The 57,671-nt window shown below is 40.1% G+C and carries 47 protein-coding genes and 1 pseudogene (2 of these 48 running past the window's edge); 38 read left to right on the top strand and 10 right to left on the bottom strand.

The features are described 5' to 3' along the window. The 13 genes from ACVX3R_RS04620 to ACVX3R_RS04680 all read left to right on the top strand — a co-directional run. Positions 1-779: the final stretch of an ABC-F family ATP-binding cassette domain-containing protein gene (locus ACVX3R_RS04620; protein ID WP_458795619.1), read on the top strand. It extends 1,123 nt beyond the left edge of the window; only the last 779 of its 1,902 coding nucleotides appear in the window; its start codon lies off the left edge, out of view; the stop codon is at positions 777-779. Between the two features lie 3 nt (positions 780-782). Beyond that, the gene (locus tag ACVX3R_RS04625; protein ID WP_458795620.1) at positions 783-1,646 is read left to right on the top strand and encodes an Rgg family transcriptional regulator; all 864 of its coding nucleotides are present in this window, start codon (positions 783-785) and stop codon (positions 1,644-1,646) included. Positions 1,647-1,726: 80 nt separating this feature from the next. Continuing rightward, complete coding sequence (locus tag ACVX3R_RS04630) at positions 1,727-2,905, top strand: MFS transporter (protein ID WP_458795621.1); 1,179 nt, start codon at positions 1,727-1,729, stop codon at positions 2,903-2,905. 89 nt (positions 2,906-2,994) lie between these two features. Further along, entirely contained in the window at positions 2,995-4,953 is a 1,959-nt protein-coding gene (ligA, locus tag ACVX3R_RS04635) for an NAD-dependent DNA ligase LigA (RefSeq protein WP_458795622.1), read from the top strand. Positions 4,954-4,955: 2 nt separating this feature from the next. Beyond that, positions 4,956-5,921: a diacylglycerol kinase family lipid kinase gene (locus ACVX3R_RS04640; protein ID WP_458795623.1), complete on the top strand. Its 966-nt coding sequence runs from the start codon at positions 4,956-4,958 to the stop codon at positions 5,919-5,921. A gap of 15 nt (positions 5,922-5,936) precedes the next feature. After that, entirely contained in the window at positions 5,937-8,222 is a 2,286-nt protein-coding gene (gene pulA / locus ACVX3R_RS04645; RefSeq protein ID WP_458795624.1) for a type I pullulanase, read from the top strand. A 196-nt stretch (positions 8,223-8,418) separates the two neighbouring features. Further along, entirely contained in the window at positions 8,419-9,843 is a 1,425-nt protein-coding gene (locus ACVX3R_RS04650) for an NADP-dependent glyceraldehyde-3-phosphate dehydrogenase (RefSeq protein WP_458795625.1), read from the top strand. Positions 9,844-10,113: 270 nt separating this feature from the next. Beyond that, complete coding sequence (gene glgB, locus ACVX3R_RS04655) at positions 10,114-12,042, top strand: 1,4-alpha-glucan branching protein GlgB (protein WP_458795626.1); 1,929 nt, start codon at positions 10,114-10,116, stop codon at positions 12,040-12,042. Then, complete coding sequence (locus ACVX3R_RS04660; RefSeq protein ID WP_458795627.1) at positions 12,032-13,174, top strand: glucose-1-phosphate adenylyltransferase; 1,143 nt, start codon at positions 12,032-12,034, stop codon at positions 13,172-13,174. Before glgB ends, ACVX3R_RS04660 begins: the two co-directional genes overlap by 11 nt. Beyond that, positions 13,164-14,303, top strand: a complete 1,140-nt coding sequence (gene glgD / locus ACVX3R_RS04665; protein WP_414335350.1) for a glucose-1-phosphate adenylyltransferase subunit GlgD — start codon at positions 13,164-13,166, stop codon at positions 14,301-14,303. The genes ACVX3R_RS04660 and glgD overlap by 11 nt, the downstream gene beginning before the upstream one ends. Next, complete coding sequence (glgA, locus tag ACVX3R_RS04670; protein WP_458795628.1) at positions 14,300-15,733, top strand: glycogen synthase GlgA; 1,434 nt, start codon at positions 14,300-14,302, stop codon at positions 15,731-15,733. The genes glgD and glgA overlap by 4 nt, the downstream gene beginning before the upstream one ends. Positions 15,734-15,794: 61 nt before the next feature. Continuing rightward, the gene (gene serB, locus ACVX3R_RS04675) at positions 15,795-16,439 is read left to right on the top strand and encodes a phosphoserine phosphatase SerB (protein WP_458795629.1); all 645 of its coding nucleotides are present in this window, start codon (positions 15,795-15,797) and stop codon (positions 16,437-16,439) included. Positions 16,440-16,448: 9 nt separating this feature from the next. After that, positions 16,449-17,564: a glycerate kinase gene (locus ACVX3R_RS04680; RefSeq protein WP_458795630.1), complete on the top strand. Its 1,116-nt coding sequence runs from the start codon at positions 16,449-16,451 to the stop codon at positions 17,562-17,564. Here the strand turns inward: ACVX3R_RS04680 and ACVX3R_RS04685 are convergent. After that, positions 17,561-18,007: a DUF1694 domain-containing protein gene (locus ACVX3R_RS04685; protein WP_458795631.1), complete on the bottom strand. Its 447-nt coding sequence runs from the start codon at positions 18,005-18,007 to the stop codon at positions 17,561-17,563. The genes ACVX3R_RS04680 and ACVX3R_RS04685 overlap by 4 nt on opposite strands. A 162-nt stretch (positions 18,008-18,169) precedes the next feature. On the opposite strand from ACVX3R_RS04685, the gene eno reads away from it, so the two are divergent. The 18 genes from eno (at position 18,170) to ACVX3R_RS04775 (ending at position 37,515) form a co-directional block, all read left to right on the top strand. Beyond that, positions 18,170-19,474 (top strand): surface-displayed alpha-enolase, encoded by a 1,305-nt coding sequence (eno, locus tag ACVX3R_RS04690; protein ID WP_000022823.1) that lies wholly within the window; start codon positions 18,170-18,172, stop codon positions 19,472-19,474. Positions 19,475-19,648: 174 nt separating this feature from the next. After that, positions 19,649-20,143, top strand: coding sequence for a YkgJ family cysteine cluster protein (locus ACVX3R_RS04695; protein WP_173258280.1), 495 nt, complete (start codon positions 19,649-19,651; stop codon positions 20,141-20,143). Between the two features lie 203 nt (positions 20,144-20,346). After that, on the top strand, positions 20,347-21,183 hold the full coding sequence (locus tag ACVX3R_RS04700) for an AraC family transcriptional regulator (RefSeq protein ID WP_458795632.1): 837 nt from the start codon (positions 20,347-20,349) through the stop codon (positions 21,181-21,183). A gap of 238 nt (positions 21,184-21,421) precedes the next feature. Then, on the top strand, positions 21,422-22,336 hold the full coding sequence (locus ACVX3R_RS04705; protein ID WP_458795633.1) for a peptidase: 915 nt from the start codon (positions 21,422-21,424) through the stop codon (positions 22,334-22,336). 121 nt (positions 22,337-22,457) lie between these two features. Next, a complete protein-coding gene (locus ACVX3R_RS04710) occupies positions 22,458-23,000 on the top strand; it encodes a ClbS/DfsB family four-helix bundle protein (RefSeq protein ID WP_001137922.1) in 543 nt (180 codons plus the stop codon). Positions 23,001-23,284: 284 nt separating this feature from the next. Beyond that, the gene (locus ACVX3R_RS04715; RefSeq protein ID WP_458795634.1) at positions 23,285-23,788 is read left to right on the top strand and encodes a hypothetical protein; all 504 of its coding nucleotides are present in this window, start codon (positions 23,285-23,287) and stop codon (positions 23,786-23,788) included. A 307-nt stretch (positions 23,789-24,095) separates the two neighbouring features. Beyond that, positions 24,096-25,865, top strand: coding sequence for a DUF262 domain-containing protein (locus tag ACVX3R_RS04720; RefSeq protein ID WP_458795635.1), 1,770 nt, complete (start codon positions 24,096-24,098; stop codon positions 25,863-25,865). A gap of 35 nt (positions 25,866-25,900) precedes the next feature. Next, positions 25,901-26,479 carry a hypothetical protein gene (locus tag ACVX3R_RS04725; RefSeq protein ID WP_458795636.1) on the top strand — a complete coding sequence of 193 codons (579 nt, stop codon included), beginning with the start codon at positions 25,901-25,903 and terminating at the stop codon, positions 26,477-26,479. A gap of 46 nt (positions 26,480-26,525) precedes the next feature. Further along, complete coding sequence (pynA, locus tag ACVX3R_RS04730; protein ID WP_295588762.1) at positions 26,526-27,218, top strand: pyrimidine 5'-nucleotidase PynA; 693 nt, start codon at positions 26,526-26,528, stop codon at positions 27,216-27,218. 61 nt (positions 27,219-27,279) lie between these two features. Further along, positions 27,280-27,933: a uracil-DNA glycosylase gene (locus tag ACVX3R_RS04735; protein WP_458623666.1), complete on the top strand. Its 654-nt coding sequence runs from the start codon at positions 27,280-27,282 to the stop codon at positions 27,931-27,933. A gap of 9 nt (positions 27,934-27,942) precedes the next feature. Next, the gene (locus ACVX3R_RS04740; protein WP_001135762.1) at positions 27,943-28,407 is read left to right on the top strand and encodes an NUDIX hydrolase; all 465 of its coding nucleotides are present in this window, start codon (positions 27,943-27,945) and stop codon (positions 28,405-28,407) included. 12 nt (positions 28,408-28,419) lie between these two features. Further along, positions 28,420-29,688, top strand: coding sequence for a dihydroorotase (locus tag ACVX3R_RS04745; protein ID WP_458795637.1), 1,269 nt, complete (start codon positions 28,420-28,422; stop codon positions 29,686-29,688). Between the two features lie 41 nt (positions 29,689-29,729). Continuing rightward, positions 29,730-31,070 carry an MATE family efflux transporter gene (locus ACVX3R_RS04750; RefSeq protein ID WP_458795638.1) on the top strand — a complete coding sequence of 447 codons (1,341 nt, stop codon included), beginning with the start codon at positions 29,730-29,732 and terminating at the stop codon, positions 31,068-31,070. A 178-nt stretch (positions 31,071-31,248) separates the two neighbouring features. Further along, the gene (locus ACVX3R_RS04755; RefSeq protein ID WP_269798453.1) at positions 31,249-32,217 is read left to right on the top strand and encodes a thiamine pyrophosphate-dependent dehydrogenase E1 component subunit alpha; all 969 of its coding nucleotides are present in this window, start codon (positions 31,249-31,251) and stop codon (positions 32,215-32,217) included. 16 nt (positions 32,218-32,233) lie between these two features. After that, on the top strand, positions 32,234-33,226 hold the full coding sequence (locus tag ACVX3R_RS04760; RefSeq protein WP_206283670.1) for an alpha-ketoacid dehydrogenase subunit beta: 993 nt from the start codon (positions 32,234-32,236) through the stop codon (positions 33,224-33,226). A 447-nt stretch (positions 33,227-33,673) separates the two neighbouring features. Beyond that, complete coding sequence (locus tag ACVX3R_RS04765; RefSeq protein WP_458795639.1) at positions 33,674-34,717, top strand: dihydrolipoamide acetyltransferase; 1,044 nt, start codon at positions 33,674-33,676, stop codon at positions 34,715-34,717. 45 nt (positions 34,718-34,762) lie between these two features. Next, entirely contained in the window at positions 34,763-36,466 is a 1,704-nt protein-coding gene (gene lpdA, locus ACVX3R_RS04770; RefSeq protein WP_458795640.1) for a dihydrolipoyl dehydrogenase, read from the top strand. Between the two features lie 59 nt (positions 36,467-36,525). Continuing rightward, a complete protein-coding gene (locus ACVX3R_RS04775) occupies positions 36,526-37,515 on the top strand; it encodes a lipoate--protein ligase (protein ID WP_458795641.1) in 990 nt (329 codons plus the stop codon). Positions 37,516-37,588: 73 nt separating this feature from the next. Here the strand turns inward: ACVX3R_RS04775 and xerS are convergent, their stop codons facing one another. The 3 genes from xerS to ACVX3R_RS04790 all read right to left on the bottom strand — a co-directional run bounded on the left by xerS (position 37,589) and on the right by ACVX3R_RS04790 (position 39,817). Beyond that, complete coding sequence (gene xerS / locus ACVX3R_RS04780) at positions 37,589-38,659, bottom strand: tyrosine recombinase XerS (RefSeq protein WP_458795642.1); 1,071 nt, start codon at positions 38,657-38,659, stop codon at positions 37,589-37,591. Positions 38,660-38,953: 294 nt separating this feature from the next. After that, positions 38,954-39,367 (bottom strand): zinc-ribbon domain-containing protein, encoded by a 414-nt coding sequence (locus ACVX3R_RS04785; protein ID WP_458795643.1) that lies wholly within the window; start codon positions 39,365-39,367, stop codon positions 38,954-38,956. 114 nt (positions 39,368-39,481) lie between these two features. Beyond that, positions 39,482-39,817, bottom strand: a complete 336-nt coding sequence (locus ACVX3R_RS04790; protein ID WP_458795676.1) for a zinc-ribbon domain-containing protein — start codon at positions 39,815-39,817, stop codon at positions 39,482-39,484. Positions 39,818-40,111: 294 nt separating this feature from the next. Between ACVX3R_RS04790 and ACVX3R_RS04795 the strand changes: the two genes are divergently transcribed. Together ACVX3R_RS04795 and ACVX3R_RS04800 are read left to right on the top strand one after the other, a co-directional pair. Further along, positions 40,112-41,131 (top strand): hypothetical protein, encoded by a 1,020-nt coding sequence (locus ACVX3R_RS04795; RefSeq protein ID WP_458795644.1) that lies wholly within the window; start codon positions 40,112-40,114, stop codon positions 41,129-41,131. Between the two features lie 473 nt (positions 41,132-41,604). Further along, positions 41,605-42,239 (top strand): annotated as a pseudogene (locus tag ACVX3R_RS04800) (IS982 family transposase); the annotation flags it as partial. Positions 42,240-43,008: 769 nt separating this feature from the next. On the opposite strand, the gene ACVX3R_RS04805 reads toward ACVX3R_RS04800, so the two are convergent. Genes ACVX3R_RS04805 through ylqF form a run of 3 tightly spaced genes read right to left on the bottom strand, consistent with a single transcriptional unit; the run spans position 43,009 to position 46,198 of the window. Then, positions 43,009-44,559, bottom strand: a complete 1,551-nt coding sequence (locus ACVX3R_RS04805) for a ClC family H(+)/Cl(-) exchange transporter (protein WP_458795677.1) — start codon at positions 44,557-44,559, stop codon at positions 43,009-43,011. A 15-nt stretch (positions 44,560-44,574) separates the two neighbouring features. After that, a complete protein-coding gene (locus ACVX3R_RS04810) occupies positions 44,575-45,360 on the bottom strand; it encodes a ribonuclease HII (protein ID WP_458795645.1) in 786 nt (261 codons plus the stop codon). Further along, on the bottom strand, positions 45,347-46,198 hold the full coding sequence (gene ylqF / locus ACVX3R_RS04815; protein WP_084932523.1) for a ribosome biogenesis GTPase YlqF: 852 nt from the start codon (positions 46,196-46,198) through the stop codon (positions 45,347-45,349). The genes ACVX3R_RS04810 and ylqF overlap by 14 nt, the downstream gene beginning before the upstream one ends. A 211-nt stretch (positions 46,199-46,409) precedes the next feature. Between ylqF and mazE the strand changes: the two genes are divergently transcribed. Continuing rightward, positions 46,410-46,625 carry a type II toxin-antitoxin system PemI/MazE family antitoxin gene (gene mazE / locus ACVX3R_RS04820; protein WP_001098942.1) on the top strand — a complete coding sequence of 72 codons (216 nt, stop codon included), beginning with the start codon at positions 46,410-46,412 and terminating at the stop codon, positions 46,623-46,625. After that, complete coding sequence (locus ACVX3R_RS04825; protein WP_045617136.1) at positions 46,609-46,965, top strand: type II toxin-antitoxin system PemK/MazF family toxin; 357 nt, start codon at positions 46,609-46,611, stop codon at positions 46,963-46,965. The genes mazE and ACVX3R_RS04825 overlap by 17 nt, the downstream gene beginning before the upstream one ends. 33 nt (positions 46,966-46,998) lie before the next feature. Here ACVX3R_RS04825 and ACVX3R_RS04830 read toward each other — a convergent pair whose 3' ends face one another. Genes ACVX3R_RS04830 through rexB form a run of 3 tightly spaced genes read right to left on the bottom strand, consistent with a single transcriptional unit; the run spans position 46,999 to position 55,120 of the window. After that, positions 46,999-48,177, bottom strand: a complete 1,179-nt coding sequence (locus ACVX3R_RS04830) for a hypothetical protein (RefSeq protein WP_458795646.1) — start codon at positions 48,175-48,177, stop codon at positions 46,999-47,001. A gap of 17 nt (positions 48,178-48,194) precedes the next feature. Continuing rightward, complete coding sequence (addA, locus tag ACVX3R_RS04835) at positions 48,195-51,848, bottom strand: helicase-exonuclease AddAB subunit AddA (RefSeq protein WP_458795647.1); 3,654 nt, start codon at positions 51,846-51,848, stop codon at positions 48,195-48,197. Continuing rightward, complete coding sequence (rexB, locus tag ACVX3R_RS04840) at positions 51,845-55,120, bottom strand: ATP-dependent nuclease subunit B (RefSeq protein WP_458795648.1); 3,276 nt, start codon at positions 55,118-55,120, stop codon at positions 51,845-51,847. The genes addA and rexB overlap by 4 nt, the downstream gene beginning before the upstream one ends. A gap of 120 nt (positions 55,121-55,240) precedes the next feature. Here rexB and ACVX3R_RS04845 point away from each other — a divergent pair, with 120 nt between their 5' ends. The 3 genes from ACVX3R_RS04845 to ACVX3R_RS04855 form a co-directional block, all read left to right on the top strand. Next, the gene (locus ACVX3R_RS04845) at positions 55,241-56,050 is read left to right on the top strand and encodes a Cof-type HAD-IIB family hydrolase (protein ID WP_458795649.1); all 810 of its coding nucleotides are present in this window, start codon (positions 55,241-55,243) and stop codon (positions 56,048-56,050) included. Between the two features lie 142 nt (positions 56,051-56,192). Next, positions 56,193-57,101 carry an ATP-binding cassette domain-containing protein gene (locus ACVX3R_RS04850; protein WP_458795650.1) on the top strand — a complete coding sequence of 303 codons (909 nt, stop codon included), beginning with the start codon at positions 56,193-56,195 and terminating at the stop codon, positions 57,099-57,101. Positions 57,102-57,111: 10 nt separating this feature from the next. Then, positions 57,112-57,671, top strand: the 5' portion of a protein-coding gene (locus ACVX3R_RS04855; protein WP_458795651.1) for an ABC transporter permease. Its footprint extends 193 nt past the window's final position; the window shows 560 of its 753 coding nt (coding positions 1-560); its start codon is at positions 57,112-57,114; the stop codon falls past the right edge of the window.

The raw sequence follows: 57,671 nt of genomic DNA on the forward strand, positions 1-57,671 counted from the left end.
AGATTCCTTTTATCAAGGGAGAAAAGCGATTTGGGGCCAATGTTGAGGTTGGCTACTATGATCAGACTCAAAGTAAGCTAACACCAAGTAATACTGTTCTGGATGAACTTTGGAATGATTTTAAACTGACACCTGAAGTTGAAATCCGCAACCGCCTTGGTGCCTTCCTCTTCTCTGGTGATGATGTTAAAAAATCAGTTGGCATGCTGTCAGGTGGCGAGAAAGCTCGTTTACTGCTTGCCAAACTTTCAATGGAAAACAACAATTTATTGATTCTTGACGAGCCAACCAACCATTTGGATATTGATAGCAAGGAAGTGTTAGAAAATGCCCTGATTGACTTTGATGGGACCTTGCTCTTTGTCAGCCACGACCGTTACTTTATCAATCGTGTAGCCACTCATGTTTTGGAATTGTCCGAGAATGGTTCGACCCTCTATCTAGGAGATTATGACTACTATGTTGAGAAGAAAGCAGAAGTAGAAGCGAGCCAGACAGAGGAAGCTTCAATGAGTAATCAAGCAAAAGAAGCAAGCCCAGCTAATGACTACCAGGCACAAAAAGAAAGTCAAAAAGAAGCCCGCAAGCTCATGCGTCAAATCGAGAGTTTGGAGGCTGAGATCGAAGAGTTAGAAAGTCAAAGCCAAGCTATTTCTGAACAAATGCTGGAAACCAACGATGCTGAAAAACTCATGGAATTGCAGGCTGAACTGGACAAAATCAGCCATCGTCAAGAAGAGGCTATGCTTGAGTGGGAAGAATTATCGGAGCAGGTGTAAGAAATGGAACATCTTGGAAAGGTATTTCGTGAATTTCGAACAAGTGGAAAGTATTCCTTAAAAGAGGCGGCGGGTGAATCATGTTCAACCTCTCAGTTATCTCGCTTCGAGCTTGGGGAGTCTGATCTAGCAGTTTCTCGTTTCTTTGAAATTTTGGACAATATTCATGTGACTATTGAAAATTTCATGGATAAGGCTAGGGATTTTCAAAATCATGAACATGTTGCCTTAATGGCACAGATTATTCCGCTTTACTACTCAAATGATATTGCGGGTTTTCAAAAGCTTCAAAAGGAACAGCTTGAGAAAGCAAAGAGTTCGACCAATCCCCTCTATTTTGAGCTGAATTGGATTCTGCTACAAGGTCTGATTTGTCAAAGAGATGCTCATTACACGATGAGTCAGAGTGATTTGGAAAAGGTAGCAGATTATCTTTTTCAAACAGAAGAATGGACTATGTATGAGTTGATTCTTTTCGGTAATCTCTATACTTTCTACAATGTGGACTATGTAGCTCGGATTGGCAGAGAAGTCATGGAGCGGGAAGAGTACTACAAGGAAATTGGTCGGCATCGAAAACTTGTTTTGATTTTAGCTCTCAACTGTTACCAGCATTGTTTGGAAAACCATTCCTTTACGGATGCGGACTATTTTGAGAGCTATGTGGAGAAGTTGATTGGAAATGGTATCAAGCTTTATGAGCGCAATATCTTCCATTATCTCAAAGGTTTCGCCCTCTACCAGAGAGACTTGAAAGAAGAAGGTTGTAGTCAGATGCAGGAAGCCATGCATATTTTTGAAGTGCTTGGACTTCCAGAGCAAGTGGCTTACTATCAGGAACATTATGAAAAATTTGTAAATGCTTAAATTTCCCAAATAAGGGAAAAATAAAGAGACTCCTTTCAGTTTTGATACAATAGTTTCAAAATTTGAGAGGAGCTTTTTATATGAATCGACATGCAATCCAGTTGATTAGTCGTGGGGCTATTAATAAGATAGGAAATATGCTCTATGATTATGGAAACAGTGTTTGGCTGGCATCAATGGGAACGATAGGACAGACTGTTCTTGGGATTTATCAGATTTCTGAACTCGTCACATCGATTCTGGTCAATCCCTTTGGCGGAGTGATTTCAGACCGCTTTTCGCGTCGCAAAATTTTGATGACGACGGACTTGATTTGTGGCATTCTCTGTTTGGCTATTTCTTTCATAAGAAATGATGGCATGATGATTGCTGCTCTGATTTTTGCCAATATTGTTCAGGCGGTTGCCTTTGCATTTTCTCGTACAGCCAATAAAGCTATTATAACTGAGGTTGTAGAGAAAGACGATATTGTGACCTATAATGCTCGCTTAGAGCTCGTTTTGCAGGTTGTAGGCGTTAGCTCCCCTGTGCTTTCTTTCCTCGTTTTGCAATTCTCCAGTCTCCATATGACGCTCGTTTTAGATGCTATTAGTTTTTTCATCGCATTTACATTAGTAGCTTTCCTTCCCAAAAAAGAGACTCAGTTACAAGAGAAAAAGACTTTCAGCTGGAAAAATATTTTTGCTGATATGAAAGAAGGGATTCGCTATATTTGGCGCCAGCAAGAAATTTTTTTCCTTTTGTTAGTCGCTTCCAGTGTTAATTTCTTTTTTGCAGCTTTTGAATTTCTCCTCCCTTTTTCAAATCGACTATACGGGGTAGAAGGAGCTTATGCAATTATTTTGACTATGGGCGCTATTGGTTCGATTATCGGAGCTCTTCTAGCTAGCAAAATAAAGGCAGGTGTTTATAATCTTTTGATTCTATTGGCCTTGACTGGAGTTGGAGTATTTATGATGGGATTACCACTGCCAACTTTTCTTTCCTTTTCTGGAAATTTAGTTTGTGAACTGTTTATGACGATTTTTAATATTCACTTTTTTACTCAGGTGCAAACCAAGGTTGAGGGGGAATACTTGGGGAGAGTGCTAAGCACCATTTTTACCTTAGCCATTCTATTTATGCCGATTGCAAAAGGCTTTATGACAGTGCTACCAAGTGTACATCTCTCTTCTTTCCTGATAATTGGCAGCGGGGTTGTTGCCCTGTCTTGTTTATCCCTCGTTTATGTGCGAAGTCATTTTAAAAAAGAGTTATAATTTCTTTTTTTTAGAAAATATTTCACTACGAATCATTTTTCAGTCCTTCTCTATTGTGAGGAGGGCTTGCTTTGTGGTAAAATGGGATTATGAATGAAAGAATGAATGAGTTAGTTGCCTTGCTCAACCGCTATGCGACCGAGTACTATACGAGTGACAATCCCTCGGTGTCAGATAGCGAGTATGATCGTCTCTACCGAGAATTAGTCGAGTTGGAAGCTGCCTATCCAGATCAAGTTTTAGCGGACAGTCCGACCCATCGTGTTGGTGGTAAGGTTTTAGATGGTTTTGAAAAATACAGTCATCAGTATCCTCTTTATAGTTTGCAGGATGCTTTTTCACGTGAAGAGTTAGAGGCTTTTGATGCGCGTGTTCGAAAGGAATTACCCCATCCAATCTATATCTGTGAGCTGAAAATCGATGGTTTGTCTATCTCGCTAACGTATGAAAAGGGAATTTTGGTAGTCGGTGCGACACGTGGAGATGGATCTGTTGGTGAAAATATCACCGAAAATCTCAAGCGCGTCAAGGATATTCCTTTGACCTTGCCAGAAGAACTAGATATCACCGTTCGTGGAGAGTGTTATATGCCACGCGCTTCGTTTGATCAGGTCAACCAAGCTCGCCAAGAAAATGGGGAGCCTGAATTTGCCAATCCTCGTAACGCGGCAGCAGGCACCTTGCGTCAGTTTGATACAGCAGTAGTGGCCAAACGCAATCTTGCAACTTTCCTCTATCAAGAAGCCAGCCCTTCAACTCGCGACAGTCAAGAAAAAGTCTTGAAGCATCTTGAACAGCTTGGATTTGTAGTTAATCCTAAACGAATTCTGGCTGAAAGCATAGATGAGATATGGGATTTTATCCAAGAAGTTGGACAAGAACGGGATAATTTACCTTATGATATTGATGGAGTGGTGATCAAGGTCAATGACCTAGCAGGTCAAGAAGAGCTCGGTTTTACCGTTAAAGCGCCTAAGTGGGCAGTCGCCTATAAATTTCCCGCTGAAGAAAAAGAAGCTCAACTCCTTTCAGTTGACTGGACAGTAGGTCGTACGGGTGTTGTGACCCCAACTGCCAATCTAACTCCTGTTCAGCTTGCTGGCACAACTGTTAGCCGTGCAACCCTACACAATGTAGATTATATTGCTGAAAAGGATATCCGCAAAGATGATACAGTTATCGTTTATAAGGCGGGAGACATCATTCCTGCTGTTTTGCGTGTGGTAGAGTCTAAGCGTGTTTCTGAAGAAAAACTAGACATTCCGACTAATTGTCCAAGTTGTGACAGCCAGTTACTTCATTTCGAAGATGAGGTGGCCCTTCGTTGTATCAATCCTCGCTGTCCTGCCCAAATCATGGAAGGTTTGATTCACTTTGCCTCTCGAGATGCTATGAATATTACAGGACTTGGTCCATCTATCGTTGAAAAGCTTTTTGCTGCTAATCTGGTTAAGGATGTGGCGGATATTTATCGTTTGAAAGAAGAAGACTTCCTCCTTTTAGAAGGTGTCAAGGAAAAGTCTGCTTCTAAACTGTATCAAGCCATTCAAGCATCCAAGGAAAAGTCTGCTGAAAAGCTCTTGTTTGGTCTGGGAATTCGCCATGTCGGAAGCAAGGCTAGCCAACTCCTGCTCCAACACTTTCACTCTATTGAAAATCTGGCCCAAGCAGACCCAGAGGAAGTAGCAAGTATCGAAAGCTTAGGTAGTGTAATTGCCCAAAGTCTTCAGACTTATTTTGCAACAGAAGGGTCGAAGATTCTCTTAGACGAGTTGAAAGAAGCTGGAGTCAACCTGGATTACAAAGGACAGACAGTAGTAGCAGATGCGGCCTTGTCAGGTTTGACCGTTGTGCTAACGGGGAAATTGGAACGCCTCACGCGCTCTGAAGCCAAAAGTAAACTCGAAAGTCTGGGTGCCAAAGTCACAGGCAGTGTTTCTAAGAAAACGAACCTTGTCGTAGCAGGAGCAGATGCAGGAAGCAAGCTCCAAAAAGCACAAGAACTTGGTATCGAAGTTCGAGATGAGGCCTGGCTAGAAAGTTTGTAATCATGATAGAAGAAAGAAAACGAGCTCGTTTAATCTATAATCCCAGTTCAGGACAAGAAATTATCAAAGAAAACATTGCTGAAATACTGGATATATTAGAGAATATAGGCTACGAAACCAGTGCTTTTCAAACAAGCCCAGATCCTCTTTCTGCACAAAATGAAGCGGAAATAGTTGCAAAGGCTGGTTTTGATTTGATTATCGCTGCAGGAGGCGACGGTACGATTAATGAGGTGGTCAACGGTGTTGCTCCTCTTGAATATCGTCCCAAACTAGCTATCATCCCAACAGGCACAACCAATGACTATGCGCGTGCTCTCAAGATTCCACTTGGAGATCCCGTTAAGGCAGCAAAAATTATCGGACAAAATCAAACCATTCAAATGGATATTGGACGCGCTTTTGGCGATAAGTACTTTATCAATATTGCAGCAGCAGGTACCTTGACAGAGTTGACATATAGCGTACCCAGTGAAGTTAAGACACACCTAGGCTATTTTGCCTATGTCGCCAAAGGAATTGAAATGTTTCCTCAGACTAAGGTTCGGCCAGTGAAAATTACACATGATCAAGGAGTCTTCGAGGGAGAAGTCTCATTGATTTTTGTTGCCTTGACCAATTCAATTGGTGGTTTTGAGCAGTTAGCACCTGATACCAAGTTAGATGATGGCAATTTTACTCTGATTCTGGTGAAAACAGACAAGTTATTTGAGATGTTGGCTTTGTTAATACAGGCTCTAAATGGAGGTCAGCATGTGACGGATGTTAATATTGAATACCTTAAAACCAGCAAACTCCGTTTAGATGTCTTGGACGACGAAGAACCCTTTATGCTAAACCTAGATGGGGAATACGGTGGTGATACGCCAGTTGAACTTGAAGTTTGCCATAACCACATTGAATTTTTTGTCAATCGTAATGAAATTGCTGCTGAATCCATCAGCGCGGAAGAAAATGAATTAAATTAGAAATTAGGAAAAGAAATGTATAGATACCCTGTAGTCATCCATTTTCACCGAAAAAATGGGGATTATGCCGCTTGTTCATTCAGTAGAAAACAGGCGGATATTAAAGAAAATTTGTATTATGAAAATGACTATTTTGGAGCAAAATTCTCCTTTACAGTTACAAGTGCAGAAAGGCTCGATACTCTGACCTTTTCTGTCGAAATAGATGGAAAGACAAAAGACTATCTCCTACGGTTTAACCATTATCCACTGTTGACTGAGGTTTGGATTTTGGATGGTGATGAGACAGTCTATTATTCTGAAAATCCAGCCATTGCAAGTCCTTACTATAAAAATCAAAACCCGTTTGCTTTTGATAAAGCCTTTCACAGTGAAAGTTTTGATCATCATTGGGGATACCAAGGAGAGTTAGGTTATAGTATCTCAGACTACCAGACAAGCTTTAAACTCTGGGCTCCAACAGCTACAGCTGTCCAAGTGGTCGTTTATGAAAATACAAGTAACGACGCGCCGATTTGGAAAACCTTTAATCTTGAGCGTGGGAATAGCTATTCATATAGTCATAAGTACAATACCATTGGTGTTTGGAGTGTAGACTTGGATGAAAATCTTGCAGGTAAAGCCTATCAGTATCAGATTGAGTTTCCACACCACCAGACCTTGACACGAGATCCTTACACTATCGCTACAAGCCCTGACGGAAAACGTTCTGTCATCCTCTCTCAGCAAGATAGACAGGTAGAAGGGTTCGAAGTCAAACATGGGACAGACGCTCCTTGGCGTTTGGAAAACCCATGTAAAGCAGTTATTTGTGAGATGCACATTCGTGATTTCACAAAATCGCCGACATCTGGGGTTCCAGAAAACCTTCGAGGAACCTTCCTTGGGGCTGCTCAGACTGGAACGGTTAACCAGTATGGTCAAGCAACTGCCTTTGACTATATCAAAGAACTCGGCTGTAATTATGTTCAGCTCCAACCAATCTTTGATCGCCATAAGGAATATGATGAGGACGGAAATGTAACCTATAACTGGGGTTATGACCCTCAAAACTACAATGCGCCAGAACCAAGTTTCTCTAGTAACCCAGATGATCCTGGACAGGTTATTCGAGACCTCAAAGCCATGATTCAGGCTTATCATGATGCGGGAATCGGTGTCATTATGGATGTCGTTTACAACCATACCTTTTCAACGGTCGATGCACCTTTCCAAACAACTGTTCCTGATTATTACTATCGTATGAATCCAGATGGAACCTTCCAAAACGGCACAGGTGTAGGAAATGAAACCGCAAGCGAACACGAAATGTACCACAAGTATATGATTGACTCACTCCTTTATTGGGTGAAAGAATACAATATTGACGGCTTCCGTTTCGACTTGATGGGAATTCACGATGTTAAAACCATGCAGGCAATTCGCTGGGCGTTAGATGAAGTCGATCCGCGTATTCTCACTTATGGAGAAGGTTGGGATATGGGGACAGGTCTTGCACCTTATGACAAGGCCAAGAAGGATAATGCCTACCAGATGCCAAATATTGGATTTTTCAACGATGATCAGCGAGATGCCATCAAAGGAGGAGAAGTTTATGGCTCAATCAAGGCAGGATTTGTTAGCGGTGCAGCTACAGAACCGATTGTAGCCAAAGCTATTCTTGGTAGCCGAGAGTTGGGTTCATATCTTAGTCCAAACCAAGTCCTTAACTATGTGGAGGCCCATGATAATTACAACTTGCATGATTTGTTAGTAACCCTTCATCCAAATCACAGTTCAGATAAGATTATGCGCCAAGTTGAGACAGCAACAGCGATGAGCATTCTCATGCAAGGGATGTCCTTTATAGAGTTGGGGCAAGAATTTGGCCGCACTAAACTCCTTGCTACTGGTGAAAACGGCGAGCTGACTGAGGCAGATAGAGAACGGGCTATGAACAGCTACAATGCTCCAGATAGTGTCAACCAGGTCAACTGGGATTTAATCAATGAGAGACAAGAGAGCATTGAATTTATTCGCCAGATTATTCGCCTAAAAACACAGACCAGCGCCTTCTCCTATCCTACATATGAAGAAGTCTATCGCCATGTCTTCGTCCATACAGCTGCTGAAAATAGTGGGTGGATTGTTTACGAAATTCACGGTGGACCAGAGCACTTATTGGTAGTCTTTAATGCGAAAGGGACTTCCTTCTACTTTGAAAATGCAGGAAATCTTGAAATGCTGGTGTCTAATAGTCGTTCTAAAGAATCAAATGTGATTGATGATACCAGTGTCGTAGTCTTAAAAGTACTCTCGTAAATTAATGTTCTGAAAAGGTTTAGATTAACTAGACCTTTTTTGATTTTTATTGAAAAACCAATATCTAATAGGAATAAAATTCAAATAATTTGAAGAATCAAGTTTGTGAAAAAAATATCAATATTTTCACAAAAGGGTTGTAATTTTCTGAAAATTTGATAAAATAAGTTTTAATCATTTTCAGGAGGAAGAGAATTTGACAAATTATCAGAATTTAGTGAATGGAAAATGGAAATCATCAGAGAACGAGATTGCGATCTATTCTCCTATCAATCAAGAAAAACTAGGTACAGTACCCGCTATGAGCCAAGCTGAAGTAGATGAGGCTATGAAAGCTGCGCGTGCAGCTCTCCCAGCATGGCGTGATTTAGCACCAGTTGAGCGTGCAGCCTATTTGCATAAGACAGCAGATATTTTGGAACGTGATAAAGAAAAAATTGGTACAATTCTTGCCAAAGAGGTTGCAAAAGGGATTAAAGCAGCCATTGGGGAAGTAGTACGTACAGCAGATTTGATCCATTTTGCTGCTGAGGAAGGTCTCCGTATTACTGGACAAGCGATGGAAGGCGGCGGTTTTGAAGCTGCAAGTAAAAACAAACTAGCCGTTGTCCGTCGTGAGCCAGTTGGTGTTGTCTTAGCTATCGCGCCATTTAACTACCCAGTCAACCTTTCTGGATCCAAGATTGCTCCGGCTCTGATTGCAGGAAATGTCGTTATGTTTAAGCCACCAACGCAAGGATCTATTTCTGGTCTCTTGCTAGCTAAAGCTTTTGACGAAGCAGGAATCCCAGCAGGTGTCTTCAATACCATCACTGGACGAGGCTCTGAAATTGGGGATTATATCATTGAGCACAAAGAAGTCAACTTTATCAACTTTACAGGATCAACACCGATTGGGGAGCGTATCGGTCGTTTAGCTGGTATGCGCCCAATTATGCTGGAGCTTGGCGGGAAAGATGCAGCAATCGTTTTAGAAGATGCAGATTTAGAAAATGCAGCTAATCAAATCGTGAGTGGTGCATTTAGCTACTCTGGTCAGCGTTGTACCGCTATTAAACGTGTCTTAGTTGTAGAAAGCGTAGCAGACAAGTTAGCCGAATTGCTCCAGGCTAAAGTCGCTAAGCTAACAGTCGGTGATCCATTTGACAATGCTGATATCACACCTGTTGTTGACAATACTTCAGCTGATTTCATCTGGGACTTGATTGAAGATGCACAAGAAAAAGGTGCTAAGGCTCTTACACCAATCAAGCGTGAAGGCAATCTTCTCTGGCCAGTGCTTTTTGACCAAGTTACAAAAGATATGAAAGTGGCATGGGAAGAACCGTTTGGACCTGTTCTACCAATTATCCGTGTTGCAGATGCGAATGAAGCAGTAGCAATTGCCAATGAATCAGAGTTCGGTCTTCAATCCTCAGTCTTTACAAATGACTTTAAGAAGGCGTTTGAAATCGCTGAGAAACTTGAAGTGGGAACCGTTCATATTAATAATAAAACACAACGTGGACCAGATAATTTCCCATTCCTTGGTGTAAAAGGTTCTGGTGCAGGAGTGCAAGGAATTAAATATAGTATCGAAGCGATGACAAATGTTAAATCCATTGTATTTGATGTGAAATAATCTATAAAATCAGGAAATCTTCTTCCTGATTTTATTTTTTTCAAAAAACTTACTTACAAATTGATAAAAAACGAATGTTTTGGTATTATAATAAAAAATATATGGAAATTATTTATCATTCTATTTGCAAAGTATCATTTTTAAAATGCTAGGTAATTTTTTGAAGGCTTTCATAAAAAAATATGATTTTCTTCGTAAATTACTTGAAAGTTATCTCAAAAGAGTGTATAATAGAATTATAGAAAACGCTTACAAAAGAAAGGGGATTGAATGAATAATCAAGAGGCACTAAGAACCTTCACTACAGGTGAAAACTTTCACCTCCAGCATTATTTAGGAGCACATAGAGAGGAGAAAAACGGAGAAACTGGCTATACTTTTAGGGTTTGGGCCCCAAATGCACAAGCAGTTCATCTAGTTGGAGATTTTACTGATTGGGTTGAGAATCAGATTCCCATGGTTCGTAATGAAGCAGGTGTTTGGGAAGTCTTTACGACTCAAGCTCAGGAAGGTCAGATTTATAAATATCATATTACGCGTGCAAATGGTCACCAGATTATGAAAATTGATCCGTTGGCAGTTCGTTTTGAAGCCCGGCCAGGTACAGGAGCTGTTTTGACTACTATCCCAGAAAAGAAATGGAAAGATGGACTTTGGCTAGCACGCCGTAAACGTCTGGGATTTTTTGAGCGACCTGTTAATATATACGAGGCCCATGCAGGATCTTGGAAGAGAAATCCAGATGGTAGTCCCTATAGTTTTTCACAGCTGAAGGAAGAGTTGATTCCTTATTTAGTTGAAATGAACTATACACATATTGAGTTTATGCCTTTAATGGCTCACCCACTTGGATTGAGCTGGGGCTATCAGCTTATGGGTTACTTTGCGTTTGAACATTCTTATGGTACACCTGAGGAGTTCCAAGATTTCGTTGAAGAGTGTCATATAAATAATATCGGTGTTATCGTAGACTGGGTGCCAGGTCATTTTACTATTAATGACGATGCCTTGGCATATTATGATGGTACACCTACTTTTGAATACCAAGACCACAACAAGGCTCATAACTATGGATGGGGTGCGCTGAATTTTGACCTCGGGAAAAATGAGGTCCAATCTTTCTTGATTTCAAGTATTAAATTTTGGATTGATTTTTACCACTTAGATGGCATTCGGGTAGATGCTGTTAGCAATATGCTTTACCTAGACTATGATAATGCTCCTTGGACCCCAAATAAGGACGGTGGAAATCTTAACTACGAGGGTTATTATTTCCTTCAACGTTTAAATACAGTAATCAAGTTAGCTCATCCAGACATCATGATGATTGCAGAAGAGAGTTCATCAGCAACAAAGATTACTGGTATGAAAGAAATGGGCGGTCTAGGATTTGACTACAAGTGGAATATGGGGTGGATGAACGACATTCTCCGTTTCTACGAGGAAGATCCGATTTATCGTAAGTATGATTTTAATCTTGTGACATTCAGCTTTATGTATGTTTTCAACGAAAACTACCTCTTACCATTCTCGCATGATGAAGTCGTACATGGTAAGAAGAGCATGATGCACAAGATGTGGGGAGATCGATACAATCAATTTGCAGGACTACGCAATCTCTACACTTATCAGATTTGTCATCCAGGTAAGAAACTCTTGTTCATGGGAAGCGAATATGGTCAGTTCTTAGAGTGGAAGTCTGAGGAACAGCTAGAATGGTCTAACTTGGAAGATCCAATGAATGCTAAGATGAAGTACTTCACTTCTCAACTGAATCAATTCTATAAAGAGCACCGCTGCCTTTGGGAAATTGATACCAGCTATGATGGCATCGAAATTATCGATGCTGATAATAGAGATCAGAGTGTCCTTTCCTTTATTCGTAAGAGTAAAAAGGGTGAAATGCTAGTCTGTGTCTTTAATATGGCACCAGTTGAGCGTAAAGACTTTACAATCGGGCTTCCTGTTGCAGGGATCTATGAAGAAATATGGAATACTGAATTAGAGCAATGGGGTGGTGTCTGGAAAGAACATAATCAAACTGTTCAGACTCAAGAAGGGTTATGGAAGGACTACAAACAGACGTTGACTTTCACTTTGCCTGCCATGGGAGCAAGTATCTGGAAGATCAAACGTCGCTTGAAATCTGCTAAAACTGTCACAAATACAACTCAAAAAGGAGTAGAAAATGAAGAATGAAATGCTAGCTTTGATCCTTGCGGGTGGGCAAGGAACTCGTCTCGGAAAACTCACTCAAAGTATTGCTAAGCCGGCTGTGCAATTTGGTGGGCGCTACCGTATCATTGACTTTGCTCTTTCTAACTGTGCAAACTCTGGAATCCACAATGTTGGAGTTATCACACAATATCAACCTCTTGCTCTAAATAGTCATATTGGAAATGGTTCGAGCTGGGGATTAGACGGTATCAATACCGGCGTATCTATTCTCCAACCATATTCTGCGAGTGAAGGAAATCGTTGGTTTGAAGGAACCAGTCATGCCATCTACCAGAATATTGATTATATCGATAGTATCAATCCTGAATATGTTCTCATCCTCTCTGGAGACCATATTTACAAGATGGACTATGATGACATGCTCCAATCTCACAAGGACAATAATGCCAGTTTGACAGTAGCTGTCTTGGATGTACCCCTCAAAGAAGCTAGCCGTTTTGGTATCATGAATACTGACGCAAACAATCGTATCGTCGAATTCGAAGAAAAACCAGCAGAACCTAAGTCTACTAAAGCTTCTATGGGAATCTATATTTTTGACTGGAAACGTCTACGCAACATGCTAGTAGCCGCTGAAAAGAGCAAGGTAGATATGTCAGATTTCGGTAAAAACGTTATTCCAAACTACCTTGAGTCTGGTGAAAGTGTCTATGCTTATGAATTCAAGGGTTACTGGAAAGACGTTGGTACAATTGAATCCCTTTGGGAAGCCAATATGGAATACATTGATCCAAACAACGCTTTGGATAGTCGTGATCGTCAGTGGAAAATCTACTCACGGAACCTGATTTCACCACCAAACTTTATTGGAAAACACGCTCATGTAGAAGATTCTTTAGTTGTCGATGGCTGTCTCGTGGATGGAACTGTTAAGCATTCCATTCTCTCAACAGAAGCACAAGTACGTGAGGGTGCTGAAGTAGTAGACTCTGTAATCATGAGTGGTGCCATTATCGGAAAAGGTGCAAAAATTAAACGTGCCATCATTGGTGAGGGTGCTGTTATTTCTGAAGGTGTCGAAATTGATGGAACAGACGAAGTACAAGTAGTAGGATACAATGAAGTAGTGGGGGTAGCATCAGATGAAGATTGATAAATATTCAGCCATTTTAGGAAACACAGTTGGTTTTCATGATATGTCAACGTTAACAGAACACCGTCCGGTGGCTAGCTTGCCATTTGGAGCAAAATATCGTTTAATTGATTTCCCTCTTTCTAGCCTTGCAAATGCTGGTGTTCGCAGTGTCTTTGGAATTTTCCAACAAGATAATATCAGTTCAGTCTTTGACCACATTCGTTCCGGACGTGAATGGGGCTTATCTACCCTTCTAAGTCACTACTATCTAGGTATTTATAATACGCGTGTTGAAAGTAGCACAGTTGGGAAAGAATATTACCAACAGCTTCTCACTTATTTGAAACGTTCAGGATCAAATCAGACAGTTGCACTTAACTGTGATGTCGTGGTGAATATTGACCTCAATCAAGTATTTCATTTACATGCTACTGCCGGTCGTCCGATTACAGTTGTTTATAAGAAATTACCTAAAAAGGATATTTCAGATGTTAATGCCATCTTGGAAGTGGATGAAACAGACCATGTTCTTTCTCATAAACTTTTTGATGCCAAATCAACAGATGAACTTTTCAACATGTCTACAGATATATTCGTCGTTGATACTCCGTGGTTGATTAAGCGTTTGGAAGAAGAAGTTCAAAAAGAATATCCAGAAAAATTACGCTATGTTCTCCGCGATTTGGCTGTAAAAGAAGGTGCTTTTGCTTACGAATACACGGGCTATCTAGCCAATATTCACTCCGTTCAATCCTATTATCAAGCCAATATTGATATGCTAGAGTCTCAAAAATTCTACTCTCTTTTCTCACCAAATCAAAAGATTTATACAAAAGTTAAGAATGAAGAACCAACCTACTATGCGAATACTTCAAAAGTAAGTACTTCTCAGTTTGCCTCTGGTAGTATCATTGAGGGTGAAGTAGTTCAGTCAGTCCTATCTCGTAACATTTATGTTCACAAAGATAGTGTGGTGAAGGACAGCATTTTATTCCCTCGTGTTGTGATTGGTCAAGGTGCCCAAGTTGAATATGCCATCCTAGACAAAGGCGTTGAAGTTGCGGACGGTGTTGTCATTCGAGGGACAGCAGAACATCCAGTTGTAGTGAAGAAGGGTGAAACAGTAACAGAGGACATTTATTCATGAAAATTTTATTTGTAGCGGCAGAAGGAGCACCCTTTTCAAAAACAGGTGGTTTGGGTGATGTCATTGGCGCACTTCCCAAATCACTTGTAAAAGCAGGGCACGAAGTTGCGGTTTTCTTACCTTATTATGATATGGTAGAAGCTAAGTTTGGCGACCAGATTGAGGATGTTCTCCACTTTGAAGTGAGTGTAGGATGGCGTAGACAGTACTGTGGTATTAAAAAAACGGTTTTGAATGGGGTTACTTTCTACTTCATTGATAATCAATATTATTTCTTCCGTGGTCATGTTTACGGTGATTTTGACGATGGTGAACGCTTTGCCTTTTTCCAACTGGCTGCTCTTGAAGCCATGGAACGCATCGACTTTATCCCTGACCTTCTCCATGTTCATGATTACCACACAGCCATGATTCCCTTCTTGTTAAAAGAAAAGTACCATTGGATTCAGGCATATCAAGGAATCAGAACAGTTTTAACCATTCACAATTTGGAATTTCAAGGTCAATTTTCTGAAGGAATGTTGTGGGATTTGTTCGGTGTTGGATTTGAACGCTATGCTGATGGAACTCTTCGTTGGAATGACTGTCTTAACTGGATGAAAGCAGGTATTCTCTACGCGGATCGTGTCTCAACCGTATCTCCTAGCTATGCACATGAGATTATGACTAGCCAATTCGGTTGCGGTTTGGACCAGATTCTTCGTATGGAGTCAGGTAAGGTTTCAGGTATTGTCAATGGTATTGATGCCGATCTTTATAATCCTCAAACAGACCCACTTTTAGACTATCATTTTAACAAGGATGATTTGTCTGGAAAAGCACAAAACAAAGCAAAATTGCAAGAGAGAGTTGGTCTACCAGTACGAGCAGATGTTCCACTAGTTGGTATTGTCTCTCGATTGACACGCCAAAAAGGCTTTGATGTTGTTGTAGAAAGTTTGCATCGTTTCTTACAGGAGGATGTTCAAATAGTCCTTTTAGGAACAGGTGACCCAGCTTTTGAACATTCCTTCTCTTGGTTTGCTCAAGTCTATCCTGACAAGTTATCAGCAAATATCACTTTCGACGTCAAACTTGCTCAAGAAATCTACGCAGCTTGTGATCTCTTCCTCATGCCAAGTCGTTTTGAACCATGTGGTTTGTCTCAAATGATGGCGATGCGCTATGGAACTCTACCATTGGTTCATGAAGTGGGTGGCTTGCGTGATACTGTTCAAGCTTTCAATCCAATCGAAGGAACTGGTACTGGATTTAACTTTGATAATTTAACACCATACTGGCTTAACTGGAGTTTCCAAACAGCTTTGGATGTTTATAAGTACCAGCCGGACGTTTGGAGAAATCTACAAAAACAAGCTATGGAATGCGATTTCTCATGGGATACAGCCTGCAAATCTTACCTGGACTTGTACCATAGTTTAGTCAACTAATAGATAAAATCGTATGATTCTTTCATACGATTTTTGGGCTGTTTAGAAAAGAGGATAAGTGATGACTCAAGTAAAGGGACTTTGTGTTATGGATGTTGATGGCACCCTGATAGCAGAAGAAGTGATTGATCTTTTAGGAAGAGAAGCAGGTTGCGAAGAAGAAATATCGCAGATTACAAGCCAGGCAATGCGAGGGGAACTGGACTTTGAAACAAGTTTACGAGCGAGGGTAGCTTTGTTAAAAGGCCTTCCGGTTTCGGTCTTTAATACTGTCTTCAAATCCATTCATCTGTCCAAGAATGCTCAAGAATTTATCTCCATACTTCAAAAGAATGGCATTCTAGTCGGTCTGGTGTCTGGTGGATTTAGTCCAATAGTTGAGAGATTAGCTAAATCCCTTGGTATCTCCTATTTCTCTGCTAACCAGTTGGAAGTCAAAGACGGTTTTTTAACAGGAAAATTAGTTGGTGAAATTGTGACAGGTCAAGTAAAAAATGCTACTCTTGAGAAATGGAGAAAGGAATTAGAACTACCCAAAGAAAGAACGATTGCTATCGGTGATGGTGCCAATGACCTCTTGATGTTAAAGACAGCAGGCCACGGTATAGCCTTTTGTGCCAAAGAGGTCGTAAAAGCAGAGATAGCTTGTCATGTAGATACGAGGGATTTTTTGGAAGTTCTTCCTTTGATTGATTTCTTAGAATGAGAGGGAACTATGAAAATTGTAATCGCACCTGATTCTTTTAAAGAAAGTTTGACAGCAGAAGAGGTCGCTCAAGCTATAAAAAAAGGCTTTGAACAGTCAATATCGGATGTAGAATGTCTGCTCTGTCCTGTTGGTGATGGCGGGGAAGGAACCGTAGATGCTATTCGACATTCTCTTGACCTCGAAGAAAAATGGCAAGAGGTGACAGGGCCTTTTGGCCTAAAAGAATCCATGCGCTACTTTCAAAAAGATCAAATGGCGCTCTTGGAAGTTGCTGACTTGGTTGGTCTTGGAAAGATTCCAAATGAGAAACGAAATCCTATTCACATCCAAACTCGAGGTATCGGAGAGTTGATTTGTCACCTCGTCAATCAAGGGCTGAAAGAAATCTATATTGGCGTTGGCGGTACAGCAAGTAATGATGGCGGAATTGGTATTGCAGCCGCTTTAGGTTATCGATTTTATGATAAGAATGGAAAGGAATTACCAGCTTGTGGTCAGACTTTGCTTGAGTTCGAGTCAGTTTCAGACAGCGAGTTATATAGAATTCCTGAAGATGTGAAAATCCGCATTTTAGCGGATGTCGTGAGCCCTCTATGTGGTCATCAAGGGGCAACCTATACATTTGGAAAACAAAAGGGCTTGGATCCTGCTTTATTTGAGACGGTAGATCTGGCTATACAGGAGTTCTATGAAAAATTCTCACCTTCAACCCTGTCTCTTAAAGGAGCAGGAGCTGGCGGGGGTATTGCTGCTGGTCTCTGCGCCTTTGCTGAGGCTAGTATCGTATCTGGGATTGACACTTGTTTGGACTTGATTGACTTTGACAAGAAAGTTGAAGATGCTGATTTAGTTATCGTTGGAGAAGGTAGGCTAGACAGTCAAAGCTTTGCTGGGAAAGCTCCTATCGGTGTAGCAAAAAGAACCCCTAACGGAGTTCCTGTTATCGCTATTTGCGGAAGTCTTGCTGAGGATTTGCCTCCTCTACCATTCGAAAATATACAAGCAGCCTTTTCAATTTTAGAGAAAAGTGAACTTTTGAAAGATAGTTTGAAAAATGCAAGTCTCTATTTGGAGCATACAGCTACTAATATCGGTCATTTATTAAATATGAGGAGGGATTAGCCTAACCATTTTTTCCAGATTGATTTTTTAGGAGTTTCTGTCTTTTTCTCTTCCCAGAGGCTTGAAAAAGCAAGTCTAAGGTCTTTTTCTTCTACTTGAACAGGTTCGTTCGTGTGAAGGACAAGTCCAAAAGGAGAGGTGATATGATCGTCTGAAACAATAGTCGCCTGGCAGTTGCTTTCCTTTGCTTGTTTTAAGTAAAAGACTTGTTTGTCAAACTCGATATTTGGTGAGATTTTCACAAAAAGTTCCTCTACCTTTTCTTGAAAACCATCTAAAATAGAGAAAAATCCATGTTCTAATTCAGGACTATTGGCAGTACTGATATCCGCGTATCCAAGAACTCTTTCCTCGAAAGTACCGAGGTAGCGGCGTTGTTCGTCAGGGTTTAATTTCGGCCCACCATGAGCTTTTTCTAGTAGTTGTTTTGATAAATCTGTCATAAAAACAGTATATCACAAAAATCGCATGAAAACAGACAAAAGAAAGCGATTACTTTATAAAGTTAAGGAAAATTTGCACAAAGATAACGTTTTTCCTTGAAAAAGGCGTGTATTTGAGGTATCATAGAGGTGTAAAAAATTTAACTCAAAGGAGAGTAAAAAATGTCAATTATTACTGATGTTTACGCTCGCGAAGTCCTAGACTCACGCGGTAACCCAACACTTGAGGTAGAAGTTTATACTGAATCAGGTGCTTTCGGACGTGGTATGGTTCCATCAGGAGCTTCTACTGGTGAACACGAAGCAGTTGAACTTCGCGACGGTGACAAATCTCGTTACGGTGGTCTTGGTACACAAAAAGCTGTTGACAACGTAAACAACATCATCGCTGAAGCTATCATCGGCTACGATGTACGTGACCAACAAGCTATCGACCGTGCTATGATCGCACTTGACGGTACTCCTAACAAAGGTAAATTGGGTGCAAACGCAATCCTTGGTGTGTCTATCGCTGTAGCTCGTGCTGCTGCTGACTACCTTGAAATCCCACTTTACAGCTACCTTGGTGGATTCAACACTAAAGTTCTTCCAACTCCAATGATGAACATTATCAACGGTGGTTCTCACTCTGACGCTCCAATCGCTTTCCAAGAATTCATGATCGTACCTGCTGGTGCACCAACATTCAAAGAAGCTCTTCGTTGGGGTGCTGAAATCTTCCACGCTCTTAAGAAAATCCTTAAATCACGTGGTTTGGAAACAGCCGTAGGTGACGAAGGTGGATTCGCTCCTCGTTTCGAAGGAACTGAAGACGGTGTTGAAACTATCCTTGCTGCAATCGAAGCTGCTGGATATGTTCCTGGTAAAGACGTATTTATCGGATTTGACTGTGCTTCATCAGAATTCTATGATGAAGAACGTAAAGTTTACGACTACACTAAATTTGAAGGTGAAGGCGCTGCTGTACGTACTGCTGCAGAACAAATCGACTACCTTGAAGAATTGGTAAACAAATACCCAATCATCACTATCGAAGATGGTATGGATGAAAACGACTGGGACGGTTGGAAAGCTCTTACTGAACGTCTTGGTGGTAAAGTACAATTGGTTGGTGACGACTTCTTCGTAACAAACACTTCTTACCTTGAAAAAGGTATTGCAGAAGGTGCTGCTAACTCAATCCTTATCAAAGTTAACCAAATCGGTACTCTTACTGAAACATTCGACGCTATCGAAATGGCAAAAGAAGCTGGCTATACTGCTGTTGTATCACACCGTTCAGGTGAAACTGAAGATTCAACAATTGCTGACATCGCAGTTGCAACTAACGCAGGACAAATCAAGACTGGTTCACTTTCACGTACAGACCGTATCGCTAAATACAACCAATTGCTTCGTATCGAAGACCAACTTGGTGAAGTAGCTGAATACCGTGGATTGAAATCATTCTACAACCTTAAAAAATAAAATAGTTCAGTGAACTATTTTATCCCGAACCTTGAAATTCAAAAGTTCGGCAGTTGATTTAACAACGTTTGAAGCCCCTCGGATTTTATCCGAAGGGCTTTTTGTGTGCAATACTCAAAAATGAAAAATAACTTATGGTATAATAGACAAAAACACTTGTATTAGAAAGAAACTATGTCTAAAGAAATTGATATCGAGTATTACCACCAGTTAGCCTTGCAAAAGCAAAAGGAGCACCGAAAAGTGTTAGCCGATCTAAAGAAAAAACCTCCTAAAAACTTAGATAAGATAGCTCAGCAAATTCACCAAGAAGTTTTTTCTGAGATTGATTGCACTGCCTGCGCGAACTGTTGCAAGACCTTGGGACCCGACTTTAAGGAAGCCGATATTACTCGCATTGCTAAGTATTTCAAGATGAAATTACCAGCCTTTGAAGCTGAGTTTTTACAGGTAGATGAAGATGGGGATAAGGTTTTTAAATCTATGCCTTGCCCCTTTCTAGGAGGAGACAATCTCTGTTCTATCTATGATGTTCGTCCAAAGGCCTGCCGAGAATTTCCCCATACAGACCGTAAAAAGATCCATCAAATCAACCATTTGACGATTAAGAACACCTTGACCTGCCCAGCAGCTTATCTCTTTGTTGAGAAATTAAAGGATAGGTTATAGAAATATACACCTCTGAATCTTGTACAAATATTCTAGGGCGGAAGTATCTGATATCTGATAGACTATAGATAGAATTGAACATGGCCTAAAAGCTGTGTGAAAAAGATAAAATTTCCTAGGACCAGAAACTCCAGCGTCAATTTTCCTATTTTCACTTTGCTTTTAACGTCTTTTGTATCTTGTGGAGGTAAGAAGAAACGAATATGATGCATCAATTCAATCAAACCATGGATTATTTGGAGCAGCAACTGACTTCAGAAGTGGATATGAAAAGATTTCAACAGCTATCTGGCTATTCTTATCCTCTCTTTAGCAGGCTCTTTTCCATCCTAGCAGATATGACTTTAGCAGAATATTTGCGCAATCGCAGGCTGTCAGAAGCTGTGACAGACTTGCGGGAAAGCACTGAGAAAGTCATTGACATAGCGCTGAAATACGGCTATGACTCTGCGGATGCCTTCAGCGCAGCCTTTAAGAAATTCCATGGTGCGACCCCCTCAGAAGTTCGAAATGGAAAACCTTATCGGGTCTTTCCTAGACTTCAATTATCCTTAAAGATTACAGGAGGAAAGAACATGGATATCAAGATTCAAAAGAAACCTGCTTTTACCGTGGCAGGCGTTCTATTGGAAGCTATTGACAATAGCCAATGCCCGTCTGCATGGGAGCAGCTTTATGCAAATCACAGCTTTGAAAGTCTAGAGAGTCTGGGAAGTGGCCAATCCTTTGGTCTCTGCTCGGATGTGAAAGAAGGCGAAATCATTAACTACATGGCGGTTTATGATGTGACGGATAAAGCGAAAGCAGAAGAACTAGGTCTGTCAATCAAAGACATCCCAGCAGCTGAATATGCTATCGTCCCAGTCAAAGGTCCTATACCAGCTAGCATTCACAATGCTTGGAAGTATGTTTTGGAGGTTTTTTTCCCAGAAACAGGCTATCGCCACTCAGGAGCGCCAGATTTTGAAGTCTATACTGAAGGAGATATGTCGTCACCAGACTATCAAATGGAACTCTGGATACCAGTAAGCAAGGACTAGATAATTTTCTATTTTTTATAAAGATGGAAAGCTGACTCTGTAGAAGGTATCTTTTACAGAGTTTTTCTTTGTTTGAGAAATAACTTATGCAAAAAAGAATTACAATTTAATTTAAATTTAAGTATAAAGAAATTCATGTCTATAAATCAAACATACCATAATTTTTGTTTGGATTTTATGGGGCATACGAATAGTTTTCTCGGTATAATAGTCCCATAGAAGATAAGGAGGCAGGAATATGCAGATGTATTTTGGAGATGTGTCGCTTTGCTATAGCTATTCATTGGCAATGGCACTAGAAACCTATGGTTATGACTTTAAAGCAGAGTTTTTAGAGGCAATTATGGTGATGGGAAATGGCGCTAGTATCGTGAAGGAAGATGAGGTGCACCCTTTAGTATTCTTTGATAATGGAATGCCAGACCTTTCCATCTCTCATTCCTTAAAAATACTTGGGTTTGACTTTGAAGAATTCTATCTAAAAGATGGAGCGGAAGTAGATTTGGAAGAGGTTAAAGGAAAGTTGGAAACGTTTCTGTCTAATGGACCTGTCGTACTGGGTCCTCTTGATATGGGCCATTTGACTTACAATCCCAATCACACAATCCTTTATGGTGTAGATCACTTTGTAACTGTGTATGCTGTTGATGGTCAGCATCTCTATTTGCATGATCCAGCTGGTTTTGCCTGTATGAAGGTTACTTTTAATGACATTTTAGAAGCTTGGAAGGCGGAAGCTATTGACTATAAGCGTGGAGCATACTCCATGTGGGGAAATTTTAAGAAGGTCAAGAGTCCTAGTCAGACTGAAATCTATCAGGAAACAGCAAGGATTATGAAGAACCGATATCTGAATGGTCAAAACGGTGTTTTGGAATGCTATGCAAAAGCAGTTGCTGAAAACGGCTTAAATACGGAGCAAAAGCAATTGCATCAGTATTTCAGCTTTAAACTTGCTGCTGTTCGAAATCTCTATCTCAGTAAATTCTTAAAAAACCATGATCCCGAAGGGGTAAGGTTAAAAGAAGAATTGGCTACTCTATTTGGTCAAGCCCACCTTTCATGTTTAAAAGAAGATTACCAAGAGCTAGCCCACTTGCTCTATCAGATAGCTGAAGTGGATGACCGCTTTAGAGATTTATATGTAAAGTAGTGACTATAAGCATAAAATAACTAGTCAGTAAAAGCAGTTTTTCGTAAAGAACTGCTTTTTGATTATGGTATAATGAAGTGAGGAAATAGCATATCCAACTAAAAATGAAGGGAGAACTCCTATGCCTAGACCAAGAACGAAAGAAGAATTAGTGTTAGCCTCTAAGGAAAACTATGAAAAGCTCAATCACTTTATATCTAAATTAAGTGAAGAGGAACTACAGACTCCTTTTGATTTTTCAAAAGACCAAAAGAAAAAAGAAGCTCACTGGAAAAGAGATAAAAATCTAAGAGATGTTCTGATCCATCTCTATGAATGGCATCAGTTACTTTTGACATGGGTACATTCCAATCAAAAGGGTCATGAAAGACCTTTTCTCCCTGAACCTTATAATTGGAAAACTTATGGGGAAATGAATGTCGCTTTTTGGAAGAAGCACCAGAGAACGTCCTTAGAAGAAGCAACCAAACTCCTCAATCAATCGCATGAAGAGGTTTTAGAGTTGATGGAAGGCTTCAGCAATGACGAATTGTTCACAAAAGGTGTCTATAAGTGGACGGGAGGAACAAGTCTAGGCTCCTACTTTGTCAGTAGCACTTCCAGTCACTATGATTGGGCTCTGAAAAAACTCAAAGCTCATCAGCGAAATTGTAAGAATAGCTAGTTGAAGTGCTATTGAAATTCACCAAAGGTTCTTCTAAGCTTCGAATAGCTCCATTCTCGTGATTTTTGAACAATTCTAGCTTTAGAATCCTTCAAAAATTAAAATTTAAGGTTATCATGGACTTAGAATAGACCTAAAACATTTATTTTAATGTAATTCTAAGTTTAGAATTACAATGATATTAAAGTAATAGAGCTGTTCGATGCTTAGAATGTCTTGATTCTGAGAAATCTTGACTAGAAAATGCCTCGAATGGCTTTTTTCTGATATAGGTTGATAGATAGATGGGTGAGATGATGAACATACAAAAAGAGAAAGTTAGAAAAGAGTTGGTGTCCCTCTGTTTGGGAGAGTTCACAGCCGTCCTATCCTTTTGGTTTTGTTTTTTCCTTTTGAAAAATCGGCTTGATGATGAGAATAGTCTAGTAACCATTCTCTATCCTCTGTCTTTACTGACATTTATTTTGCTTCAAGGTTCAATCTATTGGGCGATTTTGATTAGAAGACTGTCGAATCCCCAGTTCGGAAGAGGTAGTGTCCCCAAACTATATGGTGGTTTCAGAATACTAGACCTTGTTTTACTTATTTTAGGCTTTCCTTTTATAGTCTGGAATACACCGAGTGTCCAAGTGGGTATTATAGCCACACTAATACAGCTTTTTGCCCTTATCGAATGGGTTAATTATTTCCTCGTACGCTTATCCTATAGTCTGAATCCTCTTGTTTTATGGAAACGAATTACCAAGGGGAAACTTGAAAAGAGCAGAATAGCCAAGGAGTTGGGGTAGGGGAGTGAAGTTTTGGAGAGTTTAAGTTATTCAAACAATGTTAACTTCAAATTTTCATTTATACTATAATGTTCTTAATGAATATTCAGGAAGAAAACTAAATGCCCAACAAATTTCTATTCTTTGAAACTTTTTGCTTACAAATGATTTTCTAGAGGATTGAAATTGAAGTTACTAATTGAGCGGAAAAAAGTAAGTTTGATGTCATCGCTATACAAAATTTTACCTTCTTTCATACTTGTATTGATTTATATTGTCAGTGTTTTCGTGATATAATATTATCAGAATAAATTATTGGAGAATCTGAATGAGAAACGATATTCAACCGGCCTTACAAACAGTCAAAACTTATTTTGAAAAATCAGAATTTTACATTCCTACCTATCAGAGACCCTATGCTTGGCAAGTAGCACAATGTGAACAACTCATTGAAGATATTAATCTTCATATGGAAAATTTCGATGATAGTTCCCAGGACAATTATTTCTTTGGAGCTGTTCTCATCGCTCAAGAATCTGGAGAAGAGCATGAAGTAACTTTGATTGATGGTCAGCAAAGAACAACGACATTTATGTTACTTCTTAAGGCAATCTTATTGAAGATTGATGAGGAGCTTGAACTTCAACCGACTCTAGATACTGATGCACGCAGATTAGTGAAACGTCTTAATGGTCTTAAAGAGCAGATTGTCACAATGCTTTTCAATGTTTCAGATGACGAAAAAGATGATTTCGTTGATGGACTGTATTATCCTAGCGATGATAGAATAAAGTATCTAAATCATTCGATTTCAGAAAAATATGCTAGTGAGATGACTACTATCTTGTTAGGTAGAGATTTCACTTCGATTAAAGAGAGAGTTTATCAAATTTATCGTCGTCAGAAAGATAATCGTTATACAAATTTTTATAAAAACTTTAGATATTTTTATAATATGTGTGATGATTTGAATGTTTTTAAACTCATCAATTTTGCAAATCATTTTATTGATAACTGCCAAGTGATTACCATTACAAGTTATAATACCGATCAAGCAATAAATATTTTCAATTCTTTAAATGGGACTGGTGTTCCATTGACCCCAATTGAAGTAATCGTATCTAAGACAACAGCAAATGCATCAGATAGGAAAAATTTCGAAAAAAATTGGCAAGAGATTGTACAACGTACCGATTCATCGAGATTAGACTTAAATGCGTTAATTACTCATTATATTTTCGTAAAACTTTCAGAACAAAACAGTGCTGATCGAAGAAATCCTGGTATAAGAGCCTTTTTCTCAAAAAATAAGCATCTATTGAATGAAGATATTCTGTTTACTTCTAATCTAAATACAATCATAAACAATTTTGAACGAGTATCTGATACTATCAATGGTCAATTGATAAACAAATTAAACGGTAATTTAAGACCTTTTGTTAGTAGTTATCTATTTTTCAGACAAGACAATACATATCTGGAATACTTACTTAGACTTGGAGTTTTGATTGAATTATCTGAACTCTCGTATAGCCATAAACTCTTTAAAGGCTTCCTAGAAGAAATAAATTTGTTGTACAGTCAAGTCGATTCAATTTCAATTGACGAACTTATTTCAAAAATAAGAAACCATATTCATGACAATTTTATTTATGATGATGTTAAACAAACTTTGACTGAAAGTGGCGTTTCAAATTCGATTCTTTATGTAAATGAATTCTTATTTGCATTGGAAAAAGGTATTAACTTTAATTTAGATGGGAATATTGATATTGAACATATTATGCCGCAAAGTGGTTTGAATAGAGAAAATATTATGTCAGATGCTGGACTAGAAAGCCAGGAAGAATTTAGAGATTATGCTGAGAAGCTTGGTAATAAGATTCTCCTTGAATCCGAAATTAATCGTGGAATTGGAGATGCTTGGTTTAGAACAAAAAGAGAGAATACAATCACAAGTGGTCATGGATATATAGGTAGTAAGTTCCCAATAGCTAAATCTCTTGTTAATTATGTAAATGACACTTGGACTAAAACTGATATTGAAATGGCAACAGAAAAAGCTGCTAAACGAATTGCTGATTTTATTTTTGAATAAACTAGAACGATAGAATTAAGAGGTAAGTTATAATTATGTCATTAAATCAAGTTACTATAGAAATTCCATTGAATATTCAGAAAGGATTAGACTCTGGAATTTATAAACGATATGGTTCAATAATCAGAAATTCATCCGGCCATATAGTAAAGCATCTAAAAGAAGTAAAGGCAGGAGAACCAGCTCAACAGGTCGTTAAAGGCCTTGCAAAAAATAAATATGTGCTAGTAACAGCTATTGGTGCAACTATTCTAGCTGTTGGTGGTGTTGCTTATTATGCATTTATTTCTAATAGATATAAAAAGATTGTAAAGCAACTTATAGAAAAGCTACTTCATTTCATTCAATTAGCACAAAAAGGAAAAGTAAGTGAAGTAGAGGTTGATAATTTCTTAAAATTTTTACAGGATAATCAAAAAGAACTACTTTCTTTAAAACTAGACTCTGAAATAGATGAGTTGTTTGATCTTGTATATAATTATACAATTCAATTTGCTCAAGCAAATGGATTTGAGACTGATACTATTTCAGAAGTGGCAGAAAATAATAAAGTTATTAACTTGATGGATTATCTAAATCTTCAAAAAACAATATATCGTTCTGATGCAGTATGATATATTGAAAGATAAATTTACTGATTCAGAAAGGAAAACCATTAAATTGCCCTACAAATTTTTACTTTTCGACCTTGACCATACCTTGCTTGATTTCGATACTGCTGAGGATGTGGCTCTGACGCAACTTCTAAAAGAAGAAGGAGTTGCGGATATTCAAGCCTATAAAGACTATTACGTTCCTATGAACAAGGCTCTCTGGAAGGACTTGGAGCAAAAGAAAATCAGTAAACAAGACCTGGTTAACACGCGCTTTTCTCGTTTATTTGCCTATTTCGGACAGGGTAAAGACGGTACGTTACTCGCCCAGCGTTATCAATTTTACTTAGCCCAACAGGGGCAAACTCTTTCGGGTGCTCATGAACTCTTGGACAGCCTCATCGAGAGAGATTATGAGCTATACGCTGCGACAAATGGGATTACTGCCATTCAGACAGGACGTTTGGCTCAATCTGGTCTGGCTCCCTATTTCAACCAAGTCTTTATCTCCGAGCAATTGCAAACACAAAAGCCTGACGCACTATTCTATGAAAAAATCGGTCAACAGATTGAAGGCTTCATCAAAGAAAAGGCGCTGATGATTGGAGATTCTCTAACCGCCGATATCCAAGGTGGCAATAATGCTGGTATTGATACTATCTGGTACAATCCCCATCATCTGGAAAATAATACACAAGCCCAGCCGACTTATGAAGCTCATTCTTACCAAGACTTGCTGGATTGTTTGGATAAACTGTAAAAAGTGGTTTAGATAGCCACTTTTTGCTATAATAGAAGCAGTAAAAACGAAGGAGTTGGCGATGCAACACTCATCTTGGCATGCTTTGATTAAGGAGCAATTACCTGAGGGGTATTTCGGGAAAATCAATCAATTTATGAACCAGGTCTATGCTCAGGGAACTGTTTATCCACCCAAGGAAAAAGTTTTTCAGGCTCTATTGACTACACCGCTTGAAGAAGTTAAGGTGGTGATTCTAGGGCAAGACCCCTATCACGGGCAAGGTCAGGCGCAGGGTTTGAGTTTTTCTGTACCGGATACCATTCCAGCTCCGCCATCCTTGCAAAATATTCTGAAAGAATTAGCAGATGATCTTGGCGTTAAGAAATCTCATGATTTGACAGCTTGGGCTGAGCAAGGAGTTTTACTTCTCAATGCCTGTTTGACCGTTCCTGCCGGCCAGGCCAATGGTCATGCTGGGCTGATATGGGAGCCTTTTACAGATGCTGTGATTCAGGTTGTCAATAATCTGGATAGGCCAGTGGTCTTTGTACTCTGGGGCGCTTATGCACGCAAGAAGAAGTCCTTGGTTACCAATCCTCACCACTTGATTATCGAATCAGCCCATCCCAGTCCTTTATCTGTTTTCAGAGGATTTTGGGGTTCCAAGCCTTTTTCTAAGGCTAATGCATTTTTAAAAGAGACAGGACAAGTGCCAATTGATTGGCTTAGATAAGGAGAGAATATGCCTCAGTTAGCGACGATTTGCTACATTGATAACGGAAAAGAACTGCTCATGCTGCATCGCAATAAGAAGCCGAATGATGTCCATGAAGGCAAATGGATTGGTGTGGGTGGTAAGTTAGAGCGAGGGGAGACACCTCAAGAATGCGCAGCGCGTGAAATCTTCGAAGAAACAGGTTTGAAAGGTAAGCCTGTGCTAAAAGGCGTTATCACTTTTCCTGAGTTCACGCCTGATTTAGACTGGTACACCTATGTTTTTAAGGTAACGGAGTTTGAGGGGGACTTGATTGACTGCAATGAGGGGACGCTGGAATGGGTTCCCTATGATGAAGTCTTGAGCAAGCCGACTTGGGAAGGGGACCACACCTTTGTTGAGTGGCTTTTAGAGGATAAACCCTTCTTTTCAGCTAAGTTTGTGTATGATGGAGATAAATTGTTGGATACCCAAGTTGATTTTTATGAATAAAGGAGTAGAGCTATGTTACTAATCAAAAATGGTCGTGTAATGGATCCCAAGTCTGGTTTGGATCAAGTGTGTGATGTTTTGGTCCAAGATGGGAAAATTGTCAAAATTGCGCCTGAAATTAAGGAAGAAGGAGCAGAACTGATTGATGCTACTGGGCTTGTAGTTGCGCCTGGACTCGTGGATATTCATGTTCATTTTCGTGAACCTGGTCAGACCCACAAGGAGGATATCCATACTGGTGCTCTAGCAGCCGCTGCAGGTGGTTTTACAACGGTCGTCATGATGGCTAATACCAATCCAACCATCTCAGACGTGGAGACTTTGCAAGAAGTTCTTCAGTCAGCTGCTAAAGAGAAAATCAATGTTAAGACGGTTGCGACCATTACTAAGAATTTTAATGGCCAAGACTTAACTGACTTTAAGGCACTTTTGGAAGCTGGAGCAGTTGGTTTCTCAGATGATGGTATTCCACTTGAAAGCAGTAAGGTTCTCAAAGAAGCCTTGGAAACTGCTAAAAAACTTGGCACCTTTGTTTGTCTACACGAGGAAGATCCCGGCTTAAACGGCATTCTTGGCTTCAACGAAAACATTGCTAAAGACCACTTCAAGATCTGTGGTGCGACAGGGGTAGCAGAATACGCTATGATTGCGCGTGATGTTATGATTGCCTATGCAACAAAGGCTCATGTTCATATCCAGCATTTGTCTAAGGAGGAAAGTGTCAAGGTAGTGGAGTTCGCTCAAGGTTTGGGGGCCCAAGTCACAGCAGAAGTGGCACCACAACATTTTTCTAAGACAGAAACTCTTCTTTTAACTCAAGGTAGCAATGCCAAAATGAACCCTCCGCTTCGTTTGGAATCAGATCGTCGTGCCGTGATCGAAGGTCTCAAATCGGGAGTCATTTCTGTAATCGCGACAGACCACGCGCCTCACCATGCAGATGAGAAGAATGTAGAGGATATTACCAAAGCACCATCTGGTATGACTGGTTTGGAAACCTCTCTTTCTCTTGGTTTGACTTATTTGGTGGAAGCTGGTGAACTAAGCTTGATGGAATTACTAGAAAAAATGACTGTCAATCCAGCTAAATTGTACAACTTTGAAGCAGGCTACTTGGCTGAGAATGGTCCAGCTGATATCACTATCTTTGATGACAAGGCTGATCGTACTGTTGGTCCAGACTTTGCTTCAAAATCAGCCAATTCACCATTTATTGGTGAAACCTTAAAAGGGCAGGTCAAATATACTATCTGTAAGGGACAAATCGTCTACCAAAACTAGATGGGATTCTGCTCTGAAAATGATAAGAATAGAGAGCGTATATGTATCCAACCCATCAATTTAAAGAGAGGTTTGTCTTATTTCTTAAGATATTTTTTCCTATCCTGATTTATCAATTTGCCAATTATTCTGCCTCTTTTGTCGATACAACCATGGCTGGGCAGTACAATACCATGGACTTGGCTGGTGTTTCAACTGCAACGAGTCTATGGAATCCTTTCTTCACTTTTTTAACAGGGATTGTTTCGGCTATGGTTCCTATCATCGGCCATCATCTAGGACGAGGTAAAAAGGAAGAAGTAGCATCTGACTTTTACCAATTTATCTATTTGGCTTTTGTATTGTCTTTGATTTTGCTTGGGATGGTAATATTCTTAGCGCCCCCCGTTTTAAACCATATTGGACTAGAAGAACAAGTGGCAGCAGTTTCGGTTTCTTATCTTTGGTATTTGTCTATCGGAATTATTCCCTTGTTGCTTTTCAGTGTTATCCGATCGCTACTTGATTCACTCGGTCTGACCAAGCTATCTATGTACCTCATGCTCTTATTGCTACCTTTAAATTGTGGATTTAACTATTTGTTAATTTACGGTGCCTTTGGGTTTCCAGAGTTAGGTGGAGCAGGAGCAGGGCTGGGAACTTCGTTAGCCTATTGGGTTTTATTGGGCATTTCCCTGCTTGTTTTGTTCAAACATGAAAGATTAAAAGCGTTACATCTTGAAAAACGTATCCCACTCAATATAGATAAAATCAAGGAAGGTGTTCGGTTAGGTCTACCAATTGGGGGAACCGTCTTTGCGGAAGTGGCTATTTTCTCCGTGGTGGGACTAATCATGGCTAAATTTTCATCGCTCATCATCGCCAGTCACCAGTCAGCTATGAATTTTTCGAGTCTCATGTACGCTTTTCCCATGAGTATTTCCTCTGCTATGGCAATTGTTGTGTCTTACGAGGTGGGGGCTAAACGTTTTGGGGATGCAAAAACCTATGCTCGTTTGGGGAGAATAACAGCCCTTATTTTTGCAGGTCTCACCCTGTCCTTTCTCTACATTTTTAGAGATCGTGTAGCAAGTCTATATGGAAATGACCCTCAGTTCATTGAAACAACTGCTGTATTTCTGACTTACAGTCTCTTCTTCCAGTTAGCAGATAGCTTTGCGGCACCACTCCAGGGGATTTTAAGAGGATACAAGGACACTATCGTTCCTTTCTATCTTGGTCTAATCGGGTATTGGGGAGCAGCGATACCTCTAGGATATTTACTAGATCAGGCAACTGACTTAGGAGCATATGCCTACTGGATTGGGTTAATTGCCAGCTTGATTATTTCTGGTTGTTTGTATCAATGGCGTTTGAAATCCATAATGAAAAGATTGAGCTAATTTTTAGAAAATATCCTGAAAAATAACTTTGTGAAAAAACACTCTAACTAAAGAAAATCCCTGTTAAAACGGGGATTTATTTTTTCACCTTGTGAAATTTTATCGGTCATATACTTTGACAGTGCTTTCTAAAAACGGTAAAATAGTAAGGTAAGAACAAAGTTAGAAAGGCAAGAAGATGTCAACTTTAGATAAAAATCTTTTGCTAGAAATGTTCCGTAAGATGGAAGAAATCCGTCGTATGGACTTAAAAATTGCTCAGTTAGTGAAAAAGGGAAAAGTTCCTGGTATGACTCACTTTTCTGTCGGAGAAGAGGCAGCTAACGTGGGTGCTATGTTGGCTCTCAATCCAGATGATCTGATCACCTCAAACCACCGTGGTCATGGACAAGCTATCGCCAAAGGAATCGACCTCAACGGAATGATGGCTGAAATCCTTGGTAAGTACACCGGTACTTGTAAAGGAAAAGGTGGTTCCATGCACATTGCTGACCTTGATGCTGGTAACCTTGGTGCCAATGGTATCGTAGGTGGTGGTATGGGAATCGCTGTTGGTGCAGCCCTCAGTCAGCAAATGCAGAACACTGGAAAAATCGTCGTTTGCTTCTTTGGAGATGGCGCGACCAACGAAGGTGTCTTCCACGAAGCAGTGAACATGGCTTCTATCTGGAACCTTCCAGTGATTTTCTACTGCATTAACAACGGTTATGGTATCTCTGCGGACATCAAAAAAATGACCAATGTAGAACATATCCATCACCGTAGCGCAGCTTATGGAATTCCTGGAATGTTTATTGAAGATGGCAATAACGTCATCGATGTCTATGAAGGATTTAAGAAAGCTGTAGACCATGTTCGCGGTGGCAATGGGCCAGTCTTGATTGAAAGTGTCACTTATCGTTGGCTTGGTCACTCATCATCTGACCCTGGTAAATATCGTACTCGCGAAGAAGTGGAATTGTGGAAACAAAAAGACCCAATCGAAAACCTTCGCAAATACCTCATTGAAAACAACATTGCAAGTGCAGAAGAATTGGAAGAAATTCAAGCACAAGTCAAGGAAGCAGTAGAAGCCTCTGTTAAATTTGCAGAAGAAAGTCCATTCCCACCACTTGAATCAGCATTTGAAGATATTTACGCAGACTAAGGAGAAAGAGATAAAAATGGAAACAAAAACAATGTCCTTCCGTGACACCATTATCCTTGCTATGTCTGAGGAAATGCGTCGCGATGAAAATGTATTCTTGATGGGAGAAGATGTCGGTGTCTTCGGAGGAGACTTCGGTACTTCTGTTGGAATGCTCGAAGAATTTGGTCCAGAACGTGTTCGTGACTGTCCGATTTCTGAAGCTGCTATTTCGGGAGCAGCAGCAGGAGCAGCCATGACAGGGCTTCGTCCAATCGTTGATATGACCTTCATGGACTTCTCGGTTATTGCCATGGACAATATCGTCAACCAAGCTGCTAAAACACGTTATATGTTTGGTGGTAAAGGTCAGGTTCCAATGACTGTCCGATGTGCAGCTGGTAACGGTGTCGGTTCTGCAGCCCAGCACTCTCAGTCTTTGGAGTCTTGGTTCACACACATCCCTGGACTTAAGGTTGTAGCTCCAGGTACACCTGCGGACATGAAAGGACTTCTCAAGTCTTCTATCCGCGATAATAACCCTGTTATCATCCTTGAGTACAAGTCCGAATTTAACCAAAAAGGGGAAGTGCCAATTGATCCAGATTACACAATCCCACTTGGAGTTGGAGAAATCAAACGCGAAGGTACAGATGTAACAGTCGTTACTTATGGAAAAATGCTTCGCCGTGTGGTTCAAGCTGCCGAAGAATTGGCAGAAGAAGGAATTTCAGTTGAAATTGTGGACCCACGTACCCTTGTACCGCTTGATAAGGATATCATCATTAACTCAGTGAAGAAGACTGGTAAGGTGGTGCTTGTCAACGATGCCCACAAAACAAGTGGCTATATCGGAGAGATTTCAGCAATTATTTCAGAATCAGAAGCATTTGATTATCTAGATGCACCAATCCGCCGTTGTGCAGGAGAAGATGTGCCAATGCCTTATGCACAAAATCTAGAAAATGCAATGATTCCAACAGTTGAAAGCATCAAAGATGCCATCCGAAAAACTTACAACAAAGAATAATATTGCATAAATTAAATTATGTAATATTCTAGAGATTTTTAACTTTAATAACTTGAAATATGTTTTGTATCCAAGTTATATATACAGTTGCGACATGAGTGAGTCGAATCGATAATATTCGACGAATGAATTAGTAAGTCTACTAGGTTGGCCGCCTAATAGCGGCAACCGTAGCAACTTGAGATACGTGTTGTACCCAAGTTGCTTGTAGAGTTGAATTCGGACGGAGGTCTGCGAAAAAAAGATAGATTTCCTTGTGTTCATCGAACACATCGTCAATCTCCTATTTTTTCATTGCCCTCTTCGTCCTTAATATCTTAGATTAGAACACGGGCTAAAAGCTCGGAAAAAAGATAAATCTCCTTGGCTTCATCGAAGCCAGCGTCGATTTCCTATTTTTCAGTCGCTTTTTACGCCCTTAGTATCATAATTAGAATTGGAGAGGTCATGGCTGATGACAAGCTAAGAGCGACTCCTGCGGCTAGAAAGTTAGCGGATGATTTAAGGATCAACCTCTACGAAGTTTCTGGCTCAGGTGCAAACGGTCGTGTCCACAAAGAAGACGTGGAAACTTATAAAGACACAAACGTGGTTCGCATTTCGCCACTTGCAAAACGAATTGCCCTTGAACATAACATTGCTTGGCAGGAAATCCAAGGAACGGGTCATCGTGGTAAAATCATGAAGAAGGATGTTTTGGCCTTGCTTCCTGAAAATATCGAAAACGACACCATCAAGTCTCCTGCTCAAATCGAAAAAGTGGAAGAAGTTCCAGACAATATCACTCCTTATGGTGAAATTGAGCGTATTCCAATGACACCAATGCGAAAGGTTATCGCCCAACGTATGGTTGAATCCTACCTAACTGCGCCAACCTTCACGCTCAACTATGATGTCGATATGTCAGAAATGCTGGCCCTTCGTAAGAAGGTTCTTGAGCCAATTATGGAAGCAACTGGTAAGAAGACTACTGTAACAGACCTTCTTTCACTCGCTGTTGTGAAAACATTGATGAAACACCCTTACATCAACGCTTCATTGACCGAAGATGGTAAGACAATTATCACTCACAACTATGTCAACCTGGCGATGGCGGTTGGGATGGATAACGGATTGATGACGCCAGTTGTCTATAATGCTGAAAAAATGAGCTTGTCAGAGTTGGTTGTTGCATTTAAAGATGTGATTAGTCGTACCTTGGATGGTAAATTAGCTCCAAGCGAACTCCAAAATTCAACCTTCACAATTAGTAATTTGGGAATGTTTGGTGTTCAGTCCTTTGGTCCTATTATTAACCAACCAAACTCAGCAATCCTCGGGGTTAGCTCAACAGTTGAGAAACCTGTTGTTGTCAATGGTGAGATTGTCATTCGCCCTATCATGAGCCTAGGATTAACTATTGACCACCGTGTCGTAGATGGTATGGCTGGTGCTAAGTTTATGAAAGACTTGAAAGCCTTAATTGAGAACCCAATCTCAATGTTGGTTTAAAAATACAGTATTTATTTTTAGAGATATAGATAAAGGAAGTAAGACATGGCCTTAGAAGTAATTATGCCAAAAGCCGGCGTGGATATGACAGAAGGACAAATCGTCCAATGGAATAAGAAAGTCGGAGAATTTGTAAAAGAGGGAGAAGTCCTTTTGGAAATCATGACTGACAAAGTCAGCATGGAATTGGAAGCCGAAGAAGATGGATACTTGATTGCCATCCTCAAAGGAGATGGTGAAACTGTTCCTGTAACGGAAGTTATCGGTTACCTTGGTGAAGAAGGGGAAAACATCCCAACAGCTGGAGTGGCAGCACCAGAAGCTAGCCCAGCGCCTGCAGTTAGTGCGTCAAACGACGATGGTAAGAGCGATGATGCCTTTGATATCGTTGTGATTGGTGGTGGTCCTGCTGGATATGTGGCAGCCATTAAAGCTGCCCAGCTTGGTGGGAAGGTTGCCCTTGTTGAGAAATCTGAACTCGGTGGAACCTGCTTGAACCGTGGCTGTATCCCAACCAAGACCTACCTTCACAACGCTGAAATCATCGAAAACATCGGTCATGCAGCAAACCGTGGTATCGTCATCGAAAATCCAAATTTCACTGTAGATATGGATAAACTTTTAGAAACTAAATCTAAAGTTGTCAATACCTTGGTAGGTGGTGTTGCGGGTCTTCTTCGTAGCTACGGAGTTACTGTTCATAAGGGTGTTGGTACTATTACTAAAGACAAGAATGTCTTGGTTAATGGTTCAGAATTGCTTGAAACCAAGAAAATCATCCTTGCTGGTGGTTCAAAAGTCAGCAAAATCAACGTTCCTGGTATGGAATCTCCACTTGTCATGACTAGTGACGACATTCTTGAAATGAACGAAGTTCCAGAAAGTCTTGTTATCATCGGTGGTGGAGTTGTCGGTATCGAACTCGGTCAAGCCTTCATGACATTTGGTTCAAAAGTGACTGTTATCGAAATGATGGACCGTATCGTGCCAGCTATGGATGCGGAAGTTTCTAAGAACCTTCGCTTGATCCTTGAACGTAAAGGAATGACCATCTTGACTGGTACTAAACTGCAAGAAATCATCGAGGAAAATGGTCAACTTCGTATCAAGGTTGAAGGAAAAGACGATATCATCGCAAATAAAGCTCTTCTTTCAATCGGTCGTGTGCCAGACCTTGAAGGTATTGGCGATGTTGAGTTTGAATTGGATCGTGGTCGTATCAAGGTCAACGAATACATGGAAACTTCTGTTCCAGGTATTTACGCACCAGGTGATATCAACGGTACTAAGATGTTGGCGCACGCAGCCTTCCGTATGGGTGAAGTTGCTGCTGAAAATGCTCTTAAAGGAAATCATGCTGTTGCCAAGTTGAATTTGACTCCTGCAGCTATCTACACACTTCCAGAAGTAGCAGCAGTTGGTTTGACTGAAGAACAAGCCCGTGAGAAATATGATGTCCAAATCGGTAAATTCAACTTTGCTGCTAATGGTCGTGCCATTGCTTCTGATGCTGCTCAAGGTTTCGTAAAAGTCATCGCTGATAAGAAATACGGGGAAATCCTTGGTGTTCATATCATCGGTCCTGCAGCTGCAGAATTGATCAACGAAGCATCAAGCATCATCGAAATGGAAATCACTGTTGAAGAAATGCTGAAGACTATCCACGGACACCCAACCTACTCTGAAGTGATGTACGAAGCATTTGCGGATGTTTTAGGAATGGCCATTCACTCACCTAAGAAAAAATAAAAGAAAGATAGATTAGACTGGAAAGATGTTTTCCAGTCTCTATCGTATAAAGGGATATCATGAAATATATTATCAATCATTCAAACGACACTGCCTTTAATATTGCCTTGGAAGAATATGCCTTTAAACACCTTTTGGATGAGGATCAAATCTTCCTACTTTGGATTAACAAGCCATCTATCATTGTTGGTCGTCACCAGAATACCATCGAAGAAATCAACCGTGATTATGTTCGAGAAAATGGTATTGAGGTGGTCCGCCGTATCAGCGGTGGTGGAGCTGTTTACCACGATTTAAATAACCTCAACTACACGATCATCTCAAAAGAAGATGAAAACAAAGCTTTTGACTTTAAGAGCTTCTCAACTCCAGTTATCAATACTTTGGCTCAACTTGGGGTTAAAGCTGAATTTACAGGCCGTAATGACTTAGAGATTGATGGTAAGAAGTTCTGTGGCAATGCCCAAGCCTATATCAATGGCCGTATCATGCACCACGGTTGCTTGCTCTTTGACGTTGATTTGTCAGTCCTAGCAAATGCCCTCAAGGTTTCAAAGGATAAATTTGAATCAAAAGGGGTGAAATCTGTTCGTGCTCGTGTCACCAATATTGTCAATGAACTACCAGAAAAAATCACAGTCGAAGAATTCCGTGACTTACTCTTGGAATACATGAAAAAAGAGTACCCAGAGATGACCGAATACGTTTTTTCTGAGGAAGAATTGGCTGAAATCAATCGTATCAAGAATACCAAGTTTGGTACATGGGACTGGAACTACGGTAAATCACCTGAGTTTAACGTCCGTCGTGGAACAAAATTCACTAGTGGTAAAGTCGAAGTTTTTGCTAATGTTCTCGAATCAAAAATCCAAGACATCAAGATTTATGGAGACTTCTTTGGTATCGAAGATGTTGCAGCTGTAGAAGATGTCCTTCGTGGAGTGAAATACGAACGCGAGGATGTTCTTAAGACTCTAGAAACCATTGATATTACACGCTACTTCGCTGGTATTAGCCGTGAAGAAATTGCTGAAGCAGTAGTGGGATAAATCAAAAAGAAGTTGCTTGTTTTAGCAGCTTCTTTTTTGAATCATCGTTTACATAATTTATGATATGTAACACTTATAAACTGTCTAAAGCATTCTTTTGCTCATCGTTGACGATATGGGTATAGAGGTCGGTGACTTGTGTGCTGGCGTGTCCTAGCTGGTGGCTGACCAAAACTTGAGATTTAGTCGCATCATAGAGCCTAGTTGCGAGGGTATGTCGTAGTTTGTGGGGGGTTACACGGACTTTGAAGTCCTCAGAGTACTTAGCAACCATTTTCTCAACGCTGGAAGCATCGATACGATTGGGAACACCTCTGTAAAGTGTCAGAAAGAGAGCTGTATCCGTCTTTTCCGTCTTATAGCGTTGATTTCGAATGGCTAGATAATTCTCTAGATAAGGTTTGGCAAAGGCCGCGACATTGACTGAGTCACGTTTGCCACCTTTTCGAGTGATATCAATGACCATCATTTTGAGATTAAGGTCTCTTAAATCTAGATTAACAGCTTCAGATAAGCGGACACCAGATGCTAGGAGAAGAGCGATAATAGCCAAATCACGTTCTTTATTTTTATTGAATGACGATAGAGCGCGATTTGAGAGCTGTTGTGGGTACTCCTGGTCGATATAAGTCAAAAAACCTTCTGTCTCATCACCTAGAAAGAGTTTTTGCTTGATGTTTTCAGCTCTGGCAGCAAGAGTTTCTTTCTTTTTCTTGGTTGAAACTTTCTTCATTACATTTCGATAGAAATAAGGTTCTCCCTGGTCATTTTCAACCTCCTCAGTCAGATACTTGTAAAGACTAGAAAGGGCTGACAAGGTGCGGTTGATTGTCGTCTGAGAAACACCTTGCTTGGTTGTATTGGCATTCAGCAAAGGACGTTCACGCAGATATAGAATAAAGGACTCCATATCTTTTTTTGACATGTTTTCCAAGATCGATAAAGGAATATCAGACATTTTATCAGCATTTGAAATCCCAGACTCTAAAACCCAGCTGAAAAATCGATCGTATTCCTTGAGATATTCGTACAAAGTTGTAAAACTATAGGGAACAGCAAGCTTAGATTGGTAGTATTCCAGAACATACCAGGGCATGATTTGTTTTAGTTTGTCGATTCGTTCCAGTAAAATCTCACGTTTCATGTGTCCTCTCCATAGATAAGCAGATAAGTCTACTAGTAGTATAGCATAGACTCATATATTTTTCAAGAAAATTATAGTTTTTCGGAAAGATGTTATAGGAGCTTTTTTAAGTGAAAAAAAATAACCAAAAATTTTTTTAGAGTTAATTATTCTTAATTATGTACTTTATTTAAGTGAATACTGGAAATTTTAAAAGCTGTCCATCTACTGTAATATGTACTTTATCTAAGTGAAAACTAAAAACTTTTCAAATGTACATTTTGACAAAATAAGAACACTTTACTTAAAGTGTTCTTATTTTTTTATATCTTTTTTAAACTGTATAAAATGTTCTTGCTTTCTTCTGTAACCTTTGCAAATCGAACATGACTTTTTATTTCGTTTTCTGTATGCCATTCTTTCTTTAACTTGAATTTTATAACGATGTTCTGGATTTTCTTGACATATCCACCATACAGACATATTACTCAACTCTGTGATTTCAGTTGGACTTGCTATTAGGAGGTTATTCAAATAATCCCACTCATTCATTAGACTTTGTTGAGTTGTTACCAAGTCGTTAAATCCTTTTAAAACTTTTTGATTCCTACAATATGGACAAGAATTTTCTCGGTAAAATTTTTCTTTAATGACTTGCTGATATTCTCCAGTGCATACAGGACATTTCCACCATGCGGTATATGTTGAATTAACTCTTACTGAAGACATTTCTTGTTTATTTAATATAGACCAATTCTTTAATTAACCAAGGATGTGTTGTTTCAAGATCGTTATAACTTTTGCAGTCTTTTTAAATGAACAATATGGGCAACATTGGTCGTTTTAGGAGCGTTCAGAAATTTTCGCTTTATAACTCCTGTGACATTTACGACAAATCCAATCAACTATTATATTTGAATCATAAAAGAAAGTGTCAATATCTCCGTTAAGTTCTTTCACCCATTCATTGATTAAGTACGGTTTAGCGAAGCTTATTTTTTCATTTGGTTTAGGGATTTTTTTATTACAGTAAGGACAAATAGAGTTAAGATTATTAAAGTCACTGTTGGTAAATACATCTAAAACAATCCCTAACTTTTCATTGAATTCTAATTCGCAACAATCACAAATCCAAGTAAATATTTTATTTTCGGATTCTACTGATGTTACCTCTTTGATTAATGCATCCTAATATTGAATATAGGACTCCTGAATTACTTCGATAAAAAAGTTAACTACAGAAACAACGGAATTAAATTTGTTTTTTGCGCTAAAATGATGCGCACGTTTAGAATAAAACAAGTATTAAACTCTATACAATTTTAAAGAGGTGTAAAGAAAAAATAATCTGAAAAGCTTGTATACATTATTGCTTCGTGCACAAGTGTGTAAATATTGTAAAACAATTTCAAAATGTGGTAGACTAGATATGAATTTTGATGGACGATAATTAGGTCAGAAAAAAGGTTACATATGGAAAAATTAGTTTTTATCGGAATGCTAGTGTTCTTGGCAGTTGTGTTTATTGGAATATTGTTTTGGCTGCGTTTTAGAATGAAGAACACCTTTGAGAACGGTGTTCCAGTGTACGATGCCCCAGCAAATAATCAGACTAGGACGAGTAAGCTAAGCGTAGGAGAGTATGCAGTGCATATAGTTTTAATACTAATTAGCGCTGTAATTGCCTTTAAGGTCATGGGCATGTTCCGTCATGGGGCGGCGCCAATTGGTGCTGCTATAATCACGCCTTCTATAATGGCGCTTTTCAATGCACGAAGGAGAACCGGGAAATCTTGGATGAGTATCGTTGCAGTGCTTATGATATTCGTGTTTTTGATGTTTGTATATATAATTATAGGTCTACCTGATAACGCACCTCCACTTAAAATTGACGGAACTGAAATTCATCTTACAGAGACTAAGATTTCGGATTTGATAGACAAGGGGTTTGAAATTTATGTGTCAAATGGTAGACATGATTATCCTAATTATAACGAGCTTTTGACAACGGGAAGCTATACTAAATACCAAGGAGCTGGGGTTAGCGTACCAAACGGCTTTAAGTCATATGACTCAGCAGTTACGCGATCTACCTATCTTCTTGTAAAGAAGAATATAGTTCTCGGATGTATAGGTGTTTACGGAGATAAGAGGAAGAGTACGGAGACGGAGCTGAAGGACTGTGTAGTTACGCAGGTTTGCTTCGATTCTGAGTGCACAGCTGTTGCCAAAAAATATGGAATTTCATATAATATAGATGGTATAGATTTGCTAAAGAAGCTTGACGAAAACGAGTTCACGAAAGTATTTGGGAAAAAAATATGGCTGACTCCAAGCGAGCCAAGAGATGAATATTTGAGTCATTATGGCGTGCAGTGGGGAGCAGGTAACAATGAATTCTTTTGGAATCATTATTTTATGAATTTAGACCTTGATTCGAATAATGATATAGTTAATTTTAATTTTAGTTCTAATATTGCAGCAGAGCGATAGAAGAATTTGCAGGGATAATTAGGCAAAATGAAAAAGAAAAAAGTACTAAGTAAGACAAAGTATGCTATTTATCTTCTAGTGGTCCACCTTATATGCATACTTTTTACTATAAGCAAAATAGTGATACCTTCATGGGGTCACTGGTTAGAGACGACACGCTTTCTTTGGACAAGCTTTCCTACCTATGTATGCGTGTTAATGGCCATTCTCCCAATGGTATGCTTTTGGCCATATTTGATTAGTGCAGATTTTAAGCCGGGTACAGCAAAGACCTTGCTTGCGACTTTTGGTCTAATAGTAGGTAACGTGACTCTGATTTTGATATATACGACTATTTTGCACAAGGTATTATAGGTATAAAAAAATCCCTTTATAGGGATTTTTTGATTTCTTCAAGTAGCTCGTCATATTCTTCAAATGCTGGAACCTTTGGGTGATCCTTCTTGATTGATTCGGTGCTTCTAAACAAGAATCCTTGTGGGTGTCTCCTTGAAAGAAGTCGGTTTAATCGACGGTCAAGGCAGTTGATTTGGTTAGTCCAAATTATTCGGCAAGCCATAAAAATACTCAAATTTCTCCCAATAACATTGTCATCATAGATAGTTTCCCCTTATCACTTTGTCAACCAGTCCGTAACCATAGAGCACATGTTTTTAATGAACTAGCCGACATTGGTTACAATTCCTCTAAGCACCTTTGGTTCTATGGATTCAAAGTACATATGCTGGTCACCCTATCAGGCTATATTCTGAATTATGTTGTAACGCCTGCCTCAGTACATGATATTAGGGCAGTTGATGACTTACTAGAAAATTGTTCTCAACCCTATGTTTTAGCTGATTTAGCTTATCTTAGCTATGAACTCAGAGAACAGTTGAAACAGAAAGGTTACCATCTTTGGACGCCTTTACGTCAAAAGATGGCAAGAGCTAAACAACATAATCATTGGAAACTAATGGCTATGAGACGGACTATTGAAACTCGATTTTCAGAACTTTGTGCTTTTTTTGATGTCGAACAAACACTAGCTAGAGGCTTAACAGGATTGCAGTTGAGAATGGAGCAAATTGTACTGACTTATAATCTGAGATACTTTGAGATTAACTAGCACCACGAGTAAAAATCTATATCTTACTATCAATAAGACCTTAAATGAGTAGCAAAAAATGTACAATTGAACCACTACTTCTTCTGCACCTATTAGAGTAAAAATGTACAAATCAATTCCTTAAATCAGATGATGTTATGAACTAGAAAATATACAAAATAACACTTCAAAATAATGTACAAAATAAAAATAAAGTACACTCCTTAAAGAATGGACTTTATGCTTCTAATTCAGTTGTATCAATGGTTTAACTCTAGTTAAGTCAATTGTACATGAATTTTTAGTTTTTAAAATAGAAAAAGACTTAGATCTACGAAATACAGAACTAAATCTTTAGATTTTCTATTGTGAATCATTATCTAGTGCTTTTTCTAGTTTCCAAATACTAAACCAGAATGAAATAGTCAGCAGAATAAGGAAAATAAAAAAGAGATTATCAGTAACGAAACTTCTGTTCATTCTACATAACTGAAGAGCTATATAAGGAGCTATGAGATACAAAATACATTGTATAATTGCTATTGTTTTCTTTTTCATGATTTTAATCTTACTGTACAGATTTGATACAGTAAACTCCTTTCTAGCTTTATGCTTTATCATTTCTAACTTAATTATAGTCTTATTTTTACCAAAGTTCAATTAGTTATATGTGAAATATCTTATCTGAAAAAATAACCGATCTCATTTCTGAGAATCGGTTTTCTAATGTAATTTATTATTAAGAAATTCATAATTCAAAATACATAACATAAATTATGTAAAAACAGTACTACAACAACAAATTTTTGACTTTTCCAATTTCACTTTTTGGAATAACTAGGTGAATCATATCTCCGAGATACATTCTGGTTGAGCCATTGACTGTTTGGCTTTTGCCATTATGGACTTGGGTGGTGATGAGTACGTTATGTGGCAAATTGAGCTCGTGAACCTGTTTTCCAGCGATTTTGTCAGATACGGGGATTTCAATGAGTGTGACTTCTCCTTCATCAGTCGCTTCTTCTGGCAGCATTTTTTCTAGCATGGCCTCATAGACTGGTGCTCCCTTGAGCAGATCCATGACGATGTAGGCGACTAAGGTCACTAAGCCAAGTGGCATGAGGTTGCGAATATCTCCAACCATCTCAGTTACGAGGATCATAGCAGTTAAGGGAGCCTTGGAAATTGCCCCAAAGTAGCCACTCATTCCTAAAATGACAAATATAGGAAACTGTTCTTGACTGACAAGTCCAAAATTCACACAAATAACACCAACTAGGGCACCAAGCAAGGAACCAAGCGCCAGAATGGGTAGGAAAATTCCTCCTGGAAGGCCACTTCCATAACTAATCATGCTCCAAACAAAGCGAATCAAAAAGTAAGCTAATAGAACTTGAAAACTAAAATTTTGCTCAGTCAAAGAAAGAACGACCTGGTTTCCACCACCAAGGATTTGTGGTAAGAAGATCCCGACTGGTATGATGAGAATGAATGCTAGGATTGGATAATAAGCTCTATCCAAATGGATTTTTTGACCAATCCAGTCATAAACTCGACCAACATTGAGTACAGCTTTCTCATAAAGAAAACCAGAAAGTCCGAGAAAAACTCCCATAAGGAGGTAAATCCAATACTGGTCTAGGGTCATGAGAGGAATGTTGTCTGGCATATCCAGTACAGGTGTTAGACCAAATATGAGCAGTGAGACAAAGTTTGCTACGAGACTGGCTGCTAGAGTTGAGACCCAGAAAAAGCGGGAAAAATGGTGGTAAACTTCTTCTATAACAAAGAGAAGGCCTGCGATTGGTGCATTAAAGGCAGCTGCTAGTCCTGCAGCAGCCCCACTTGCAATCAAAGAGCGTTCCTCTACCGGACTGGATTTGAGCCACTTGGCAATACCTTTTCCACCAACTGCTCCAAGTTGAATACTTGGCCCTTCTCGTCCTAACATAAGTCCACTGGCAATAGCAAGAATACCTAAAATATATTTTTTCCAGAGAATGCCCCACCAGTTGAGAGTCATGAGACCTTTTAGTTCGGCTTCGACTTGAGGAATTCCTGAACCCTTGATATCTTTTTCTGACCGAGTTAGTTTCGCACTGAGCCAGCTAACAATTAAATAAAATAGACCAATGATAAAAAGATTGCGCACTAGGTGCGCTTGATCTTGATAGAGTCCTTGTATCAGGTGGAAGCCTTTTTCGATTGAAAACCGAAAGGATCCGACGATTAGCCCGACGACGAGACCAACAATAATTCCTCGGCCAACTTGGGATAATATGGTGCTTGAGGCAAAGGCAAATTCTTTCTTGGATCGGAGTATTTCTGACTGTTCCTCCATAATCATTCATTCCTTCTAACTTAAACTTTCTTTTTCTCCTGCAACCAGTGACTTAACAGGTTCAAAACTGGTTCGGTGAATTGGGGTAACTCCTAGTTTCTCGAGTCCGTCTAGGTGTTTAGCTGTTCCATAGCCTGCATTAGTAGCGAAGTCATAGCCGGGATATTGGTTATCATAGTCCTTCATAATATTATCCCGTGTCACCTTGGCCACTATAGATGCAGCTGCGATTGAGAGGGAGTTAGCATCTCCTTTGATAATGGAGGTTTGTGAAATTGGCAACTCCAGTTTCATGGCATCTATCAAGAGATGCTCAGGTTGCGGACTGAGCTGGGAGATTGCTTCCTTCATGGCCAGCTTGGTCGCCTCGTAGATATTGACTTGGTCAATGATGTGATTATCCTTGATACCAATACCTATTGCCAAGGCTTGGTCTTGAACGGCTTGATAAATTTCTAGATGTTTCTTTTTAGGGATCTTCTTGCTGTCGTTGAGGCCTCTAATCTTACAATTTTTTGGTAAAATAACGGCTGCAGCGACCACAGGACCAGCCAGAGGACCACGGCCGACCTCATCAACACCTGCTATTAAGGTCACTCCTTGTTTATAAAGCTCTTTTTCATAGGAAAGCATGGATTCCAAACGAAGGTTTTCATCCAGTTCTGCCTGAATAGCTTTTTTTCGCTTGCAGATTTCCTTTTGAACTCCAGAACGGGTATCTTTTTCGAATTCTAGAAAAAGAGGATTGTCTAATTCTTTAACACTAGCAAGAAGTTCTTTGATTTCTTTAATCGTCGTCATCGATGTCGTCCAATGTATCTAAGGTATAGTTACCAAGTTTGCCATCACGAACTTCCTTCACGAAGAGACTGTAAAAGCGGTCGTAATCATCTCGGAAACCGAGAGCACGTGTCATATCCATGATGATAACAGGTGCTTCTTCTTCAATTTTCATTTGTTTGAAGCGTTCAGCTAGCTTTTCTGGATAATGTTTTTTGAAATAATTGAGACCAAAAATGGTCACCTCATCCATAGGAAGCAACTGGTCTTTAATGGCCCCTGTTAGGGCTAGTTTCAAAGCGACGGTTTCGTCTTCGAACTTAGGCCAGAGAATCCCTGGTGTGTCTAGGATTTCAAGGTCTTTATTGGTTTTGAGCCATTGTTGCCCCTTGGTAACACCTGGTTTATTGCCGACAACTGCAATCTTTTTCCCAGCCAAACGGTTCATCAGAGTTGACTTGCCGGCATTTGGAATTCCGATAATCATGGTTCGCAAAGTTTCGATCTGAATACCACGTTCTTTCTGACGAGCTATCTTGTCTGCCATGAGCTTTTTCGCTGCATCTGTCACAACTTTTACAGTCACTTGCTCTTTGGAGTTAATAGCCAGAGTTTGGATTCCCTGTGATTCAAAATACTGACGCCATTCTTTGGTCATTGCCGGATCAGCCAGATCCGCCTTATTTAAAATCAAGAGTTTTGGTTTATCACCCACAATCTTGTTTAACATAGGATTTTGACTAGATAGAGGTAAGCGAGCATCCACCAAAATCGTCACAAAATCAACAAACTTTAGATTCTCCTGAACTTGTCGCCGAGCCTTAGACATGTGGCCCGGAAACCATTGAATTGTAGCCATAAATTTCCCTTTCCGACTGAAAAACGTAGTAAAAACGTTTTCTTTCCTACCATCTATTCTATCATAAATTAGGAACTTTTGCACAGGCTTTGACCACAATAAATGACAAATAGTATTGGTGCGAAACATCCTTGATGCCAGTCAGGATTTACTTGACTTTTTTTGCCAACAGATATATACTTGGTGTATACAATTTCGTGGAGGTAGAGCAATGAATACAGTAAAGACTCGGAAGGTCGGGAATTCGCTCACTGTGACCATTCCTAAAAATTTGGGTATGACAGAAGGTCAAGAAATGGTTGTCTACAAAGGGATTGACGGAGTCATTGTCTTAGCTCCAAAACTAAAAGATCCTTTTGATGGGATTACTGATTTGAGAATGACAAACGATTTTGAAGGGGTAAGGTCACTTGATAGCGAAATCTGAGTATATTCCTGAAAAGCAGGATATCATTTGGCTGGACTTTGATCCATCAGTCGGTCGGGAGATTCAGAAAAGGCGACCTGCCTTGGTTGTTTCTAGGAGAGAATACGCTTTGCAAACTGGTTTTGTGGCTGTCTGTCCCATCACTCATGGCCAACAACGTTTGGCAGAAAAAGGCTTGCTCGTTCCTGTCTCGTCGGATAAGGTAGATGGCGCTGTCAATCCATTTCAATTGTATACCTTTGATTTTCGGATGCGTAATGCTCGAAAAATAACAAGAATGGACACACAATGTTTTCAGAAAGTCGTCCAACTTTACCAGTACATCTTTGGAGATACCTAAATCCTACCATGCATAGACAAGGTAGGATTTTTTCTATATGAGTAACCTATTTAAGAACGGGTAGAGGCAGTTTGTCAAAATTCCTCTAATCCAGCTTTCTTGTGCAGATGATAGATGTTCTACCTGAAGGCATTCTTTTAGAAAATCGCGGACTTGTTCTGGTGCAATTTCAAACTCAAAGGCTTTCATCTTGTAGAAAAAATCGATGAGATGCTCAGATAAGTAATCATCTGAAAAGGGTACTTCTCCCCTTTTTCGATATTCTAATAGGAGCCGAGAGAATCTAGCTTTTTCATTAGGCGAATCCCGAAAATAAGAATTAAGAAGCCAAGTCTGCTTCTGCTTTCGTTCAATCGGATCTTGATTTGCAATTCGCTGATCCTTTTCCAGCTCCTTTTGGTTTTGCTTAGCCTTGATAGCCCGTTCCTCTCTATTTTTTCCAAAGAGGATTTTCTCCCATTTTCGTTCTTCTTGGGTGAGGGTTTCTGTAAATCCAAAGTAATCTTGATAGGCTCGTTCTGCTGGTCCCATGGCAAGAATGAGGTTGTCAGCGTATTGCTTGGCGATTTTCTCCCTTTTCTTGCGTTCCTTCTCTGCTTGAATTCGTAAATGCTGCTCGTAGTCGATTTTCTCCTTGCCTAGTTTGACAAGGTAGAGTTGGTCATCGATCTTACCAAGTAAAAAAGGTTTGATACACTTTTCCAGCACTTCTTCCATACGAGCCTTCTTCTTTGGATCTGCCTTGGTCCAACTTCCGCCTTGAAAGACCTCTAGGAAGAGCTGATAGTCTCTCTCAGGCGCGAATTGATTGCCACGATTTGCTTTGAAAACACCTTTCTCCCAAAACCATTTTAGAAGTCGTTCGTCAAAATCGCTTTTATTAACCTTGATTTTTTCCTTTTTCTGAGCCTTTCTGGTTAGATTCTCAAGTTTTCTGAGAAGCTTGTCTTCCTCTTCGAGTTGCTGATCGAGGCTAATACGATGAAAATGGCGAACACAGTCGCTTCCTATAGGAAAGAGACGTTGGCCTGTAACTCCGTTAAAGAGTTCGTAGGCGTATTTTATGGCATTCCCGCAGACACAATTACTACGGCCAATGCCATTAAAAATCAAGGAAACTTCATTCCATTCTTTGGTAGCTTGATCCCAAGTATCGGCTTTTGAAACCTGTAAAACCGCATCGTGCAGGGATTTTCTAACTGGAAGTGTCATGAGGTCTCCTTTCTAGGTTATACTTTTACAACTTGAACCTCGTCTTTACCGAGTAAAATCAAGTATTTTTCTATGTTTTCAATCGAATAGGCACGAGATAAGGCTTCTTCATAGAGGGCTAACTGACCACGATAGCGGTCTATGAGTTGACTTGGCTCATCGTAGCGGTCTGTCTTATAGTCGAAAAGAATAATTCTGTCCTTATAAAGCAGATATCCGTCTAAGATCCCACGAACAACAAAGTCTTCCTGACTCTTTTGGTCGCGTTTGAGCATGGAGAAAGGTTGCTCGCGGTAGAGATGGTCGGTATTAGCGAGAATTTCCTGACCAAGTGATGTGTCAAAGAAAGCAAGAATTTTAGAAAGATTGATCCTGTCTCTGACAGCTGGACTAGTCTGAACTTGTTTAAGAGTTTCTGTCAGACTAGCAAGTGTTGGTTGCTGACTGAGGTCAATTCTCTGCATGAGTTCGTGGGTTGCACTACCAATCTCAGCTCCAGTTACCTTTTCTTTAGTTGAAAAATCTGGTAAAACAAAGCTGATTTTTTTCTCTGGTGATTTGGTTTGGTTAGTAATTTCTACCCCTTCCATATCCATAACGGGTTCGTAGAATTTCTTGATTTGACTGGGGGTTTGAACACTTGGTAGTTCAATAGCTGCGCGGTGAAAAGTATTATAAACTTCCACCTCTTTCAGCATCTCCAAAGCTTCTTTGATAGTTTCAGACTGACGGTTATCTGCTTGAGAACTATCTTGGAGAGGGCTCTTGTTTTCCAACTCTCCGATAGCTTCTCTGGTCAGCTGGTCTTCACCAATAAAACGATAGCTAAAGTTGAGATTGTCCTTGGCAAATACTTTGCTGATACCCCAGATCCAATCTTGGAAATTTCTTGCTTGTAGTCTGGTATTACTATCTAATTTTCCGTTATTTGCTGCTGGGTATTCCTTAGCTTCTAGCTTTTCGCGAGACCCCTTACCGATAAGATAGAGCTTTTTCTCAGCTCGCGTCATGGCGACATACAACAGACGCATCTGTTCAGAATAGCTAGCCAGTTGCAGTTCTTTCTCATTCTGCGTATAAGTTAGGCTAGGAATGGAGAGTTTGATGGTTTTAGGATAGTGTGCTTCCACTGCTCCTGTTTCCACTTTGGCAATGTATTTGACACCAAGCCCATTTTGACGACTGAGAATAACGTCTGACATCGAGTCTTGCTTGTTGAAGTCCTGATCCATATTGAGGATAAAGACATAAGGGAACTCTAGCCCTTTACTCTTGTGAATAGTCATGAGTTCTACGGCATCTTTAGGCGGTGCGACGGCTACGCTTGCGAGATCGTGCTGGGCTTCTAGGACTTGGTCAATCATACGGATAAAACGAGATAAACCCTTGAAATTACTATTTTCAAACTGGTCAGCTCGTAGAGCTAGGGCATAGAGATTAGCCTGTCTAGCAAGACCATTTGGCAAGGCTCCAACATAGTCATAGTAAAAACGGTCGTTGTAAATCTTCCAAATCAAATCATAGAGAGAGTGGGTTTTAGCATACAGGCGCCAAGAAGACAAGCTATCCATGAACTGACTTAATTTTTCCGCTAGAGCTGTATAAATCAAGTTTTTCTGGCTTGTTGCTTGTTTTTGAGCATTGACCAGTTTCTCATAGAGATTTTCTTGGACCTTATCTTCTACTTTCTGAAGGGATAAGCGTGCCAACTCGTCCTCATCAAAACCAAACATAGGGGACTTCATCAGGGCAACCAAGGCATAGTCTTGCAGGGGATTGTGAATGACACGCAGGGTGTCCAGCATGACTTGTACTTCTAGGGATTGGAGGTAATTGTTTTGCTCGCCGTCTGTTTTAACAGGAATTCCGTACTCAGACAGGGCGAGTAGAATCTGGTCATTTCGACTGCGACTGGATGTCAAAAGGGCAATTTCTTTGAAGGCAACACCTTTTTCCTGATGAAGTTTCAAGATTTCCTTGATGACTAAGCGCATTTCTCCTGTGAGTTTCGTGTCTGCATCACTTTCTTCTCCCTCTTGTCCACTATCGTTCTTGTCGTATAAGAGAAATTCTGCCTTGTTGTCTGGATTAGGAGTCAGTTTGCTATTTGCAAAAACAAGTTGGTGCATGCTATCATAGTTGATCTCGCCGACTTCTTGGTCCATGAGCCGTTCGAAGACATGGTTGGTTGCTGACAGCACTTCTGAACTACTACGGAAATTTTCCTTGAGCAAAATCAGCTTTCCTTCTTGAGGATTTTGCGCATAGCGTTGAAATTTTTCATTGAAAATCTGCGGGTCTGCCTGACGGAAACGGTAGATGGACTGCTTGATATCTCCAACCATAAAGCGATTGTGATCATTCGACAGCAATTCCAGCATCCGTTCTTGAATGTGGTTGGTATCCTGATACTCATCGACCATGACTTCATGAAATCTCTCTTGATAAGTCTCGCGGACTTGTGGGAAATTCTCTAAAATCTCAATGGTGAAATGGCTGATATCAGCGAATTCAAAGGCGTTTTCCTGGCGTTTACGTTCACGATAAGCCTCCACAAAATCACTCATAAAGGTTTGGAAAGTTTTAGCTAGCTCCCATGTGTCTAAATGATAACGTTCTTGATAGTCGAGAATCGTTATCTGGTCTGCTAGTTGTCCTAGTTTAGCAAACTGGGCCTTTCTCTCATCGTTATAGGCATCAGCCAGGGGTTTCAAATCGGCCTTACGACTGGAATTAGCCAGAGCTCGACCATTTTTTTCCTTCGAGATGGCAACAATACGCGCAAGCACGGCTTGATAAGCCTGGCTATCGGACTCTTGATTTAAGGAGCCAATTTCATCCAGAACCAACTGCACATTTTCTAAATAGGCAGCTTTGGGAAACTCCTTAGCATCGTTATCCAGATGATAACGGAAGAAACTTTCCAAGTTCCAAAGCGCCTGCTTGATTTGCTCAGTCAGTTTGTCTTTTTCATTTGCAAAGTCAGCTGTTTCAAATCCTTTGAGAAAAGACTCGCTCAGCCATTTTTGTGGACTGCTGGTGGATTGAAGAAAATCATATATTTTGTAGACTTGCTGGCGCAGGCCTCGTTCATCCTTGCCACGCCCAGCAAAGTTCTTCACCAAATGACCAAATTTCTCTTTATTCTCACCTTGGTAATGGTCTTCAAAAACCTGATGAAAAACTTCGTTTTTTAAGATTAACTGTTCACTTTCATTTTGTAAAATACGAAAATTCGGTGCGATATCAATCAGATAGCCATGTTTGCCAAGGAATTTTTGCGTGAAGGAGTCCATGGTTCCGATGGCAGCGTTTGGCAGATCTGCCAATTGACGTCCCAAGTGTTGTTTAAGATCAACATCGCTACTTTCTTGGATTTGTTGGCTGATTTTTTTCTCCAAACGTTCCTTGAGTTCAGTAGCAGCCTTGACGGTAAAGGTTGAGATAAAGAGTTGGCTGATTTCCACGCCACGTGCTAATTGGTCAAGAATGCGCTCTGCCATAACAAAGGTTTTCCCTGAACCAGCAGACGCTGAAACCAGGATATTTTGCCCTGCTGTATAAATGGCTTCGATTTGCTCGGCAGTTTTCTTCTGTTCCTTGCTCGAACTCGCTTCTGCCTCTTGCAGTTTTTGAATTTCTTCCTCACTTAAAAAGGAAATGGGCTTCATCGATTCAACTCCTCTCTTATTTTTTCAAACCAAGCTTGCTTGAGTTTTTCTCCGACAAGGCGCTTGCCATCAGCTAAGTCCAACTTCTTTAGGAAGCGGGCTTGTCCCAAGTGGTAATTGGCCTCAAATCCTGTAATGGCTTGGTGTTGCTGAACGTACGGGGCAATGCTTCTGCCATTTTCGGTATAGGGATTGATAGCGAACTGGCCTTCTAAAATCTTCTCAGCTGCCTTCTTGTACAGATGGGCATTATAGTCTAGTAAGAGCTGAAATTCCTCATCTGTCAGCTGATTGGCCTTGTTTTTGTTGTAAAATTCGCCCAAGTGACTGCTTTCTTTTTCTAAAAAGAGTCCCTGGTATTTCATAGATTTGCTGGCTTCTGCTACTGCTCCTGCCAGACTTTTAACGGTCAACAGAGATTGGACAGGTTCAGCCATTTCTAGGTACATAGCGCCGAAAAAGTTCTGCTCCCCTTCTCTTTTTAGGGCAGCAAGATAGGTTGGCAGTTGAGAATTGAGTCCATTAAAGAAATGAGGAAACTGGAACTGGGTCAAACTAGACTTATAGTCCACCACTCCTAGCGCTCCATCAGCTTTCAGGCGGTCGATACGGTCAACCTTGCCTCGAACATGGACACTGCGACCATTATCCAATTGAATAAAGGCCTGGTCCTTACCGCCAAATGTTGCCTCCTCTTGGATGGTTTCGATAGCTGGATTATGCCGAAGGATATGACCAGTTGTCCGCGCGACATCAAGCAGAACTTCCTTGGTAAACTGGGCTTCCAAACTTTCTTGATAAATGGCCTCAAATTCCCGTTCTTGACTGGTTTCCTTAATGGCTTGCTCCAAACGTTGGTCGAATGGATTTTCATCAGGCAGTTTCAAGGCTCGTTCAAAAATACGGTGCAAGAAATTCCCATGACTGCGGGCATCTGGACGCAGTCGCAATTCCTCCTGCAAACCTAAGACATAACGGAGAAAATAACTGTATTCATTGCGGTAAAACTCCGTCAAACCAGACGTAGACAGGTAAAACTCCTTGTCAATTGGATAGAGAGCCTGCAAGGTCTCTTTTTCTAATTGCTTGCTGCTTGGACTGGTTGGGATGGCTGGATTTGTAAGGCCTTTTTGATCAAGTTTTTTCCCCATCACACGCGCCAAGACCTTGACAAAAGTCACATCTTGCTCATTTTCATTAGAACATGCCTGCTGATGATAGGCAACTAGACTAGACAATAGACTGTGATAAGAACCCATATCATCCTTAGACAGACTTTTTTGATGAATCTTCTTCTCTATCCGGCTAAATCCAAAACTCACCAGTTCCTGAAGATAGGCCGATTCCTTACTCTCATTTTCATTGATGAGACTTGGAGCGGATACCACCAACTGCTTACGGGCAGCATTAACCAAGGAAAGCATGGTATAGCGATTTTTCTTGAGATTTTCACTACTTGCAATCAGCAATTGCGCTCCCTCCTCAGTTGCTTGGTTTAGACTTTGTCTTTCTTCGTCTGTCAAAAGACTGGTGTTTTGCGCAATTTTTGGTAAATGATCCTGAGTCAGACCGATGGCATAGACAAAGTCAGCAGTCAGAGGAGCAATCAGATCATAACTCTGCACCAGAACGGTATCAACAGTTGCTGGAATGGTGCGATACTGGGACAAACTCATCCCAGAATGGAGCAAGGCTAGGAAATCTTCTAGACTAACCTGTGAACCAGCGAAAACGGTCGCAAATTGTTCTAAAACATGGCAGAAAGCCTTCCAAACTTCGGCTTGTCTTTCCTGTTCAAGAGCTTCCATGGTAGCTGTCAATTCTTGCATCTGCTTGCTTAAAGCAGCATTTTTTAGAAAAGTATTCCACTTTTGCAAGAGATTTTCAGTCTTTTGCTTCCGACTGGCAAATAAGGTTTCAAGTGGTGACAAAATACGCAAACGAAGAGTATTTAAATGAACTAAATCAAATTTTCTATGGTGGGATTTAGTAAATGTTTGCTGAAAAGCTGGCAAGCCATTGATGCCAAGATAGCGGAGATATTGTTCAAAAGCATCAATATCAGCCTGACTAAGGTCAGTATACAGACCAGTTCTGAGGAGATTAATCAAATCCTCCTGACGAAAACGGTAGCGTTTCAAACGCAAAATAGATTCGACATACTGAGTCAAAGGGTGGTGAGCCATGGATTCGCTTCTACCTAAATAGAAAGGAATTTGGTACTGGTCAAAAATAGTTTTCAGTGATAGCTGGTAAGAAGACACATTCCCCAGCAAAATACGAAAATTCTTGTAACTCAGTTCTGGATGGTCATGTAATTTCTGACGAATGCTACGGGCTACTAATTCCAGCTCTTCTTTTTGCGTCAAGCAGGACCAGATTTGCAGGTTTTCTCGGTCCTTCTCATCGACATCTAAAGCGAGTTCTGAAAAATCATAAGAAGACTCCAGCAAACGAGAAGCCTTGTCAAAACTATCCATTTTCTCATGAGTCTGAGAACGATTCTGAGCAGGTGTTTGGTATTTTGCCCCCAAATGATGAAGAAATTCCACACTGGCTTGGTAGAGATTCCCTTCAGTGAACGGACTGCTATAAGCTTTCTTGCTTGCATAAGCCCCAATAACAATCTCGGCACCTTTTCGATGGAGCAGATCCACTACACGCTCTTCCTCGGCAGAAAAACGGGTAAAGCCATCAATAACCAAGGCAATCTGACTAAAATCACTACTTACCTTGCCATTTTCAATAGCCTCAATCAAATGGGATAACTGACTTCCCTGAGCCAACTGACCTTGATTGAGATAGGCAGTCACTTTCTCAAAAATCAAGAGCAAGTCTGCTCGCTTGTCCTCATCTGTCAAACTTTCCAAGTCCAAAAAGCTCATCTGAGCAGTCGTCATCTCATGATAAAGTTCAACCAACTGCTGGATAAACTGGGGATCTTGCTTAATAGCACCATAAACACGTAAGTCCTTGGGATCAAGTTCCGCAAGACATTTATAAAAAGCCATCCCAAGACCGATGTCATCAAGACTGGTCTTGGCAGGCAAATCATTTAAAACCAAGTAACGAGCCATCTGAGAAAAACGCGTAACAGTAATCGCAAAAGAAGCCTGCTGGGACAAGCATTCCAGCACGGCGCGTTCCTTTTCAAATGAAAGAGAGTTGGGGGCAATGTAGAAGACCCGCTTGCCTGTAGCAACTAGCTCTTCCGCCTCTCTAGTCAGAATTTCTGTCAAAGAAGTCCGAATATCAGTATAAAGTAATTTCATCTCAGCCTCGTTTGCATTTTTTCATTACCTTTTATTATACCATGTTTTAACAGAAGATTCTGTCTCCTTATTACCAAAATATGCTATAATAAAAGCAAAACACCTAGAAAAGGAAGCCTTATGATTAAACTACTAGCCTTGGATATGGACGGAACGCTCCTTAACGAAGCCAAGGAAATCCCACAAGCCCACATTACTGCCGTTCACCAGGCCATTGAAAAAGGTGTCAAACTGGTTCTCTGTACAGGTCGCCCGCTTTTCGGTGTCCTCCCCTACTATAAAAAACTAGGACTTGACCTCCAGAACGAGTACGTCATTGTCAATAACGGTTGTTCAACCCACCAGACCAGTGACTGGAGTCTAGTGGACTGGCAAGAACTCAGTCCAGCTGACATCGAATACCTCTATGACCTAGCAGAAAAAAGCGATGTTCAGTTGACTCTTTTTGATGAAGAACATTATTTTGTCCTCGGTGGCAAGCCAAATGAAATCGTTCAAAATGATGCCAAGCTAGTCTTTTCAGACCTGACTGAAATTTCACTTGAAGAAGCCACTAGTGGCAAGTACCGTATGTTCCAAGGCATGTTTTTAGGCACAAAAGAGCAAACAGATGATTTTGAGCAGCGGTTCGCGGAGGAGCTCTGTCAACGATTCAGTGGAGTTCGTTCGCAGCCTGTCATTTATGAAGCCATGCCACTTGGAACGACAAAGGCTACTGCTCTTTCTCGACTGGCAGCGATTTTGAAGATCGAGCTCTCAGAAATTATGGCCATGGGTGATGCCAATAACGATATCGAAATGCTTCAGTTTGCAGGACTTGGCATTGCTATGGGAAATGCCAGTGATTATGTCAAATCCCTTGCTAATGACGTTACAGCTAGCAACGAAGAAGACGGCGTTGCGCGTGCGATTGAGAAGTATATTTTATAATTGAGAAGCCCAGTTCATATCAACTGGGTTTTGTTTCTTTTAAGAATTACAAAACTTTAGAAACTTTTTAGAATTACTTGAACTTTCTTTGATTTCTATACCTTATACTAAAGTTAGTAAAACAAATCAAAAGGAGAAAATCATGAAAGCAGTACTCGAAATTCATGGACTGACCAAACAATTCGGCCAACAAGCTATTCTTCAAGATCTTAGTCTAACCATAAAAGAGGGAGATATTTATGGTCTAATTGGAAAAAACGGATCAGGTAAAACTACTCTTATTAAAATCGTTACACAATTATTGTTTGCGGACAAAGGTACAGTTTCCCTCTTTTCTAGCCAAGGACAAAATGAGTGGACCAAGGCATTATCTCGAGTGGGTTCTGTTATCGAATCACCTGTAGCTCACAATCACTTGACAGCATACCAGAATCTGAAATATTATTGTATGATGCGTCATATTCCAAATGCTGATAAGGTGATTCATGAGACTTTGGACTATGTTGGCTTGTCAGATACAGGAAAAAAAGTCTTTCGTGATTTCTCACTAGGAATGAAACAAAGACTTGGCATCGCCATTGCCCTCCTATCCAAACCTGACTTCCTGATTCTTGATGAACCCATTAACGGTCTCGATCCGATTGGAATCAAAGAATTTCGCCTCATGATCCAGCGGCTCAATCAAGAAAAAGGCATAACCATCCTCATCTCTAGCCATATCTTGTCAGAACTCTATCTCTTAGCTAATCGCTTTGGTATTCTGGATCAAGGTAAGATTATCCGTGAAATCAGTAAAGCTGAGTTTGAAACACTGAGTGAGGATTATATTGTGCTTAAAACAAGCGACAAAGAAAGAGCTTGTCAGGTATTGAAAGAACAAATCCAGCTCCAGTTTAAGGTTGTAAACCCTGAAAATGAAATCCATATCTTTGGTAATGAACAAGATGTCAAACAGATTCTCAAGCAACTAACTTTGGCCGATGTTGCTATTGATGAGATTTACTTTGCCCGTCAAAACCTAGAAGAATACTTCACACAATTGGTAGAATAGGAGAAAAATCATGATACATACCATTCAAGCAGATTTTTACCGTCTTTTCCGCTCCAAAGGATTCTGGATTACAGAATTCATTCTCTTTGTCCTCTTGCTAATGGGTGCCACTATCGGGGCTACAGGACATTTAATGTCAGTAAATACAACACCACCAGAGACTCCAACCCATGGTTGGGACGGCGTTCAAGCTCTTATCAACACGTCTAGCAATGGTTCAAACCTCGTTTTTCTCTGCATTGTTCTAGCATGTCTCGTTCTCGGAGTTGATCTAATCGGCAAGCTCTATAAAAATAGTTTGACTGTTGGCGTTTCTCGTACAGAGTTTTTCTTCGCTAAATCCTTTGTACTAGCAAGTATCGCTCTCTTGCAGCTCATCGCCAGCCTTGTGATTGCTTTTGTTCCCTCAACTCTACTAAACGGACTTGGTACGATGCCTGATGGTTTTATTACAAACCTCCTCTTAACGATTTTCCTTCAACTTCTCTGCCTCCTCGCTTGGCTTTCGATTGTTTCCTTTATTCTCTATGTGACTCACTCCTACCTTGCCGTATTTATCGGCTATCTAGT

The organism is Streptococcus sp. 517s, assembly GCF_054445985.1.

Bases quoted from the DNA above. Each gene is read 5' to 3' on its own strand.
- mazE (WP_001098942.1), top strand. From the start codon at position 46,410: ATGAATACAGTAAAGACTCGGAAGGTCGGGAATTCGCTCACTGTGACC.
- glgA (WP_458795628.1), top strand. From the start codon at position 14,300: ATGAAAATTTTATTTGTAGCGGCAGAAGGAGCACCCTTTTCAAAAACA.
- ligA (WP_458795622.1), top strand. From the start codon at position 2,995: ATGAATGAAAGAATGAATGAGTTAGTTGCCTTGCTCAACCGCTATGCG.
- ACVX3R_RS04725 (WP_458795636.1), top strand. From the start codon at position 25,901: ATGTCATTAAATCAAGTTACTATAGAAATTCCATTGAATATTCAGAAA.
- eno (WP_000022823.1), top strand. From the start codon at position 18,170: ATGTCAATTATTACTGATGTTTACGCTCGCGAAGTCCTAGACTCACGC.
- pulA (WP_458795624.1), top strand. From the start codon at position 5,937: ATGTATAGATACCCTGTAGTCATCCATTTTCACCGAAAAAATGGGGAT.
- ACVX3R_RS04760 (WP_206283670.1), top strand. From the start codon at position 32,234: ATGGAAACAAAAACAATGTCCTTCCGTGACACCATTATCCTTGCTATG.
- ACVX3R_RS04805 (WP_458795677.1), bottom strand. From the start codon at position 44,559: ATGGAGGAACAGTCAGAAATACTCCGATCCAAGAAAGAATTTGCCTTT.
- addA (WP_458795647.1), bottom strand. From the start codon at position 51,848: ATGAAGCCCATTTCCTTTTTAAGTGAGGAAGAAATTCAAAAACTGCAA.
- ACVX3R_RS04795 (WP_458795644.1), top strand. From the start codon at position 40,112: ATGGAAAAATTAGTTTTTATCGGAATGCTAGTGTTCTTGGCAGTTGTG.
- lpdA (WP_458795640.1), top strand. From the start codon at position 34,763: ATGGCCTTAGAAGTAATTATGCCAAAAGCCGGCGTGGATATGACAGAA.
- ACVX3R_RS04850 (WP_458795650.1), top strand. From the start codon at position 56,193: ATGAAAGCAGTACTCGAAATTCATGGACTGACCAAACAATTCGGCCAA.
- ACVX3R_RS04625 (WP_458795620.1), top strand. From the start codon at position 783: ATGGAACATCTTGGAAAGGTATTTCGTGAATTTCGAACAAGTGGAAAG.
- ACVX3R_RS04640 (WP_458795623.1), top strand. From the start codon at position 4,956: ATGATAGAAGAAAGAAAACGAGCTCGTTTAATCTATAATCCCAGTTCA.
- ACVX3R_RS04700 (WP_458795632.1), top strand. From the start codon at position 20,347: ATGATGCATCAATTCAATCAAACCATGGATTATTTGGAGCAGCAACTG.
- serB (WP_458795629.1), top strand. From the start codon at position 15,795: ATGACTCAAGTAAAGGGACTTTGTGTTATGGATGTTGATGGCACCCTG.
- ACVX3R_RS04755 (WP_269798453.1), top strand. From the start codon at position 31,249: ATGTCAACTTTAGATAAAAATCTTTTGCTAGAAATGTTCCGTAAGATG.
- ACVX3R_RS04630 (WP_458795621.1), top strand. From the start codon at position 1,727: ATGAATCGACATGCAATCCAGTTGATTAGTCGTGGGGCTATTAATAAG.
- ACVX3R_RS04660 (WP_458795627.1), top strand. From the start codon at position 12,032: ATGAAGAATGAAATGCTAGCTTTGATCCTTGCGGGTGGGCAAGGAACT.
- ACVX3R_RS04680 (WP_458795630.1), top strand. From the start codon at position 16,449: ATGAAAATTGTAATCGCACCTGATTCTTTTAAAGAAAGTTTGACAGCA.
- ACVX3R_RS04830 (WP_458795646.1), bottom strand. From the start codon at position 48,177: ATGACACTTCCAGTTAGAAAATCCCTGCACGATGCGGTTTTACAGGTT.
- ACVX3R_RS04720 (WP_458795635.1), top strand. From the start codon at position 24,096: ATGAGAAACGATATTCAACCGGCCTTACAAACAGTCAAAACTTATTTT.
- rexB (WP_458795648.1), bottom strand. From the start codon at position 55,120: ATGAAATTACTTTATACTGATATTCGGACTTCTTTGACAGAAATTCTG.
- ACVX3R_RS04745 (WP_458795637.1), top strand. From the start codon at position 28,420: ATGTTACTAATCAAAAATGGTCGTGTAATGGATCCCAAGTCTGGTTTG.
- ACVX3R_RS04685 (WP_458795631.1), bottom strand. From the start codon at position 18,007: ATGACAGATTTATCAAAACAACTACTAGAAAAAGCTCATGGTGGGCCG.
- glgD (WP_414335350.1), top strand. From the start codon at position 13,164: ATGAAGATTGATAAATATTCAGCCATTTTAGGAAACACAGTTGGTTTT.
- glgB (WP_458795626.1), top strand. From the start codon at position 10,114: ATGAATAATCAAGAGGCACTAAGAACCTTCACTACAGGTGAAAACTTT.
- ACVX3R_RS04810 (WP_458795645.1), bottom strand. From the start codon at position 45,360: ATGACGACGATTAAAGAAATCAAAGAACTTCTTGCTAGTGTTAAAGAA.
- ACVX3R_RS04710 (WP_001137922.1), top strand. From the start codon at position 22,458: ATGCCTAGACCAAGAACGAAAGAAGAATTAGTGTTAGCCTCTAAGGAA.
- ACVX3R_RS04705 (WP_458795633.1), top strand. From the start codon at position 21,422: ATGCAGATGTATTTTGGAGATGTGTCGCTTTGCTATAGCTATTCATTG.
- ACVX3R_RS04775 (WP_458795641.1), top strand. From the start codon at position 36,526: ATGAAATATATTATCAATCATTCAAACGACACTGCCTTTAATATTGCC.
- ACVX3R_RS04750 (WP_458795638.1), top strand. From the start codon at position 29,730: ATGTATCCAACCCATCAATTTAAAGAGAGGTTTGTCTTATTTCTTAAG.
- ylqF (WP_084932523.1), bottom strand. From the start codon at position 46,198: ATGGCTACAATTCAATGGTTTCCGGGCCACATGTCTAAGGCTCGGCGA.
- xerS (WP_458795642.1), bottom strand. From the start codon at position 38,659: ATGAAACGTGAGATTTTACTGGAACGAATCGACAAACTAAAACAAATC.
- ACVX3R_RS04695 (WP_173258280.1), top strand. From the start codon at position 19,649: ATGTCTAAAGAAATTGATATCGAGTATTACCACCAGTTAGCCTTGCAA.
- ACVX3R_RS04765 (WP_458795639.1), top strand. From the start codon at position 33,674: ATGGCTGATGACAAGCTAAGAGCGACTCCTGCGGCTAGAAAGTTAGCG.
- ACVX3R_RS04735 (WP_458623666.1), top strand. From the start codon at position 27,280: ATGCAACACTCATCTTGGCATGCTTTGATTAAGGAGCAATTACCTGAG.
- ACVX3R_RS04715 (WP_458795634.1), top strand. From the start codon at position 23,285: ATGGGTGAGATGATGAACATACAAAAAGAGAAAGTTAGAAAAGAGTTG.
- ACVX3R_RS04785 (WP_458795643.1), bottom strand. From the start codon at position 39,367: ATGTCTTCAGTAAGAGTTAATTCAACATATACCGCATGGTGGAAATGT.
- ACVX3R_RS04740 (WP_001135762.1), top strand. From the start codon at position 27,943: ATGCCTCAGTTAGCGACGATTTGCTACATTGATAACGGAAAAGAACTG.
- ACVX3R_RS04845 (WP_458795649.1), top strand. From the start codon at position 55,241: ATGATTAAACTACTAGCCTTGGATATGGACGGAACGCTCCTTAACGAA.